This is a genomic window from Nocardioides guangzhouensis, from assembly GCF_004519545.1.
Classification (GTDB): domain Bacteria; phylum Actinomycetota; class Actinomycetes; order Propionibacteriales; family Nocardioidaceae; genus Nocardioides; species Nocardioides guangzhouensis.
Genome location: NZ_SDKM01000001.1, coordinates 226216 through 283886 on the forward strand (window position 1 = coordinate 226216; position 57671 = coordinate 283886).

Sequence of the window (57671 nt, forward strand, 5' to 3'; positions counted from 1 at the left end):
GGACAGTTCGAGGTACCCCATGTCCTCGACGGAGAACTCGGCGGCCGGGTCGTGTTTGAGCCGGTTGTTGCAGTCCCAGACCCGGTCAGCCCACTGGTCTCGGTCCCCGACCCAGTCCTCGAATGCGTCGCTGACCCGGTCCGCCAGGGCAACGGGTACCGCGAAGCCCTTGATTCCCTCGGCCCACGGGTGCGCCCGGGCCTGGGAGGAGACCCAGTACTCCATGGCAGCACATGTGGCCAGCAGACGGGACTCCTGGGTCTGGCCGTCGAACAGCCGGTGGTTGACGATGGGGGCCGCGGCGCGTCGATGGCGCAGGCACAGGGTTATCCAGTGGCCAACCCCCTCGGGCCCGCCGATGTCACCGAGCTCGAACACGGCCGGTTCCCATGCTGGAGGTTCGCGACCGTCAGCGACGGTTACCGCGTCCCAGAGTTCCGCCCAGTCGCCGTCGACCACCAGGCGGGCGCGCCCGGACACAGCCTTGAGGTCATGCCTGTGTGCGAGTGACAGCAGCGCGTGCGCGGCCCCTTCTCGCGCAGCGCGACGAGTTGGGACTCGACCCAGTCGGGGTCGGCCAGAGCACGGTCGAGTGCGGCCTCGCCGAAGCCACTGACCGCACCCTTGCCGGTGCGGTAGACGTTGAGCCGGCCGTAGAGACCCTGCGGTCGGCCGGACCCGGCACGCGATGGGCCATGCCGACGTACCGGATGACCCCAGTGTCCGGCTCTCGAAGCAGGTACACCCCAGGCTCGCGGGGAGCCTGTGCGAGCGCGGTGGCGAACGGCGCCCACCCCGACCACTCGGCGAGGTCTGCCACCGCGCGGTAGGCGTCGACCAGTGCAGGCTCGCGTACGGAGAGGTGCAACCACGTCATACGACCAGTCTGTGACGCACCACCCTCAATGCAGGTGACAGTCCGCCCCGCACGGTGACTGGCATGACAAGACACCTTGACGGACAACCCACCCTGACGGACTTGGCACGACAGTTCGAGACGGCGTCGGATCCCCTCGAGCGGCTCGGCTGCATCCGGCTCCTCCGGGAGGCGCTGAAGGGCGCTGAGGAGACGACGGTGCAGGCGGCCCGGACTGCCGACGCGTCGTGGGCAGCAATCGGTGAGTGCCTTGGCGTCTCCAAGCAGGCAGCGGCCCAGCGGTTCGCGATCCGGCCCGAGCCCACCGCGACGTTGGCGGGCGAGACTCCCGAGTCCCCTCGTCGACGGACGGGGAGCAACGTCTGGGAGGTCACGTCGCCCGGTGGGCGCACGCTGCTCCGCATCCGTCGAGTAGCCCGATGATCCTGCCTGCACAAGAAGGTGAGGAGGAGCGCAACTGCGCTCCTCCTCACCGTTCACGGGTGTAGCAGGGTGATGCCTTCGGTGAGGGTGTCCCTCACCTTCTGCTGGGTCTGGCGACCGACGGCGATCAGCTTCTCGAGCGCCTTCTGCGCCTGGACCGCCAGTCGACCGACTTCGTCGAGCTCGGCGATGCCAGCCAACGCGATGCTCAACCGCGCCTCGATCTGCGCAAGGTCGATCTCGGCGTCGTCGTCCTGGCGGACGGTCAACATGGCTACCTGCTCGCGGAGCAGCAGATAGATGAGCGAGACGGTCTCCGGGTCCTCAGCAGCCACGACGTAGGCGCAACTGTCGACCCGGGCGAACACGCCGCCTCCGGGAACCTCGGCACGGGTGGGCACGAGAACGAGTCCGCCGGCGGCGTCTCGCACTCGGCACCCAGTGGCCACTTCGTCGCGGTAGGCCTTTGCCGAGAGCGATCTTGAGCGCAGCTTGGCCTCCAGGACGATGCGCACTCTGCGGCCGTGTCCGGTTATCGAGGGCGACAGGGTGGCAACCCCATCGCCCGTTCGGCGGGTGGTTCCGACGCCGGGCTGGCCGCCGGTCGGCTCGAACATGTCCCCGGCGGCGGTGACAACCTCCTGGCACAGGGCCATGGCTTCGTCCTCGTTCGCGGCCCCGATTGCTCGGCTGCTCTTCGCGCCGGCTGTCTTGGCCACCTGAGCAGCCTCGACCAGGCTGCGTACGAGTGCGAGCTGTTCGCCCAGCTCTCGGCGGGTGCCGTTGAGCTCCTCGAGCAGGTCCTGGCGCAGCATCCGCACCGGGCCTTCGCGGTCGAGGGAGAGCGCGTCTCGAACGGAGTCCGAGTGCCGGGCCAGGGCTGTAGTGAGCTCCTGCATCCCGGCCGCCTGGACCGCACGAGCGGCCTCGACCACGGTGGCTCGGACGTTCCCGGCCTGGCCACTGAGGGCGGCTTCAACCTGCGCGGGCAGGTTCTCCAGGACCAAGCTCGCGGTGCGAGCGACGGTCTCCTCGCCGGCCTTCAGCCGGGTCAGGGTCTGGTCGAGGCTCGCAAGGGCCGCTTCGGACTTGGCGTCCACCCGGTCCGCGAACGTGTCCAAGGTGCGGGTGAGAGAGCCGGTGTCGATCCCGGCGGTGCCCATGGACAACGCCACGAGACCGACCGGGAGCGCACGGCGTACCAGGTCCGCCGCTGCCTCGGGGCCATGGTCGGTCAGCTGGCTTCGGACGAAGGACGCGGCCTCGCCGTGGGTGACGGTGAGGTCGTGGATGACCAAGATCTCCCCGGTCACGGTGACCGGGGTGGCCCCGTTGGGGATCTGGGAGACACTCACCGTGCACCTCCGACGGCCGCCGGGAGCGGCAGGTCGGCGGGGAGGCCCAGGCGAGCCTTTCGGCAGATCAGGCAGGTCTCTGGTGGTGTCTCGGACTGGTGGAGCAGGCCGGCCTCCCAGACCCACAGCTCGGCCAGGAGGGCGTCGCTGTTGGGGAGTCGGTCGGTGATGGTGTCCTCGACCTGGAGCTGCAGGTTGCGCAGCGCTTCTTCGTCGGTGCTTCGGTGAGCGGCCGCGGACGCGAGGCGCTGGGTGAGCTCCACCCACAGTCGCAGGAGGCGTGCTGCCTCCCGGTCGTACGGCGGGGTGGGGTTGGCAGCCTGTGCGGGCACGGGCTGCGGCTGGGTTGTTGATGTCACGGGGACCCTCCAGCGGGTTCGGCCGCAGCGGTAGGGGCCGGATGCCCCCACCGTCAGCGGGGGCTCTGTTGTGTGGCCCACCACCCACCTTCGAGGCGCTGCCCTGTCCCCCAAGCGGATTACCCCGCCAGATCTTTCGAGGCCCATTGCCGTACGGCGGGCACCACGGACGGTTCGAGATCGCCGCGCTAGCGGTCCGATCACATCCGCCAACAGAAGGATCCGCCTTGAACACCGAACCGGCCCCCAACGAGATCGCCGTCGTCGTACGTCTCCCCCGGGAGCTGCGCGACGCCCTGAAGGAGCGCGCCGCGCTCGAGGACCGTTCGGTCGCCTCGCTCCTTCGCCGCGCCGCACGCACCTACCTGCAGGACGCGGAGTCCATCCCATGAGCACCGAGCCAGGTCCCCAAGGACTCGAGGACGCACGGGTCGAACGCGTGCCGACCGGTGCGGAGGTCGACGTCGCGGACCCGGCGCTGCTCACCGAAGAGCAGTACACCGCGGTGGCACTCACGACCTCGGGCTATCGGCCCACGGAGTACGGGAACGCGCAGCGGCTGGCCGTCCTCTTCGGCGGTGACGTTCGCTGGGTTCCGGAGGAGAAGCGCTGGTACGTGTGGACCGGCCGGCACTGGGCCCCAGACGCGACCGGGGAGCTGATGCGACGGGCGAAGACCGTGGCACGACTCCTGTGGCACGAGGTGCCGCATGTCAGCTTCGATGACCGTCGCGTATGGCTCCTCCACGGCCGCAAGTCGGAGACCAAGCGCGGGCTCCAGGCCATGATCGACCTGGCGGCGTCAGAGAAGCTCCACACCGAGGACGAGCAGGAGCTCACCCTGACCTGCACGGCGGCCAGCTTCGACCAGGACCGACACCTGCTCAACTGCACGAACGGCACGTTGAACCTCGAGACCGGCGTGCTCTCGCCACATCGACGCACCGACATGCAGCGCCGCATCACCCTGGTGCCGTACGAGGCAGACGCCCGCTCAGCGGATTGGGAGGCCTTTCTCCGACAGACCACAGGGGGAGACCAGGAGCTCATCGACTACCTCCAGTTGCTTGCGGGAGCGACGCTGCTCGGGAGCAACCGCTACGACATCCTCCCCGTCATCTTCGGGCCCCAAGGGAGCGGCAAGAGCACGTTCATCCAGGCGCTGGTCGCCCCGCTCGGACGGCAGTTCGCCGGCACCGCCAGCCTGGAGACGTTCGCGGAGCGTCGCGCGACGAGCGCCGCCCGGGATGACCTCGCCCGGCTCGAAGGGCTGCGCATGGTCGCCTGTGTGGAAGGGGAACGCAACCACACGCTCGCGGCCGGGCTGGTCAAGCAGATCACCGGCGGCGATGAGGTCGCGGCGCGCCGCCTCTACGCCAGCACCACCACCTGGACGCCGGAGTTCACCCTCTGGATGGCAGTGAACGAGCGGCCCCGGTTGCACGAGGACGAGGAAGGGATGTTCCGGCGTGTGAAGGCTATCCCCTTCGAGAACCAGGTCATCCACATGGACCCCACGCTCCGCGAGCGCCTCAGCGACCCGCACAATGCTGGTCCAGCTGTTCTCGCCTGGGCGGTCGCCGGCGCCCTCCAGCTCGCGCGGGATGGGCACCTCATCGACCCTCAGGTCGTGGTGGAGGCGACCGAGGAGTACCGCGACGAACGGGCGCCCACGGCCTTCGATGCCTGGCTCGAGGAGTGCTGCCGGCGTGTACCGGATGACGTCAGGACGCCCAACCCTGACCTCCGCGCTTCCTACATGAAGTGGTGTCACGAGTCCGGCACGACACCGGTCAGCGCCAAAGCGTGGGGCACCAACATGGGACGGCACTTCACGGTCGCCCGCACCAGCACGACCCGGTTCTACCGGGGCGTGACATTGCTCGAGGGCGAACCGGCTGATGACAGCTCCACGCCGTAGGCGCGAGCTGCGTCTAGCAGGCGCACGAGGTATCGGTGTGTCTCCATGATGAGGATGAGGCAACCGCTCTCGGTGAACGCCCCCTCCCGGGCCGGTCCAGACGACGACCGCGGGTGCAGGCCGTAGTTGCGCAGGTCCCGCAGGTAGGAAGCATGTGCGAACAGCTCGTCGGCGGTGGTCGCCATCCGGGGGGCTCCTCGCAGTCTCTCGACCACGCGCTTGATCAGGCGCCCAGCGGCATCTTCGCCGAGAGCCTTTGCAACCGAGGTGTCGTCCTGCATCGCCTCCCCGAGCGTGAACCAGGCCGCTTCGCTGGCCGCGCCGGCCATGTTCACCGCCGCCAGGTACAGCCCTCGTCGGTGCGCCTCAAGGACCTCCCTGAAGCACCTCTCTCCCCTGTCGCCGAGCAGGAGGGCTAAGTCCACCGACGTCAGGCTGAATCGGACTGCACGCCAGGCCGGATCGTCCAGAAGGCGCCGGCCCAGCCGGTATGCCTCGGCGATCCGCGGCCGTGCCAGGGCAACTGCTCCCCGCCCCGGGTTCCCCCTCCGCCGGGGGCCAGGTCAACGATGCTGAGAACGACGTCGTTGGCCGCTCCCGTCGGGCGTGTTCATCGGGACGATGGTGCCCGCGGCCTCGAGGTCGGCGAGCTCCTCGTGGACGGCTCCCAGCAACCGGTGCCGACGAAGTGCCGGTTGGTCTGCGTCCACTTCCTGGTCAGGATCCCGCTGTGCGGCGAACACGTCGATCTCGGCGCCCTCCGCTGCCGGCAAGCCGGCTTGCTCGTAGACCCGAGCCTCGATCTCGGCGCAACGTAGCCGCGCGCCCGTCGACAACAGCTCGACGATCACCTCGCGGGCGATCGCCAGGTCAGCAGGGCCGGGCACCAGGGCGGCCGCGAGCTGCGCACGTACTCGGTCGTTCACCATCGACATGCCGACCAGTCTGCAGGGATCCAGCCACACCCGCTGGGAACCCCGGCCGACGCGCCACCACGCCCTACTCGCTCGTGACGGGTGACGCTTGGTGACGCATTCCTCGGCACTTCCTCGACACAACTCCGTTTTCGCGACTTGTCGCGGATCTGCCGTCACCATCCGTCATCCGTCACGATCCGGCCGGCTGAACCAGGGTCCCGCTTCACCACTTGGGTTCGTTGAACACGCGGCGACGGTGCGCCGCATGCCCACGACAACGCCCCCGAACGCCCCGGCAGAGTGCCCCATCACTGACCACGTAGCGGCCGCTCTCTACCGCGCTCAGGTGTCCCGACTCGACGCGATGACGGAGCCGGAGTTCGCTGCCGTCGAGTGGCGCTGCCTGGACGTTCTGCCGAGGGAAGTTCGACCGGTTCCAGGGTTGTACCCGTCGGCGAAGGGAGTCAGCTGACCTCACGAAGCCCGGCGCTTTGTATCGGTGCGACTGCACCAACGGTGACCGGCGGCACGGTGAACGCCATCGCGTCCCCGACCACAGGAGCCAAAGTGTCCATCCAGATCCAACCCCGCGTCGTCCTCGCAGACGACTTCACCCCGCAGCGCGTCTACGTGCCGCTTGCCGCCAAGTTCGACGCCGCCGGTGCGGCCGAGTGCACTCTCTGCCACGTTGACCGCTACTCCACCGGTGAGGCCGGAGGCATCGGCTCCCAGGTCGGCAGGTCCACACGCCTGCACGCCGAAGATCCCGACGTCCGGCAGTACCTCGCCATCCCCCAGGAGGCATTCGACCCCGCCCGCCCCGAGGTCGGAGCGCAGCACGGCGTAGTGCACCTCTATCTGACCGACATCCACCCGTCGGTCGTGGTCGACGAGTACGTCGGTGCCATCGTGAGGTGCGGCAAGACGCTCTTCCTGCGACTGAGCACGAGCTCCACTCAGCGCCAGATCAAGCGCTACGACTCCGCCGACTCCAACGCGTTCACCGTGCTCGTGGTCGCCCTGCTCAACCACACTGCCGCCAACCTGACGGGCCTGCGATGGAGCGACGACCCCCGTCGCGCCGGCCGTGAGACCCCAAACTGGCAGGAGATCACCTCCCGGGCGGCGGAGCTCGGCAAGCACCTGACCTTCGGCCAGAAGACCTACGACCCCCAAAGCGAACACCTGCTGCTCTCGCTCCTGGGCAGCATGAACCAGCAGGACGACATCACGCGGATCCACTCCCTCACCGGCGGACGCGTCCAGAAACTCCTGACCAGCGCCTGCCCGATCAGCGAAGGCCAGCTCCCACATGGAATCCGGCACAAGCGCCGCGACGACGGCCGGGTATTCCTGGGAAACAAGAAGACGAAGTACGCCGAGATCGACGCCGAGTGGCATCCCGCCATCGTCGAAGCCCTGCGACTCCACGCCGCCGGACACCCCTACGTGCAGATCGGCCTGGACGTGTTGGTCAAGCACCGGGTCCCCCGCCGTGGCCAGTTCAGCACTCCGGGGGCGACCTACGCAGACCTGGCCGATCTCCGAGCAGACCTCAGCGACGCCACCAAGACGTTCTTCGTCAACAGCAACCGCACCAAGCCCGACGAGGAGCACCTCTACCTCGGGAAGCTCGCGGTGTGGGAGACCGGCCGCTACCCGCACCGCGTCGCCAACAACCTCAAGCAGCGCGGCATCCCCGTGGGCGGCCTGGTGCCCACCTACACGGGACCGGACGACGTCACCGGCTACTTCGACGTGGAGCTGGACTGGGGCACGGCCCTCATCGGGTTCAAGGACGAGGAGGAACGTGCGGCCGTGCTCGGCGCGTGCCGTGACCGCCTCCGCGCCGAGCGGCGGGCACCCCGCGCGGTCGCTGGGCGGGAGGCCGCCGGTGGGGACGTACGGGCGCTGGGCGGCCCGTACGACCGCTGGGAGGCCATCGAACCTGCGGACCAGCACTGGCCCGGCGAAGTCACCATGTACGGCGTCACCACCCGCACCCACAACAGCGGCAAGAACACGTTCATCCTCGTGCGCTACCCGGGCTCGACCAGCACGGACGCCAACGGCCGGCCCCACGGGCTCATGCGCTACGCCAGCAAGCCCGCTGAGCACGTCGCGGGAACCTGGTCCTCCGAGGCGTACTGCGCCAGCGTCGCCACCGAGATCCAGCGCGTCGTAGAGGACCGCATCCTCGATCCCGCCGCAGTAGTGCCGGTCCTGGCCGTCGCCAAGAACGCCGGCAGCCCGGAGGGAGATCGACGCCGGCGCAACCTGGTCGCAAGGCTCGACGCCGCAGCAGCCAAGGCAGCGCAGCTCCGTGAGGACGCCGAAGGCCTGGAGCTGCTCGCCGCCCGGAAGGAGAGGGCCGGTGACCAGGAGGCTGCCGACCGCTACGACGAACGCGCTGCGCAAGCCACAGCCGAGGCCGCCAAGCAGGACGCCATCGGGGCCGACGCCGCGGCGGCACTCGAACGCCTGGCGAGGGAGCCCGCCACCGGACCCGAGCCACTCGAAGCGAACCTCTCGCTCGCGGCGTACCTCCAGTCCGGGTTGAACCGGGCCAGCCTCAACAACGGACGCAGCAGCTCCGCGTTCAGCGCCGTGGCCCGCAACCACCTCGTCCAGCGCCGCTTCAAGATCCGCGACGAACAGGTGGTCTGGAGTGCCGACCTGCTGCTGCCGCTCGTCGCGGGTGGGGAGCTTCGAATCCCCCTGACCGGTGCGGTGCAGAACATCCGCCACCGCAAGGGCAAGGAGCTGGTCCGCGCCGAAGTCGTCGCCGAATACGTCCTCCGCGACGGCCGCACCCTCGACGAGGTCGCCATTCAGCAGACAGCCACCCGCAAGACGGTACTCGTGAAGCGCCTGATGCCCTGGCTCGTCGAGTACGGCGTCACGGCCCGCGGCGCCAAGAACGCCTTGGTCGACCACCCGCTCCGGCTCGTCCAGCGCATCATGCACGAGCAGCTGACCGAAGGACCGAACGCCTTCTCGTCGCGATGGTCGGCCGGATTCGTTGGCCTGCTGCGGGAGGTCTACTGCGACTCTGACCTCCAGTGGGGCGACGCTGCGTGCCCGGATGACACGACCTGGATCGCGACCGCGGTCGCCACCGTCACCCAGTCCACCGGGACGCGGAAGTACGGCGTTCCCATCCTCGACCTGGCGCTCGCGCTCGGCCGAACCGAGGACGAGGTCCGCGAACTCGTCACGCCCCAGAAGCGAACCGGCGGCTTCACGCGGCCCCGCTACCTGACCTACGCCGACAAGGCCAAGACCAAGGTGAAGGCGATCGGGTGCCCGCACGGACGCTGTCGCGGCCGACGGCACGCCGACCATGTCGCCCTGCTGCCTGAGGTGGCCGCCAGCGGCTATGGCGTCATCTGCTCGTATTGCCGGCGAGTCCCTTCCGACTCAAGACGGTGGGTGAGTCTCCAGTTCCCGGTCGAGTACCTGGAGCACTGGACGAACCGCGGTCCGGCCGGAAGCCTCCGCGCGAAGGCACAGACCGTCCCGGCGCAGCCGCCGACGACCCTCGCGCTCGGAGTGCGCTGCCCCGAGGGCATCTCACCCAGCGGGGACACCGATGCGCTGCTGTCAAACCACGACTGCCGCCGCTGACGACGTTCGGCTCGCCTAGCCCGTAGTGGGCCGGGCAAAGCGGCGGGGCACGGAGTACCGTGGGTGCCGGAGCGCCGGGAAGGCTGGTCGGCACGTTGCGACGTCGACCCCAAGGACACGACATGACGTGGACTCCGGCACTCACCCAGACCGTTCCGGCACCATGGTCTCGCGAGTCCTGGGCGGCCTGCCGCAACACTGGCGGCAACCGCTCCGAACCGAACTGGCAAGTGATCCGCCAGGACGTGGAGGGGAAGTCGACGGCGGCGGACATGGACGCGTCCTGGTTCCGTACTGCGGCGGTCGGGTCGCGCAGGCGGCGCTGGACGTGGCCGCGTCCTGGGCGTTGTCGCACGCGGCCGACGCGTGCGTTCTCTACGTGCGCCCGTGCGACCTGAGCCGCGGCGGGTACTACTACGTCGAGACCGTGGCGGACGCGATGGCCGTCGCCGAGGCTGGAGCCATACGGTTGCGGGCTCGCGGCGTGACCACCTGCTCGCGGGTGGTGGACTCCGACCGGCGGTTGCTGTCCGCGGCGATCGTCAACTACGCGGCCTGCACCGAGGCGCGGGTTGTCGTTCTCGGGACCCGGGCGCGAGGCCTGCTGCACGCAACCTTGGTGGGCAGCACCTCCTGGCAAGTGGCTCGCCGCGCGGACCGCCCCGTCATCCTCGTCAACGCAGGTCGCGAGGCCCATCGCCCCCGGCCAGCCCGACCCGGATGGCCGCTTGGCCCGGGGTGGCTGCAACAACCGGGGGCTCCGGACGACTGGTAGCCGGGGTGGTCGTGCGCCCGTTCCGTGAAGGGGTCCGAGCCGGGTCAATCGCTGCGTCGTCCGACCTCAACTGGGGCCCCGCTCTCGTGCTGGCAGTTCTCGAGACAGTGAACGACCGACCCAGACTGGCTCGGGAAGGCCGTCCGGATGCAAGGTAGCTGGCATGAGCTCGCCCGAAGCAGAGACTGCGGACATAGCCGTGATCGGTGGCAGCGGCTTCTACTCGTTCATCGACCAGCCGGTGCAGGTGTCGGTGGACACGCCGTACGGCGCCCCCTCGGCGCCGGTGTCCGTCGGCACCGTGGCCGGACGCCGGGTGGCGTTCCTGCCCCGTCACGGCGCCCGTCACGAGTTCCCGCCGCACGCGATCAACTACCGCGCAAACATCTGGGCGCTTCGATCGCTCGGCGTTCGGCAGGTACTCGCGCCTTGCGCAGTCGGCGGCCTGCGTGCCGAGGTCGAACCCGGCGACGTCGTGGTCCCGGACCAGCTGGTCGACCGCAGCTGGGGTCGGGACCAGAGCTATGTCGAGACCGGCGCCTGTCACGTGCCGTTCGCCGACCCCTACTGTGCCCGGATGTCCGAGGCCGTGGCTGCCGCGGACGCGTCCGTCAAGCGGGGCGGCACGATGGTGGTCGTCCAGGGCCCGCGGTTCTCCACCCGCGCCGAGTCCGTCCACTACGCCGACCAGGGATGGTCGCTGGTCAACATGACCGGGCAGCCCGAGGCCGTCCTCGCCCGCGAGATGCGCCAGTGCTACACCGCGATTGCACTGGTCACGGACATGGACGCCGGCATCGAGACCGGCTCCGGTGTCGGACAGGAAGAGGTGTTCGCGCTGTTCGCCGAGAACCTCAACCGCCTGCGGACGCTGCTCGCCGACACCATCGCCTCACTCCCGGACCCGGACGGCTGCCCCTGCAACACGTGGGCTGCCGACGTCGAACTCACCTACGAGGTGCCGTGAACGTCACCGACCCCGGCGACCAGGCCCGACGAGCGTCTGACCCACCTGGCGCCTGATCGGCTGCCTTCGTGCAAGCGCTGGTCGGGAAGGTCAGCGGATCTCCGATCGCACCTCCCGGGCCTGCGCCAGCGACCTACCGGTCGGTGAACAGTCGGTCCGGCAGGTGTTCGTTGCCCCGGACGTCCGCGAGCGCCTCTCGCCTCAGGGGCGTTCCGTCGACCAGCAGGGTGACGACCCCGCTGGGTTCGAGCAGTGCGAGGGCCAGGTCGTCCAGCGAGCCTCGCCCGGCTTGCCGGAGCCGGCTCCACACGTCGCCCTCGGTCAGCCCGAGCCGGCGTAGCGTCTCGCCCTGCATCACCCCTTCGAGCACGATCACCTCGGCACGATCGCGTTGATGACGCCGCAGCCTGCTGAGCACCGCCATCACGACCAGCACCGTCGCCAGGGCCAGCACCCCTGCCTCCAGGTTCGGGGACAGCCCCAGGCTTGCCCGCCCCACGATTGCCCCGAGCACGACCATGGTCGCCGTGGTGTGGCTGGACGGGTTGGCCAGCAAGCGAGGCCCCCAGGTGTGGAGAAGCCAGACCAGCAACAGGTACATGACCGCGGTGGTGAGGATCACGGCGAGAGCGGGGTACGACGCCAGGTGCAGGTAGTGGCCGAAGTCGTTCATGCGTCGATCCTCCCGCTTGCGGGCGCTCCGGCGGACCGCCGGTCACTCGACTGCGTCGGCGTGTTCGCGCTGGGCCAGCAGGGTGACCTCGCAGACACCCGCCCTGAGGGGTGAGCTCCCGCTGATCGGGTCGCTGGGCGTCTGACGCAGCACCAGGTTGAGGTTCGCACTGTCGGGCCCGTACGGCGCGTAGCCCGGCGCCCCCAGCTCGTCGCAGGCCTGCCACCAGCCGTGCTGACCGAAGACCACCTGCGGGTCGAGGCTGGCGTTGAGCTTCGCCCGGGCGCGGACGCTGCCGTGAGGCGTGTCCAGGGAGACCCAGTCCCCTGCCCCGATCCCACGGCTGGCCGCCGTGGAGGGGTGTATCTCGACCTGCGGGTCACGGGCACTCTTGCGCAGTGCTGCGACCTGGCGATGCTGGGTCTCGCAGAAGAACAGGGACTTCGCACAGCTCAGGACCAGCGGATAGCGGTCGGCCAGGTCCGCGCGTGATCGGGGGCTCAGGGGTTCCACGAACGTCGGCAGCGGGTCGTAGCCGTGCCGTTCGAGCGTCTGCGAGTACAGCTCCACCTTGCCGGACGGGGTCGCGAACCCGGCTTCGGTGTACTTGCGGTACCGGGTGGTCAGGGGCACCCGCACGCCTTCCGGGTGGGCGCGCAGCTCCTCGAGGGTGATCCCGCTCGGGGCCAGCTGATGGCGGAACGCCGCGTCGATGTCGCCGTCCCAGAAGTACTCCCCCAGGCCCAGCCGGGTGGCGAGATCGAACACGACGCGCAGGTCGGAGCGAGCCTCTCCCCGGGGCGGCACGAGCGGCCGCCGGAGCTGGACGAGCGACTGTGCCTCCTCGCTGTACTCGAACCCGATCTTCAGGGCCTCGGACTCGAACGGAGTCGTGACCGGCAGGACGATGTCGGCGATCTCGGCCGTGGGCGACATGAAGAGGTCGGTCTGCACGAAGAAGTCGAGGCTGCGCAGGGCCTCCCGGCCGCGAGCGCTGTCCCCGTGCGCCATCACCATGTTGCCGCCGAAGCTGACCAGTGCCCTGATCCGACGGTCGAGGGCGGCGGTGTAGAAGTCCTCCCCCGTGACGAAACCGAACCTGGCCGGCCCGAGCGGGCGCTCGTCGACGCCGACGGCGGGCGGGTCCGCCTCAGAGACGAACTCCATCCCGTCGATCGGGTTGGAGGGGACGGCGGGGAACAGCACGTTCCCACCCGGAACGTCCAGACTCCCCGTCAGGGCGTAGAGGACGTCGATGGCGCGCAGGGTCTGCGTGGCGTTGCTGTGCTGCTCCAGTCCACTCCACGTGTAGAACGCGACGGGCCGGGTCTCCCAGAGGGTCCGAGCCGTAGCGACGATGTCATCCGCAGGCACGCCGGTGATGTCCGCGGCGAAGTCGGGCGGGAACTCTGCGCAACGGGTGGCGAGCAGGTCCCAGACGCTCCGACCGCCGACCAGGTCGGCCGCGTTGGTCCACTCACGCACGAAGTCGGCGTCGTACCAGCCGTTCTCGATCATGACGTGCGTGAGGGAGAGGGCAAGCGCCGCGTCGGTGCCGGGCCTCACCCGCAGCCAGTGGTCGGCCCTCGCGGCGAGGCCTGCCTTGCGGGGATCCACGACGACCAGCTTCGCCCCACGCCGCACCGCGGCCACGGTGCTCGTCGCGTGCGCGAGGCGGGCCACCGACGGGTTGTAGCCCCAGAACAGGATGCAGCCGGCGCTCTCGAGGTCCGGCAGGTAGGAGCCGGGCACCGAGGCGCCGAACGTGTAGAGCGGCGCCAGATACCGGCCCCACCCGCACAGCTCCATGTAGTTGCAGTAGTTCGGGCTGCCGAAGCACCGGATGAGCCGCTGCACCCAGTCGACGGCGTCGCTGATCGCCGACGTGGACGGCGAGCTCGAGCTGAAGCCGACCGACTGCGGTCCGTGCGCTGATCTCATCGCCAACAGCCGTTCGGCGACCGTGTCCAGCGCGTCGTCCCACGAGACCTCTTCCCAGCCCGGGTCGGGGGCGTCCTTGGGGCTGGTCCGCCGGAGCGGGTGGAGCAGACGGGAGGGGTGGTAGAGGATCTCCGGGGCTGCCTTCCCCTTCAGGCACAGTGCCTGGCCGGTCGGGTGCGACGGGTCCGGAAGCAGGGCCCGGAACGTACCGTCCGCGACCTCGGCACGCGCTCCGCACCGCGACACGCACAGCGGGCAGTACGTCGGAACCGGGTCCCCGCCCATCAGACGATTGTGCGCCCGCGCCCACTGAGGCGACAACGACCGGGTGCATGATCGAGGCCTGAGCCAGCTCGACCAGATCCGGCGCGCGGAACCCCTGGCGCTGAACCGCGGTGACTGGGCGGGGCTGCTGCGGCGGCGTCTACCCGGTCACCGGCCGGCTCGACGCCGCCGAGGAGCAGCTGATCCGTGGCGCATCGCGAATGACGGCAACCGGTCAACGATCACGCTGCCTCCATCCGTGGCATTCGGGGGGAGCGGTGGGGATTACCCTGTCGGCATGGTGGCCTCGACGGAGACGGCGCTGATCGCTCGGTCACCGGCTGACGTCTTCGCCTACACCAGCGACCTGGACAACGAGCCGAGCTGGGATGTCGAGGTCGTGAGTATCGCTGCCGGTGCTGACGAGGCTGGTCTCGAGGTCGGCCGTCGGTACGAGATCAGGTTCGTGCCGTTCCTGGCGGAGGCGGAAGGCACTCTCACCGTGCTGGAGGTGGAGCCGGGCACCCGCATGGTCCTGCAGACCGACTTCGCCGGGCTGACCTCGCGGATCACCTACTCCTACGCGGCCCACGGAGCCGGAACACGCTTCACCCGCCATGTGGAGGTGCATCCGGTGGGGATGTTGCGTGTGGTTGCTCCGTTCGTCACCCGGCGGGTGCGGCGGGCCAATCGTCGCGACGTTGCCAACCTCAAGCGCCTGCTCGAGGCAGACTGATGCGCGCCGCCGAACTGGCCGAGAACCTCCCGACCGTCGACCTGGACACGGACGCGATGGAGGCCGCCCGGACGTTGGCCCGGCACCGGATTCCCGGCCTGGTGGTGATGGACGAGAGCGGTTCCCCCTACACGGTGCTACCGGGGTCGCAGGTGCTTCGGTTCGTCATTCCTTCCTACGTCCAGGACGACCCGCAGCTGGCGGCCGTGTACGACGAGCGGGCGGCCGACGAGCTGTGCGGGCAGCTGTCCGGGCGTCCCGTGCGCGACCTGCTGCCCAGGCGCCCGGATCCCGATGACCTGCCGGTGGTCGATGCCGACGCGAACTCGATGGAGGTGGCCGCGCTGATGGCCCGGTTGCGGAGCCCGATCGTCGCCGTCGTCGACCACGGCGTCTACCTCGGAGCGGTCACGGTCAGCCGACTCCTGACTCATCTGCTGCCTGAGCAGTCACGGTGACGACCGCGCTGGTCGTCGTCGCGTTCGTCGCGGCGTACGTGCTCATCGCCACCGAGCGGATCCATCGCACGGCCGCCGCCCTGACGGGGGCTGCGGCCATGGTGATGCTGGGTGTGGTCTCCGCCGAGTCGGCGTTCTTCAGTGAGGACACCGGGATCGACTGGAACGTCATCTTCCTGCTGTTGGGGATGATGGTGATCGTCAGCATCATCCGGAGGACTGGCCTGTTCGAGTACCTCGCCGTCTGGGCCGCGAAGCGGGCGGGTGGTCGCCCGTTCCGGCTGATGGTGATGCTGGTGGTGCTCACCGCGGTGGCCTCGGCCGCGCTGGACAACGTCACGACCGTTCTGCTGGTGGCGCCCGTGACCATGCTGGTGTGCGAGCGGCTGGGAGTCCCGGCGGCGCCGTACCTCATCGCCGAGGTGATGGCCTCCAACATCGGTGGGACCTCGACGCTGATCGGGGACCCTCCGAACATCATCATCGCCAGCAGAGGCGGGCTGACGTTCGTCGACTTCCTGATCAACCTGGCTCCCCTCGTGGTGCTGCTGATGGTCGTCTTCATCGGACTGTGCTGGCTGATGTGGGGCAGGACGCTGCCCTCACACCCGGAGCGGGTGGAGGCGGTGATGCGCCTGGACGAGCGGGAGGCGATCAGGGATCGGGGGCTGCTCGTGAAGAGCCTGGTGGTCCTGGCCGTGGTGCTGTGTGCGTTCATCGCCCACGGGGCTCTTGATCTCGACCCGGCGATCGTCGCCCTGCTCGGCGCCGGGGCACTGGTCGCCTGGTCGCGCCTGGACCCACCGGAGTACCTCGAGGAGGTGGAGTGGTCCACCCTCGTGTTCTTCATGGGACTGTTCGTCATGGTCGGGTCGCTGGTCGAGGTCGGCGTGATCGACACCCTCGCCGAGGCGATGACCGATGCCGTCGGAGGCCGGTACCTCGCCGCCGGCACGATCCTGATCTGGGCCTCGGGACTGATGTCGGGGGTCGTGGACAACATCCCGTACGTCGCGACGATGAGCCCGCTGGTCGCCGACCTCGTCGCGGCCGGCGGTCACTCCGACCAGGCGGAGTCACTGTGGTGGGCGCTGGCCATCGGGTCCGACCTCGGGGGGAACGCGACCGCCGTCGGGGCCAGCGCGAACGTGGTCGTCCTCGGCGTCGCCGCCCGCAACGGGCATCCCATCTCGTTCTGGCAGTTCACCCGGTACGGCCTCGTCGTGGCCAGCGTGACCATTGCCGTCAGCTGGGTCTACTACGCAGCGCGCTACTTCCTGTTCTCGTGACACCTGCGCACTTGCTCCGAGCAGCGCATGCTGGACGGCAACCCCCCTCGATGGCGAAGGCCGGACCCGCCGCACGTCATCCTGACCCGGCGAGCTCGCGCAGGACGAGGTCCGCGTGTGCGCGAACCGGCGCCAGATCGGCTGGTTGCACGATGGCCCGCTCGGCGTCGGCGATGACGAGCTCGACCTGATCGGCGACAAGCCTCCGGTCGCCGGGGTCGTCGCAGAACCGGCCCGTGGTGGCAAGCACCCGGAGCAGCGCGCGGTCCACCCGGGGCTCGGCGCACCCGTAGCGGCGGATCTGACCCGTGGCGAGGTCGAGGTAGTAGGACAGGTCTCGCCCCGGAATCACGACACGCAGCGCCCCGGAGGCGTCGGACAGGCACTGGCTGCCCAACGGGCGGCGGACCAGGGTGGCGAGCAGGACACCCAGGTGCTCCAGCGACTGGATCGCCGTGTAGGGGTCGTTGATGGCGGGAGACAACGCCTTGACGGCAATGTCGGCGAGCTGCCGCACGCCGAAGGCCACGTCCTGCTCGGCGGTGCGCTCGAAGCCCACCCTGACCGCCCCGGGCAGGTGGGCACGAAACGGCGCAGGGTCCGGTGCGCGTGCGTCTGGCGTGGGACCCCACAACCAGAGCAACGGCGCTCCCTGGACGACGTACTCGCCGACCATGACGGCCACAGCAGCCACGACGTCACGCTCCCGCGACAGCCGAAGCAGCATCTCGGGATGCACGGCCTGGACGTAGCCCGAGTCGTACGCCGGCACCATCACTGACCCCGCGGGCGGCCACGGGGCGGGCTCGGCCGTCACCCCCTCCGAGGGCAGGTCGTGCTCGATCACCCGGAGCGTGCTGCGTTCCACGCTTCGCATGACCTCGTCGATCTGGATGGAGTGCGCCAGGTGGTGCACGAAGAACACCAGCATCAGCAGGCTGACGAACAGCAGGACCAGCGCGAAGCTGACCGCGAGTCGTGGATAGTCCTGAACCCGCCGCCCCGCCTCGACCCCCACCGTGAACAGGCCGGCCGTGCTGTAGGTGAAGGTGGCGACGAAGATGCTCAGCACGACCTGGTTGATCCGGTCCCGGAGGAAGTTCCGCAGCAGCCGGGGCGAGAACTGGGTCGAGGCGAGCTGCAGCGCCACCACCGTCAGGCCCAGGACGAGGGCGATCACCGTGGCCAGGGTGCTCGCGATGGCGATCAGCAGCGTCCGCGCGTCGTCCGGGGTCCCCTGGAAGACGAACCGGCTGGTCGAGGACACCTCGACCTGCGACAGTGCGAAGCCGACGGCGAGCGCCACCACGACAGCGATCGTGGGGAACACCCAGAGCGCCCCACGCAGGTACTCCCACACCGCCTCGCGCCGCACGAAACCACAGTGGCCGCGGCGCCCCGAGGGGTCAACCGGCCTGGTCGGTGGCGGCGGCCCCGGCAGGGATCCGCGACAGCTCGACGAGGTCGTCGACGATGCGGACCATCCGCTCGACCTCGGCCCGGACCTGACGGTGGTACCCGTCAGGGTCGTGGTCCAGTACATCGTCCCGCGTCTCGGTCAACGCGCACAGCGCTGCCAGCGGGCTGCGCAGGTCGTCGGACACCCAGGACACCAGCACGCGGCGGGACTCCTTCAGCTGCTCCTCACCCGTCCGAGACTCCGCAAGGCGCGTACTGATCGCCTCGAGCCGGCTGGCCAGCGCCCGGAGCTCGGTTGGCAGCGTCGCCCCGAAACCGGCGTCGAACCGGCCGCCGTCACCGAACCGCCGCACACCCCGAGACGGTCGAGCCCCTGACTGCGGAACGCGGTCAGGGGCTCGGCGCTCTTCCGGGGTTGGTCGTCGTCGTTGCCGCTCGTCAGGGTTCCGGCGTGGTCGTGCTGGGCCTCCGTGGGATCAGGCGGTGGTGTCGAACCAGAGCTCTGCGCGGTCGAACGGGTTGCCGGACCTGTCGGTGATGGCCAGCGTGAACTCCGGGTTGAGGGTCAGCTGGTAGGTGCGCCGGGCGAGCAGCCGGGCGTCGGGGACGAACGTGGCCCGAGCCACCCTGCCGGACTCGCAGCTCACCACCGCGGCACTCGCACTCCGGCATCGCCACCCTCCAGCGACCGGGGGCCCGAAGGTCGGGTTCTCGCTGTGGGGTGCGAAGACCCGGCGCACAGTGGCGCTCTCGGCCGTGACTCCGGACACGATCTCGGAGAAGCGGACCGTCACCGGCCCGGCCGGCGTCACCCGCCACCGCAGCAGGCGGGCCCGCGGTCGCCGGTGGTCTGCCGCGGTGATGGCCACCCGGTCTGGCCAGCCCCGCGCCGCGAGGGCCGAGGGCGGGTAGTACGTCTGGTTCAGGGCGCCGTCTGTGACGGTGATGGCCACCCTTCTGTCACTCGCGTTCGAGGTGCACCGTGGCAGCGTCACGACTCCCGTCCACACGCCATCTCGCCGCGTTCCAGCGACCCGTTCGAGCGCGAGGAACCGGTGGCCCACGTAGACATTCACCGCGTGGACACCCGATCGGCCGTCCACGGCGCGGGTCCTCACGACCAGCCGTCCGTCCTCCGTCCGTACGTCGACATGGCTGGGCCTCAGCGCCAACCGGGCCAGCTCGGGGGGGCGGATGTCGTCGCGGCTGAGGATCGTCAGCTGTCGCCTGAACCCGAGCTCACCGAGCCTCTTGTGGGAGTAGGACCGGAAGTTGCCGACCTTGTCCATGACGAAGACGCTGCTGATCTTCCAGGTTCCGCTGCCCACCCACTGACGAACGCGCATGCTGCCCTGGAAGGTGTCCGGGCTGTCGGCGGGGCTGAGGTCGACGAAGTCGCCGTCGTAGGAGCCCTCGCTGATCGACTCGCCGCCCATGCTGCCGACCAGGTACAGCTCGCCGACGCCGGGGACCGGGTCGGCCACCGTGGCCGTGAACGTGACCACCCTGCTTGCTCGCCGGGTGTCGACGGGGCCGGGGGTGGACCGGAAGTCGACGATGCGGGGTCGACTGGTGTCGCGGATGGAGATGACGTCGACCGTGGTCGGGAAGCCTGCCTGCTCGAGGTCCTCGGTCCACAGGGCACGGGAGTTCCTGGCTCCGTCCCTGAGGAAGACGCCGTTGATGGTCCAGCGGCCCGGACTGCTGCCGGGTTGGACGGTGACCGAGCCGGTCCATGCGCCCGTGGCGTCCTTGTGCAGCGCGTGGTAGGTGTCGAACGGGTCGTCGACCAGGGGGTCGCCGAAGGAGATCTCGACCCGACGGAGCCCGCTGGCCGGACCCGGACCGCCCAGATCCTCGGCGGTCAGGGAGAAGGTCACCTCGTGGGCGACGTCGGTGACGTCGACGGCCGGGGTGACGGTGAGCCCGGTGAGCACCGGATCGCCGTTGTCGCTGCTGACGCAGTCGTTGAGCGGGACGGCGGGCGAACCGACGGCTGCGCCTCCGCCGCCGGACACGACGACGGCCCCCACCATCAAGAGACCGGCGATCACGCGCGTCAGAGCCGCCATGGCAGCCTCCTGCCTTCAGGTCGACGGTACGCCCGATCGATGAGCCGCACGCGGTCCCGGCGCCAGCGCTAGACCAGCGGTGCGGCCGGCTCCCGGTGCGACCTGGTCGGGGCAGGAACAAATCGCCCCCGACGCCGGGTTGAGTCCAGCACACTCAACTTTGTTCAAGGGGTACCCATGACATCGAAGAAGCTCCCCGTCCTGTTCCTCGACGACCTGGTGCTGCTGCCCGGCATGGTGGTGCCGATCGAGCTGGGGGACAGCGCCCGAGCGGCGGTGGACGCGGCGCGGGCCGCGGTCGAGGCCGAGTCTGCTCCCGAGATCCTCGTGGCCCCGCGGCTCGACGGCGCCTACGCGTCGTACGGCGTGGTGGCCGAGGTCGAGAAGGTCGGCCGGTTCCGCGGCGGCGCGCCCGCGGCCGTCCTGCGGACCGGAGCACGCGCACGGATCGGCAGCGGGGTGACCGGCCCGGGCGCCGCGCTGTGGGTCGAGGCCGAGACCGTCGAGGCGGTCCCGGTGACCGACGAGGCCCGGTCCCTCGCGGAGGACTACCGGAAGCTCGTGGTCGCGGTGCTGCAGCGTCGGGAGGCCTGGCAGATCATCGACTCCGTCAGCGCCATCGACGACCCCGACGCCCTGGCCGACTCGGCCGGGTGGGCGCCGTACCTCTCCGTGGAGCGCAAGCAGCAGCTGCTCGAGACGCCGGACACGGCGAAGCGGCTGCGGCTGCTGGTCGAGTGGACCCAGGCCCACCTCGCGGAGACCGAGGTGAACGACAAGATCGAGGCCGACGTCCGCGACTCGCTGGAGAAGGACCAGCGCGAGTTCCTGCTGCGCCAGCAGCTCGCGGCGATCCGCAAGGAGCTCGGCGAGGGCGAGCCCGACGGGTCCGACGACTACCGCGCCCGGGTCGAGGCGGCCGACCTGCCGGACCACGTGCGCGACGCGGCGCTGCGCGAGGTGGACAAGCTCGAGCGCTCCAGCGACCAGAATCCCGAAGCGGGGTGGATCCGGACCTGGCTCGACACGGTGCTCGACCTCCCCTGGCGGGTGACCACGGACGACAACACCGACATTGCGGCTGCGCGCGCGGTGCTCGACGCCGACCACCACGGCCTGACCGAGGTGAAGGACCGGATCGTGGAGTACCTCGCGGTCCGGGCCCGCCGTACCGAGCGCGGCCTGTCCGTGGTCGGCGGCCGGGGCTCCGGCGCCGTCGTGCTGCTCGCCGGCCCTCCCGGCGTCGGCAAGACCTCGCTCGGCGAGTCGGTCGCACGTTCGCTGGGCCGGACGTTCGTGCGGGTCGCCCTCGGCGGCGTCCGTGACGAGGCGGAGATCCGTGGCCACCGGCGCACGTACGTCGGCGCGCTGCCCGGCCGGATCGTCCGGGCCGTCAAGGAGGCCGGATCCATGAACCCGGTCGTCCTGCTCGACGAGGTCGACAAGGTCGGCTCGGACTTCCGGGGCGACCCGGCGTCCGCGCTGCTCGAGGTGCTCGACCCGGCCCAGAACCACACGTTCCGCGACCACTACCTCGAGCTCGACCTCGACCTGTCCGACGTGCTGTTCATCGCGACCGCCAACGTGCTGGAGACCATCCCGCCCGCTCTCCTGGACCGGATGGAGCTGGTCACGATCGACGGGTACACCGAGGACGAGAAGGTGGCGATCGCCCGGGACTTCCTGGTCCCCCGCCAGCTCGAGCGCGCCGCCCTCACCACCGAGGACGTCACGATCACCGACCGAGCACTGCGCGACATCGCGGCCAACTACACCCGCGAGGCCGGCGTCCGGTCCCTCGAGCGGCTGCTCGCCAAGGCCTTCCGCAAGGCCGCCCTGGGCGAGACCCCGGCGGTCGTCGACGTCGACGACCTCACCGACCTGGTCGGGCGGCCGCGGTTCACCCCCGAGTCGCGCGAACGTACGGCGGTGCCGGGCGTGGCCACCGGCCTCGCGGTGACCGGCGCGGGTGGCGACGTGCTGTTCGTCGAGGCGTCCCTGCTGCCCGGCGACAGCCCTGGGCTGACGCTGACCGGGCAGCTCGGCGACGTGATGAAGGAGTCCGGGCAGATCGCGCTGACCTGGGTGCGCTCGCACGCCGACCAGCTGGGCATCGAGCCCGCACTGCTGGACCGGCCCGTGCACGTCCACTTCCCGGCGGGTGCCGTCCCCAAGGACGGGCCGTCGGCCGGCGTCACGATGACGACCGCGCTCGTCTCGCTGCTCACCGGGCGTCCGGTGCGGGCCGAGGTCGGCATGACCGGCGAGGTCTCCCTGACCGGTCGGGCCCTCCCGATCGGCGGCGTGAAGCAGAAGCTGCTCGCCGCCCAGCGCGCCGGACTGACCGAGGTGTTCCTGCCGCAGCGCAACGGGCCCGACCTCGACGACGTACCTGCCGAGGTGCTCGAGGCGCTCACCGTGCACCTGGTCTCCGAGGTCAGCGAGATCCTGGAGAAGGCGATCGAGCCGGCCGGACGAGCGGCGGACGCGGCGGCCTGACCTGGCAGAGGAAGCGGGCTGCGGGATCGCCGCTCTGGCGTCCATCGTCATCGTGTGGAACGACGAACACAAGAAGGTGCCGACGCCCCGCTGGGCGCGGCATGGACGGGCGCGTCGTGGGACTCCGGCGACGTCGAACCCGAGGGGCGTGCCCGGGAGCAGGTGAGGTGCGCTGCCTCGGGCACGCGTTGGGGGACTGGGCCCGAGGCAGCGCCGACGTCGACCGAGGCCTGGCGAGCCCGTGGCGGGGGAACCCGAGACACGCCCGTCGGCCAACGCCTCGTCAAGGCTAGGCACTCGTCGGGCCGCACCGCAGACGATCAGCGACGCGTCCCCGACACGCCTAGACCGCCGAGCTCGACGTGCTGACGTTGCCCCGACCCCGCCCCCTCCGGCAGAGCCCCGCTGGTCCGTCGGGCGTCCCCGGTGGTCCAGCACCGCCTTCCCGGGGGCCGGGAGCGGCGGGATACTCGCGGCGTGGGCGGCAGGTGGGACCTCCCCGCGACGGGGGACCCGGAGGCGCAGGACCGGGCAGCGATCGACGCGCTGCTCGACCGCGCCCGCGCGGGTCTCGACCGGGTGCTCCCCTCCGACCTGGCCGCGGAGATGGCGGCGGGGGCCGTCGTCGTCGACATCCGGCCGGTCGACCAGCGGATGAGGGACGGCTCTCTGCCGGGCGCGGTGGTGGTGGACCGCAACGTGCTGGAGTGGCGGCTGGACCCGACCTGCCCGCACCGCCTGCCGCTGGCCACCGGTGCCGACGTGCGCTACGTGCTCGTCTGCAACGAGGGGTACGGCTCCAGCCTGGCCGCCGCCACCCTTCGCGAGCTCGGACTGCGGCGCGCGACCGACCTGGTCGGCGGCTACCAGGCCTGGCTGGCCCTGGCGGCCGGGACTCGGCCCGGGGCCGCCCAGGTGCGGATCTGACGGGCGCCACGCGGATCAGGCCGCCAGCCCCTCGAGCGCGGCCAGGAGGCGGGCCCTTGCGTCGGAGGCCACCTCGTGCACGGGGCTATACCCCCGGGGGTGTTTTGCATTCATTCGCCATACCCCCTAGGGTATGCGTCGAACCCCTCCCCGACCGCAACGGAAGAGAGCGCCCATGTCCACGACGACCACCGGTCGCCACCCCCTGTCGACACCCGACGTCGACCCCGAGATCGGCTACCGTCCCGGTCCGCTGGGGCGGCTCGGGCTGCTCGTCACCCGGCACGCCCGGACCACCACGATCGTGTGGCTGCTCGTCATCGCCGGACTCGGAGCCTTCGCACCCCGGGTCGAGCACGCCCTCTCGGGTGCGGGCTGGCAGGCGGACGGGTCCGAGTCGGTCGCGGTCCGCGAGCTCGCCCAGGAGCACTTCGGCGGCAACGCCAGCTCCGCGATCCAGGTGGTCGTGAAGAGCACCGACGGTCCGGTCACCGAGGGTTCCGGCAAGCAGGTCCTCGCCGAGGTCACGCGGACCCTCGAGGCCGACCCCCGGATCGCCGACGTGGTCGCACCGCAGCCCGGCGCCACGCTCAGCGAGGACGGCTCCACGGCCGTCGTGCTCGCCGGTGCCGGCGCCGACCCGAACGAGATGGTGCGGGTCGCCGACGACCTCAAGGGACCGCTGCAGGACCTCTCCACGTCGGGCGTGCAGGTCAACCCGACCGGCGCCAGCCTGCTCTGGTCGGACTTCAACGCCGCCAACCTCGACGCGATGATGACGTCGGAGATGTTCTCCTGGCCGGTGACCCTGGCGATCCTGGTGCTCGCCTTCGGCGCCCTCGTCGCGGCCGGACTCCCGCTGGTCCTCACCCTCGCCGGCCTGGTCGCCTCCGCCGGGTCGCTGGTCCTGATCAACCAGCTGGTGCCGGTGTCGATCTGGGCGATGAACTTCGCGATGATGTTCTCGCTGGCCCTCGGCATCGACTACGCGCTCTTCATGGTCGTCCGCTACCGGGCCGCCCGGATGGGCGACCACTCGACCCGCCGTACGTCCATCGCCGAGACCATGGACACGGCCGGCAAGGCGGTGCTGCTGTCGGGCGCCACCGTGCTGGTCTCGCTGTCCGCGGTGATGCTGGTCCCGTCGCCGTCGTTCCGTTCGATGGCCGGCGGCATCATGCTCTCGGTGGTCTTCGTCCTCGCCGCGACGCTCACGCTGCTGCCGCTGGTGCTGTTCAAGCTCGACCACCGCATCAACCGGCTGGCCCTGCGCTGGGTGCACTCCGGGGAGCACCGCTCGCCCCGGTTCGCCGCCTGGGGCGAGCGCCTGTGGAAGCGGCCGGTCGCCTTCGGCCTCGGCTCGCTCGTCGTCCTCGTCGCCCTGGCTGCGCCGATCCTGGGCCTGAAGACCGCGATGCCCTCGATCAAGGTGCTGCCCGAGGACGCCAGCGCCCGCGTCGGCTACGACCTCGTCCAGGAGTCCTTCGGCGAGGGCGCCCCCGGCACCCTCCAGGTGGTCGTGGGCAAGGCGGACGCCCAGCGCGCCGCCCGTGTCCTCTCCGAGGACCCCGGCATCGCCGGGGCGATGCCGGCGACGCCCGCCGCGGACGGCAGCGACCACGCCCTGATCCAGGCCGTGCCCACCGTCGACCCCTCGGACCCGGCCCTGGCCGACACCGTGGACCGGCTGCGTGCCGACCTGCCCGGCTCCGCCCTGGTCGGCGGGGCTGCGGTCGAGAACCTCGACCTCAAGACGCAGCTGGACGAGTCCACCCCGTTGGTGATCGGGGTGGTCCTCGCCCTTGGCTTCCTCCTGTTGCTGGTCGCCCTCCAGGCACCGCTCATCGCGCTGCTGGGCACCCTGGCCAGCCTGCTGTCGACCGCCGCCGCGTTCGGCGTCGCCCGCCTGGTCTTCCAGGACGGTTGGGGGTCGGGCTTCCTCGGCTTCGAGCACCAGGGCTTCCTGGACGCGTGGGCGCCGGTGTTCTTCTTCGCGATGATCTTCGCGATCGCGATGGACTACACGGTCTTCCTGCTCGCCTCCGCCAAGGAGCACTTCGAGCACAGCGGTGACCCGAAGGAGGCGATGGTCGGGGCGCTCGCGCACTCCGGGCGCGTGATCTTCGCGGCAGGCGCGGTGATGGTGGCGGTGTTCTTCACCTTCGCCTTGTCCGGCCCGCTGCCGCCCAAGGAGATGGGCATCATCCTCGGCATCGCGGTGCTGCTGGACGCCTTCCTGGTCCGCCTGGTCCTGCTGCCCGTGCTGCTCCGGCTCACCGGCCGGGCCGCCTGGTACGTCCCGCGCTGGCTGCGCCGGGTGCTGCCCGACATCCGCTTCTCGCACGGATGAGGCGCCCCGTGCCCACGCCGTACGCTGACCCACGAGACGAAGAGAGAACCATGAACGTCGACCGCGCCGTCCTCGCCCTGGCCGGCACCATCGTCCTGCTGAGCGTCCTCCTCGGTGTGCTCCTGTCACCGTGGTGGCTGGCCCTGACCGCCTTCGTCGGCCTCAACCTGCTGCAGTCGAGCGTCACGGGCTCCTGCCCGGCCGCGGTCGTGCTCCGGAGGTTCGGCGTCTCCTCGGGGTGCGCGTTCCGATGACCGCCGAGAGCCCTCGCGAGCACTGGGACGCGGTCTACGGCAACAAGGACTCCCGCGAGGTCTCGTGGTTCCAGCCGAGCGCCGACGTGTCGGCCCGGCTGGTCGGCGGTCAGCCGGGCTCGGTCGTCGACGTCGGCGCCGGGGCGTCGGTGCTGGTCGACGAGCTGCTGGCTGCCGGCCGGTCGGACCTCACGCTCCTGGACGTGTCCCGCGCCGCGCTGGCCGAGACCCGGCGGCGCCTGGGCACCCGGGCCGACGAGGTGGCGTTCGTGGTCGGCGACGTCCTCGACTGGGATCCCGGTCGCACCTACGACTGCTGGCACGACCGGGCGGTCTTCCACTTCCTCACCGACCCCGTCCGGCAACAGCAGTACGTCGCCACCGCGGCCCGTGCGGTGCGTCCCGGCGGGGCACTGGTGCTGGGCACGTTCGGACCCGACGGCCCGACCAGCTGCTCCGGGCTGCCCACCGCCCGGTGGGCCCCGGAGGAGCTGGCTGCGGTGTTCGCGGAGCACGCCTCGCTCGAGCACGCCGAGACCGAGGTCCACCGCACGCCGTGGGGCTCCGAGCAGCAGTTCACGTGGGTCGTGCTGCGGCGCACGTCCGCCTGAGCGGGGCGGACCACCGGTATTCAATTGGGTCGCCGGCAACCCCCGTCGCTAGCATCGAGGGGTGGGCAGGCCCCGTGCCACGAGCACCGAGGAGCGGCTCCAGGCGTCCGCGCCCGCATCCGTGCGGGTCCGCGGACCCGAGGAGGACGCACCGACGCGCCGTGAGGCAACCAGGCTGACCGTCACCCTGTGGGTCGTGACGGCACTGTTCGCTGCCGTCACGCTGATCCGGTCCGTGGCGCTGGACATCCCGCTGCGCGACCCCGAGGGCAAGATGTTCCGCAATCGCCTCGGCGCGGCCGTGGTGCTCCTCGTCCTGCTCGCGCTCGCCGACGCGCTGGTCCGTGCCTGGCGGTCCCGTACGCCGGGTGGCCGAGGCCTCGGGCACGGGGTGCTCCGGGCCCTGCAGGGGCGCTGGACCACCCGCCGTACGTTCCTCGTCGCCTCCGGGGTGCTCGCCTACCACGTCGTCTACGTCTGCTACCGCAACCTCAAGAGCTGGAACGCCTTCAACGGGGAGCGGGACGGGCAGCTGCTCGATCTCGACAAGGCCCTCTTCCTCGGCCACTCCCCCGCGGAACTGCTGCACGACCTGTTCGGCCAGGGCGACGCAGCCGTGTTCTTCTCGGTCGTCTACCGCTCGTTCACCTACCTCATCCCGCTGTCGGTGGTGGGCACCCTCGCGGTGCTGCGGGTGCGCAACTCCTACGTGATGCTCTGGTCGGGGATCTGGGTGTGGATCCTCGGCGTCGCCTCCTACTACCTGGTGCCGTCGGTCGGGCCGTTCGCCGCGGCGCCCGCCGAGTTCGCCGGGCTGCGGCCGACCGCGATCACCGACACCCAGCTGGAGTACGTCACCGAGCGCAACCACCTGCTGGCCACCCCCGCGTCCCCGGACGCGTTCGCCAGCATCGGTGCCTTCGCCAGCCTGCACGTCGCGTTCACCTGCGTCATCCTGCTGGTCTCGGCGTACTACCGGTGGCGGGTCCTGACCGCGGTCCTCGCCGTCTACCTCGTCGGCGTCATCCTCTCGACGGTCTACTTCGGCTGGCACTTCGTCGCCGACGACATCGCCGGCGTGGTCATCGCGGTGCTCTCGGTGCTGCTGGCCCTGCTCATCGTCAACGGTCCGCGCCTGTGGCGCGACGAGCCGGCGGCCGAGCCCGGGAGCGCCCCGTGAGCACGACGCGGGAGTCCCCGACCGTGCCGGCCACCGCGACCCGGACCGGCTCCGGGACGACCAGCCTCCCCACCCGGTCCCCGGGCCCCTCCTGGGCCCGGGTCCCTCCCCGGTGGCGGGCCCCGGCCGTGGTCCTCCTCGCGATGGTGGTGGCCGGCGTCCTGCACCTGCTCTGGTGGCGGTTCATGGCCGGGAACGGCGGCGACATCGCCGCCCAGGACGCGTGGGCCGAGTTCGCACGCAAGCACCCGGGCAGCGCCTACAACCTCGGCTGGTACGGCGGCATGCACCCGATCTCCTACAGCGTGCTCTCGCCGTACGTCATGGCTGCACTCGGGGTGCGCCTGACCATGGTGATCGCCGGCACCATCTCCGCCGGCCTGCTCGCCTGGCTCCTGGTCGGGCGGATCGGCCAGGCCCACCGCTGGCAGCCTGCCGTGTACGGCGCGGTCGCCCTGGTCGGCAACGCGATCTCCGGGCGGGTCACGTTCGCGCTCGGCACGATGTTCGGGCTGGCGGCGCTCTGCGTTGTCTTCGCGTGGCCGTGGCCGGCCGCCCGCACCCGGTGGCGCTGGGTGCGGGGCGTGCTCGCCGCCCTCTGCTCCGGGCTGGCGACCGCGATGAGCCCGGTCGCGGGCCTCTTCCTGGGCGTGATCGCCGCCGCCTGCTGGCTCCAGCGCCGCCGGGCCGCCGCGCTGGCGATCGGCCTGCCTCCCGTGGTCGTGGTGGCGGTGTCCACCCTGCTGTTCCCGTTCGAGGGCTGGCAGCCGATGTCGTGGAACTCCACGATCCTCCCGATCGCGACCGGCCTCGGCGTGGTCCTGCTGGTGCCGGCCGGCTGGCACGTCGTCCGCATGGCCGGCGCACTGTACGTCGTCGCGGTGGTCCTCGCGTGGGCGGTGCCCTCGCCGATCGGGTCCAACATCACCCGGCTCGGGCTGCTGTTCGGCGGGGTGGCGCTCGTCGCCGCCGCGACCGTCGAGATCCGGTCGTCGCTGGCCGCCCGCCGGCTCGGCGAGCGCGCCGCGCAGGTGCTGCTGATCCTGGCGCTGGCCACGGCCACCACCTGGCAGGTCTCGACCGTGGCCAGGGACTCCGCGAACTCCGCGCTGCCCGAGGCGGTCACCCGCGACATCGACCCGCTGCTCGCCCAGCTCGCGGCCCGCGGCGCCGACCGGGCCCGGGTCGAGGTGGTGCCGACGCACAACCACAGCGAGAGCACCATGATCGCTCCGCACGTGCCGCTGGCCCGCGGCTGGAACCGGCAGGCCGACGCCCGCCGCAACCCGATCTTCTACGGCGACCGGCCGCTGACCCGTCAGTCGTACCGCCGCTGGCTGCACCGCTGGGCCGTCGCGTACGTCGTGCTGTCGACCGGCAAGCCGGACCCGGCTGCGGAGGACGAGGCCGCGCTGGTCGCCGGCGGGCTGCCCTACCTGCGGCGGGTGTGGGCGGACTCGGCCTGGACGCTCTACGCGGTGCGCAAGCCGACCCCGCTGGTCTCGGAGCCGGGCCGGGTCCTCGCGTACGACGCCGCGCAGCTCACCATCACCACCCCGCGCGCGGCCCGCATCACCATCCGGATCGCCGACTCCCCGTGGCTGAGCCTCGTCGACGAGACCGGCGAGGCTCTGCCCGCCGACGCCGGCGCCTGCCTCACCCATCTCTCCGCCGACCTGCCCGAGGACTCTCCTCCGCCACCCGACGACTGGCTGGTGCTCGACGCGCCGGGCGCCGGCACCTACCGCATCGCGGCGCCGTACAAGCTGCCCCGGGGGACGGCCTGCCCGTAGAGCCGGTGACCCCGCAGGGCCGCGCCACGTGGTCGCCGTGGCGCGGCGTGCTGGCGTTCGGCCTGGTCAGCCTGTCCGCGGACATGGTCTACGAGGGCATGCGGTCCATCGCGGGCCCGTTCCTCGCGTCCCTCGGCGCGTCCGCGCTCACGGTCGGCGTGGTCACCGGCGCCGGCGAGGGCATCGCGCTGGTGCTGCGCCTGGTCGCCGGGCCGATCGCGGACCGGACCCAGAGGCACTGGGCGCTGACCATCCTCGGCTACGCGATGACCGCGGTCTGCGTGCCGCTGCTCGCGGTCGCCCCGGCGCTCGGCTCGCTCGGGCTCGGGGTGGCCGCCGCGCTGATCCTGCTGGAGCGCACCGGCAAGGCGCTGCGCAGTCCCTCGAAGTCGGTGCTGCTGGCCGCCGCCGCGCACGCGGTCGGCCGGGGCAAGGGGTTCGGTGTGCACAAGGCGCTCGACCAGGTCGGCGCCTTCGCCGGGCCGCTGGTGGTCGCCGGCGTGGTCGCGGTGTCCGGGACGATCTGGCCGGCGTTCGCGCTCCTGGCGATCCCGGGGGCGGTGTCCCTCGTGCTGCTGGCGGTGCTGCGGACCCGGCTCGCGGTCTCCTCGGTCGAGCCCGCGCCCGCCGCTCCCGCACCCCGCGTCGCCCCGGGTGGCCGGCCGCGGCTGCCCGGCACGTTCCACGCGTTCGCGACCGCGGTGGCGGTCAGCACCGCCGGGCTGATGACGTTCGGGATCTTCGGCTACCACCTCGTCGACGCCGGACTGGTCTCCGACGCCGGGGTGCCGGTCGTGTACGCCGGCGCGATGGCCGCCGGCGCCGTGTCCGCACTCGCAGCCGGGGCGGCGTACGACCGCTGGAACCACGCAGTGCTGCTCCTGCTGCCGGCGCTCGTCGCGCCGGTGCCGGCGCTCGCCCTCGCCGGGAGCCTCGGCCCCGTCCTGGCCGGCATCGGCCTGTGGGGCGCAGCCACCGGCATCCAGGACTCGACGGTCAAGGCACTGGTCGCGGACCTGGTGGCGCCGGCCGGGCGGGCCACGGCGTACGGCGTGTTCGCGGCGTACCAGGGGGTGGCGGCGCTGGTCGGCGGCACGGTCGCGGGAGCCCTCTACCGCGACCACGCGACGCTTCTCGCCACCGGCATCGCCGTGCTGCAGGTGGCGGCGTACCTCCCGCTGGTGCGGGCGCTCCGGGCGGCCAGGCTCCACTGATGGGTCCTTGGTCCCCCGGGCTCGGTCTGTTGAGCCCTGACCCGTGCCGGACCTCCGACCGCATCGTGGAGGTGAGCCCGAGACGGAGGGAGCAGCGCCGTGCAGACCAACAGCGCCGGAACGATCGTGGTCGGCCTCGACGGGTCGAGGTCCTCGGAGCTCGCCCTCGCGTGGGCGATCGAGCAGTCGCGGCTGGAGCACCGCGACCTGACGCTGGTGCACGCCGCCGCGCACGAGGATCCGGAGACCGGGCCCGCCCTCATGGTCCGTGCCCGCCAGGTGATCGAGCACAAGGCACCGGGGCTCCCGGCGTACGAGCGGATCGAGGCGGGTGACGCCCGCGACGTGCTGATCGGCGCCGCCACCGGCGCCGCGATGCTGGTGATCGGCTCGCGCGGCCGCGGACCGGTGCACAGCGCGCTGCTCGGGTCGGTCGGCGTGGCCGTCGCCCGGCACGCCCCCTGCCCCGCCGTCGTGCTGCGGCCCGGCAACCCGGGGCTGGTGCGTGACGGGATCCTGGTCGGCATCGACGCCACCGAGCACTCGCGCGCGCCGCTGGAGTTCGCCTACCGGCAGGCCTCCCTGCGGCGGCTGCCGCTCACGGTGCTGCACGCGACGCCGGCCGCCGTACCGGTGAGCTCGGTGCCGTACATCGTGCCCGGCGAGGCCGAGAGCCTCGACGACGCCCGCCTGCTGCTGGCCGAGGCGACCTCCGGGATGGGCGAGAAGTACCCCGACGTCAACGTCCGCACCCGCGTCGTCACCGGCCCCGCCCGCAGCGCGCTGCTGCGGATCTCGCAGCGGATGAACATGGTGGTGATCGGCTCGCACCAGGGCCCGGCCGCCGCGGACGTCGTACCCGGCGGGACCGTGCCGACCTCGGTCCTCGGCCACGCCACCTGCGCCGTCGCCGTCGTCCCCAGCGACCTCTGACGCGCGAGGACACGAACCGCGGACCGCTGGCGCTCGCTCCTCGACCAAGGGGACCGTCAGTCGAGGAGGACGCGCTCGCCGAGGGTGGGGACGGCGGAGGTCCAGCCGAGCTCGTCGGTGATCCGGCGGGACAGGGCGGCGGCAGCGGAGTGCTCGCCGTGCACCACGTACGTCGTCGTGGGCGGGGAGGCGGCCGAGCGCAGCCAGGCAAGGGTCTCGTCGGCGTCGGAGTGCACCGAGAAGTCCTCGACGGAGACGACCTCGGCGTGCACCGGCACGTAGCGGCCGTGGATCTTCACCTCGCGGGCGCCCTCGAGCAGGCGCCGACCGCGGGTGCCCTCGGCCTGGTAGCCGGTGAGCACGACCGTGTTGCGCGGGTTCGGCAGCTGGTGACGGAGGTGGTGCACGACCCGGCCGCCGGAGCCCATGCCGGAGGCGGAGATCACGATGCACGGGTACGGCGGCTCGTTGAGGTCGCGCGACTCGTCCGGGTCGCGGACCACCCGCAGGTCGCCGGGGTCGAACGGGTCGGGGCCGCGCTGCCGGCGGGTCCCGGCACCGTCGCGGCCGAGCGCACGCCGGTAGACCGCGAGCGCGGCCAGAGCCATCGGGCTGTCGACGAACACCGGCACCTTCGGGATCTCGCCGGCCCGGGTCAGCCGGGCCAGCTCCATGAGCACCAGCTCGGTCCGGTCGACCGCGAAAGCCGGGATGAGGACGGTCCCACCGCGCTTGACCGTGCGGCGGACCGCCTCGGCCAGCAGCCCGGGGTCGGGGTCGGGGTGCGCGCGGTCGCCGTACGTGGCCTCCACCAGCAGCGTGTCCGCGGCCGGCGGTGCGTGCCGGGGCGCGAGCAGGGGGTGGTGCGGCCGCCCGAGGTCGCCGCTGAACACCACGCGGTGCCCGTCGGCCTCGAGCGCCACGATCGCCGAGCCCAGGATGTGCCCTGCCGGGAGCAGCACGGCCTTGGGTCCACCGTGCAGCGCGACCGGCTCGCCGTACGACGTCGGGGCCAGCAGCGGGAGGGTCCGCTCGACGTCCTCGCCGTCGTAGAGCGGCAGCGCGGGATGGTGCTTGGAGAACCCCATGGCGTTGGCGTACGCCGCGTCCTCCTCCTGGAGGTGGGCACTGTCACGAAGCACGATGGTGGCCAGCTCGGCGGTCTCGGGGGTGCACACGATCCGGCCGCGGAACCCGTCCCGGACCAGGCGCGGAAGGTATCCGGTGTGGTCGAGGTGGGCGTGCGTGACCAGCACGTCACCGATCGTCGAGGGGTCCACCGGGAACGGGTCCCAGTTGCGCCGGCGCAGCTCGGCCAGCCCCTGGTAGAGGCCGGCGTCGACGAGCGCTCGCGCGGTGGCTGTCTCGACCAGGAAGCGGCTGCCGGTCACGGTGCCGGCACCGCCGAGGAAGGTGAGCGACGGCCGGGTCATGCCGGACGCCTAGGTCGCGGTGACGCGCCCGAAGCGCAGGCCGATCACGCCGGGCACCGACGACACGAGCACCTCGGCCAGCCGCTCCTCGGAGACGTCGACAGGACCCTCCACGGTGACGATCCCGTCCGCGACCTCCACCATCCAGTCGCGCCCGTCCTGCCGGATCAGCTCGTCGATCTCGGCCTCGATCCGCTCGTCCTGGCGCGACAGCAGCCGGACGATGTCGCGCCGGCTGACGATGCCGACCACCTTGCCGTGGTCGACCACCGGGAGGCTCTTCACCACCGTGCTGGTGAGCAGGTCGGCGGCCTTCGCCAGCTCGGTGTCGCCGGTGACCGTGAGCGGGTGGTTGCTCATCACGTCGGCGACCCGGGCCAGGAACGGGGCGGTCGTGAGCCGCACCGGGAGCTCGTGCACCCGCGGGTCGGGCACGACCATCTCGCGGATCACGTCGGCCTCGCTGACCACGCCGACCAGGAACCCGTTCGTGTCGACGACGGGCAGGGCAGCGACGTCGTGGCGGTCGAGGAGCCCGATGGCCTCCTTGACCGTGGCCCGCTCGGAGACCGTCACGGCCGGAGCGGTCATCACCTCACGTACCAGCATCGGACTCTCCTCGCCTCGTGCGCCCCGACGGGGCGCGCCCTCCTTGTGCACTTCCACTCTTGACCGGCACCGGGCACCGGAGCAGGGTCGTTGGGGCCGGGCGCAGGGGCACAAGGGCCCTCCCGGCGCGGGAGGGCGGACGGAGAGAGTGTCCGCAGGAGGTGCCATGCCCGAGACACTGCCTGGATCGAACCTGTCCGACGCGACGCCCGCGTCCCTGACCGCGGACAGGCGGCCACCACGCGCCGCCGACGTGCTGCTCACCGACGGCCGGATCGCGTCGATCCGCCCGCTGGTCCCGGCGGACAGGGAGGGCCTCGACGCACTGCACGACGCGGTCTCCGACGAGTTCCTGCGCCTGCGGTTCTTCGCCTACGACCGCAGCGCGGGGCACCGGTACGTCGAGCACCTGATGTCGGAGGACGAGGGCACGGTCGCGACCCTGGTGGCCACCCTGGCCGGCCGGATCGTGGCCGTCGCCACCGCCGAGCGGGAGTCGACGGACGCCGCCGAGGTGGCGTTCCTGGTCGCCGACGACGAGCACGGTCACGGGCTCGGCAGCCTGCTCCTCGAGCACCTCGCCGCGGCCTGCCGCGACCGGGGCATCCGCCGCTTCGTCGCGGACGTGCTGCCCGAGAACGCGCTCATGATCCGGGTCTTCCGGGACGCCGGGTTCACGGTCTCCCGGCGGACCGAGCTCGGCGTGGTCGGCGTGGAGATGAGCACCGAGGCCTCGGCCCGGGCGATCGAGGCCGCCGACGCCCGCGAGTGCGCGTCCGAGGCGGCGTCGCTGGCGCCGCTGCTGCGGCCCTCGACCGTCGCCGTGGTCGGCGTACGACGCGAGGGCGCCGGCCTGGGGCACGCGGTCCTGACCTCGATCCGGGAGGGGGGCTTCACCGGCGAGGTGTACGTCGTGCACCCGGCGGTCAGCGAGATCGACGGCGTGCCGGCCTACCCCTCGCTGCGGGACGTGCCCGCGCGTGTCGACCTGGCGCTGGTCACCGTGCCTGCCGCGCGGGTGCTGGCCGCCGTCGAGGACGCGGCGGCGGCCGACGTCGGCTCCGTGGTGGTCATCTCGTCCGGCCTCGGCGAGCTCGGCGTGGAGGGCGCCGCGATCCAGGACCGGATGCTGCGCACCGCCCGCAGCCACGACATGCGGCTGGTCGGACCGAACTGCCTCGGGGTGATGGCCAACGACCCCGGCATCCGTCTCAACGCCACCTTCTCCCCCGCCGTGCCACCGCCCGGCGGACTGGCCGTCGCCTCGCAGTCCGGCGGGGTCGGCATCGCCCTGCTCGACCTCGCCCGCGAGCTCGGCCTCGGCGTGCAGGCCTTCGTCTCGCTGGGCAACAAGGCCGACGTGTCCGGCAACGACCTCCTCGCGGCCTGGATGGACGACCCGGACGTCACCGGCGCCGCGCTCTACCTCGAGTCCTTCGGCAACGCCGCCAAGTTCGCGCGGATGGCGCGGCGGTTCTCCGAGCGCAAGCCGCTGCTGGCCGTCGTGGGCGGCCGGTCCGCCAGCGGGCGCCGGGCCGGCGCCTCCCACACCGCGGCGGCCGCGACCCCCGCGGTCGGCATCGACGCCCTGTTCGCGCAGGCCGGCGTGATCGCCAGCCCGACCGCCGAGGCGATGGGCCGGACCGCCCTGCTGCTCGCCGAGCAGCCGCTGCCCGCCGGGCGCCGGCTCGCTGTGGTCAGCAACGCCGGCGGGCTGGGCGTGCTCGCCGCGGACGCGGCGGAGGCGGCCGGACTGCTGGTGCCCTCGCTCACCGACGACCTCCGGACCCGGGTGGGCGCGCACGTCTCCGTCACCACCGGCACCAGCAACCCGGTCGACCTGGGCGCCGGCGCATCCGCCGAGAACCTCACCGCGGTCCTCGGGCCGCTGCTCGACTCCGACGAGACCGACGTGGTGCTGGTGGTCGTGGTCCCCACCCGGGTCGCGCCCGCCGGTCCCCTGGTCGACGCCGTCGCCCGCGCCCGCGGGGCCCGGCCGGACAAGCCCGTCGTCCTGGTCGCGCTCGGCGACCTGGCCACGGAGGTCCCCGGCGTGACCGTGTTCCGGGCCACCGACCACGCGATCGACGCGGTCGCCGATGCCGTGCGGTACGCCGAGTGGCGGCGCATCCCCGCCGACGACCCGGAGCCCCGCGACGCCGCCCGGGCCGACTCGGCACGCGCCACCGCGCGGGCCGCGCTCGACGTCAATGACGGCGCGCCCCGCTGGCTCGGTGCCGCCGACGTGTCACACCTGCTCGAGCCCTACGCCCTGGCTCCGGCCGGCGCGGTCGTCCACGACCCGCTGCGGGCCGCGGAGGTCGCCACCGGGCTCGGCTTCCCGGTCGCGGTCAAGGTCGCCGACCCCGACGTCGTGCACAAGACCGACCGCGGGCTGGTCCGGGTCGGGCTCGGGACGGCGCCGGAGGTGCTGGCCGCGGTGCGCGCGTTCGGCGAGGAGCTGGGACACGACGTACCGACGCTGGTGCAACCGGTGGTGGCCGGCGTCGAGGTGGCGCTCGGGATCACGCGTGACCCGCAGTTCGGGCCGCTGGTGATGGTCGCCGCCGGTGGCGTGGCCACCAACATCCTCGACGACCGGACGTTCCTGATGCCGCCCTTCTCCCGCCGCGACGCAGCCGCCGCGATCCGGTCGCTGCGGATCTGGCCGCTGCTCGACGGCTATCGGGGTGCTCCACGGACCGACGTGGCCGGCCTGGAGGCGACGCTGGTCGCCCTGGGCAGCCTCGCCGTCGAGGTGCCCGAGGTCGCCGAGCTGGACCTGAACCCGGTGATGTGCACGCCGGACGGCCCGGTCCTGGTGGACGTGAAGGTGCGGCTGGCGGCCGCCATCCCGGTCGACGCCGGGGTACCCCGGCGGCTGCGCGACCCGGCAGGTCCGGGCTCCATCGGGTGACCTGCCGCCGGCGTCAGCCGAGCACCGCGGTCGCGACCGCGAAGTAGATCACCAGCGAGAGCAGGTCCTGGACGACGGTCGCGAGCGGGCCGCTGCCGAAAGCCGGGTCGACACCGCGCCGGGCCATCGCGATCGGCAGGCCGGCCGCGACCACCGTGGCCACGCTGCAGGCCGCGAGCAGCGCCACGGACACGGCCACCGCAAGCGCCGGGTCCCCCAGCGCCAGCCAGACCGCCGGCAGCGTCACGCCGGCGAGGAGCAGGCCGAGTGCCGGCCCGGTGATCGCCTCCAGCCGCAGGGAGCGGCGTACCGGCGCACCGACCGAGAGCCCGCGCACCACCAGTGCCTCGGTCTGGGTGCCGACCGCGTCCGCGAGGTACACCACGCCCGGGATGAAGAACGCCAGCCGCACGTCCTCCTCGAGACGGGTGTCGAACAACCCGACCAGCCAGGCCGAGGCCGCCGCCCCGGCGAGTCCCAGGGCGAGCCAGGGAAGCCGGTGCCAGAGCCGGCGGCCGACCCGCTCCTCGGCTGCCAGCCGCGCGGCCTGGGTGGAGGCCAGGTAGCCGCCGAGGCGGGCGAAGTCGTCGTCGTGGGCCTGGAGCAGGACCTCGAGCAGGTGCTGGGCGGGGACGATGCCGAGGAACGAGCCGGCGTCGTCGAGGACCGCCAGGCCGGACTCGCCGTGCCGGACCGCCTTCCAGGCCGCCTCCTCGCGGTCGATGCCCAGCGTCACCGTCGGCGGGTCCGCGTCCATCAGGACCTCCACCGGGAGGTCGGGATCGGCCGCGAGCAGGGCGACCAGCGGGACCAGGCCGACCAGCCGGTGCGGCGTGTCCGGACCGTCGCAGACGGCGACCGCGTCGACGCTCTCGTGCCGTCGCCCCACCAGGGCGGCACGGACGTCGCCGACGCGGTCGCCGGGCGCGCACACCGGGACCCGGTGCGTGAGGTGGCGGTCGACCGCACCGGGCAGGAGGCGTTCCTCCGGCCCGGGGTCGTCGGCCTCACGGTCGCGCGGTGCGCCGGACCGCAGGCGCATGGTGGTCAGCCGCTCGCGGAGTGCTCGGCCTCGCGCTCGCGACGCCGGGCCGTGGGCACCGGGTCGGCGAGCAGCACCGGGCAGGCGGAGGCGGTGAGGACCGCCCGGGCCACCGGACCCAGGTGCGAGCCGACCGGCATCACCGAGTCGTGGCGGCCGACCACGACCAGCGTGGACTCCTTGCTGGCCTCGATCAGGGCGTCCGCGGGACGGGCGTGCCTGGCCTCGATGTCGACCTTGACGCCGGTGGCCGCGTCGCCGAGCCCGGCCAGGACCTGCTCGATCTCGCCGCGGGCGCGGGCCGCCCACTGGCGGTTCTCGTCGGGAGAGATCAGCGCCTCGTCGTAGGCCACCGGGAAGCTCCAGGTGTGCAGGACGTGCAGGGTGGCCCCGCGGCGCTTCGCCACGTCGAGGGCGGCGCGGAGGACGTGCTCGGACTTGTCCGGTACGTCGACCCCGACGGTGATCCGCTCGTCGGTCCCGTCGAAGGGGTTCCAGTCGGCGGGGACCGAGACCACGGGCACCCGGGCATGGGCGGCGACGCCGCTGGCCACGGAGCGGGTGACGACCCGCTGCAGCTTGGTGAGGTCCCGGTGCTCCAGCACCACCATCCGGGCGTCGCTGGCGATGTCGACCAGCGCCGGGACGACCCGCCCGATCTGCAGGTCGGTCGTGACGGTGGTGCCCGGCTCGACCAGGTCCTCGAGCCGCTCGACGGCGGCGTTCAGCGCCATCCGTCCGACCTGCTCCTGGTCGGTGACCTCGACGAGCAGGCCGTCCGGGCCCTGCACCAGCAGGTGGACGACGTGGACGAGGTGGATGCCACAGCCGGCCGCCGCCGCCTCCCGGGCGGCGTACGCCAGCGCGGCGTCGATGTCGTCGGTTCCGACGGCGACCACGACGGGGGTGGGGTTCAGCTCGGTCATGACGGACCTCCTGCTCGTTGCCCTATGCCTCCACCGTCTCGCCGTGCGGACCCCCGGGACAGGGACCAACGGCCCGGCGCGGTCGGTCCGACGGCCCTGAACCCGCGCCCGCGCGCGGAGCAGGGTGAGGACCGGAGGAGACACCACCCGGCTCACCCCTGCGGAGGAAGAGATGAAGGCACTGCGGCTCCCGTCCTGGAAGAGCGACCCGGTCCTCGAGGACGTCGAGGTCCCCAGCCCCGGACCCGGTGAGGTGCTGGTGCAGGTGGGTGCCGCCGGCGCCTGCCACTCGGACCTGCACCTGATGCACGACTTCGAGCCCGGCGGCCTTCCCTGGAACCCGCCGTTCACGCTCGGCCACGAGAACGCCGGCTGGATCCACGCACTCGGGGCCGGGGTGACCGGGTTCGAGCCCGGGCAGCCCGTGGCCGTCGTCGGCGCGTGGGGCTGCGGCACCTGCGAGCGCTGCCTGGACGGGGTGGAGACCTACTGCGACCGGCCGGACCTGGCCCCGGTGCCGGGCGGCGGTGGCGGGCTCGGGCTCGACGGCGGCATGGCGGAGTACCTCCTGGTGCCCGCAGCCCGGCACCTGGTCCCGCTCCCCGACGGCCTCGACCCGGTCGACGCCGCCCCGCTGACCGACGCCGGCCTCACGCCGTACCACGCGATCCGGCGCTCGGCCCACAAGCTCGGCCCCACCGCCACCGCCGTCGTGATCGGCGTCGGCGGCCTGGGCCACCTGGGGATCCAGGTCCTCAAGGCGACCACCGCCGCCCGCGTCGTCGCGGTCGACGTGCGCGAGGGCGCCCGCGACCTGGCCGCCCGGTGCGGCGCCGACCTGGCGCTGCCGCCCGGCGCCGACCTCGCCGCGCAGATCCGCGAGTTCACGGGCGGTCGGGGCGCCGACGTGGTCGTGGACATGGTGGGCGCCGACGCGACCCTCGCCACGGCCGCCGCGTGCGCCCGCCCGCTGGCCGACATCACCGTGGTCGGCATCGCCGGCGGCACCCTGCCGGTGTCGTTCTTCGGCCTGCCCTACGAGGCGAGCGTGCAGACGACGTACTGGGGCAACCGGCGCGAGCTGGTCGAGGTGCTCGACCTCGGTGCCCGCGGGCTGCTGCGCGCGGAGACCACGATCTACACGCTGGACGACGCCGTCCTGGCGTACAAGGACCTCGCGCACGGCACTGTCGAGGGCCGGGCGGTGGTCGTGCCCAACGACACCTACCGGCCGTGACGGGAGACCCGCTGTGATCACTCCGGGCGGCACGGGTCCGGCGCCCCGCCTGGCCGACCAGCAGGACGACGTACGGCGGCGCGTGGTCGCGCTGGCCTGCCGCGCGCCGAGCGTCCACAACACGCAGCCGTGGCTGTGGCGCGTGAGCGGCACCCGGATCCGCCTGTGGGCCGACCGGAGCCGTCAGCTGTCGGCGAGTGATCCGCAGGGCCGCAACCTCCTGATCAGCGTCGGCGCGGCGCTGCACCACGCCACGGTGGCCGCGGCGGCCCTGGGCCGGTCGGCGCGGGTCACCCGGTTCCCGAGCCCGCGCGACCCCGACCTGGTTGCGGAGATCGACCTGGCCGAGGCCCGGGTGCCGTTCGCGGAGGAGCTCGAGCTGGCCGCGGCGATCGAGCGACGTCGTACCGACCGGCGCCGGTTCACCTCCTGGCCGGTCCCGCCCGAGCGCCTTGCCGCACTCGCCGCAGCCGCCGAGCGGCCCGGAACCCGGGTGCTGCCGGTCGACGATCCCGGCGCCCGGGCCGTGGTCGAGCGGCTGGTGGCCCGGGCGATCGAGGCCGAGGACGAGGACCCGCTGCTGCGCGAGGAACAGCGCCGGTGGATTGCCCACGGGCCGGACGACGGCATCCCCCTGTCGTCGCTGCCGGCGCACGAGCGCGCGACGGAGCGGCCGGACAGGTTCGACCGCGACGGGGCCTACGACCTCAACAGCTTCTCGGTCGACGTCTCGGACGCGGTGCTCGCGCTGTGCACCGAGACCGACGACGCGGCCGCGTGGCTCGACGCCGGCGAGGCGCTGAGCGCGGTCTGGCTCCGGGCGACCGTCGGCGGCCTCTCGGTGGTGCCGTTGAGCCAGGTGGTCGAGGTGACCGAGACCCGCGCCGCGCTGCAGCTCGACGTGCTCGCCGGCTCCGGGGTCCCGCAGCTGATGCTCCGGATCGGCTGGCAGGAGGTCTACCGGCCGGAGCTGCCGCCGACCCCGCGGCGGTCCCTCGACGAGGTCATGAAGCGCTGACCGTTGTCCGGCGCCAATTCTCTGACTAGAGTCAGAGAATGGCCAGCGACGTCGACGTCCTCCGTCACTTCAACCGGGCCTGGACCCAGCGGATCGGCGCGCTCGACGAGTCGTTCCTGGGCTCAGGGCGCCCGCTCGGCCCGTCCCGGCTGCTGTTCGAGATCGGCAGCACCCCCGACAGCGCGGTGGTGCGCGAGCTGCGTGACCGGCTCGGGATCGACAGCGGCTACCTGAGCCGGCTGCTGCGCCAGCTCGAGTCCGACGGGCTGGTCCGGGTCGGCCCCGACCCGGCGGACCGACGCCGCCGCGTCGCCACCCTCACCGCGGCCGGCCGGAAGGCCTGGACCCGGCTCGAGGACAGATCCGAACGGCTGGCCGAGCGGCTGGTCGAGCCGCTCACCCCTCGGCAGCGCACCCGGCTCACCGAGGCCCTGGCGACCGCCGACCTGCTGGTCCGGGCCGCCACCGTCGACCTGTCCCCCACCGACCCGGCCGGGCGTGACGGCCGCGCGGCCATCGCGGCGTACGTCACCGAGCTGGACCGGCGCTTCGAGAACGGCTTCGACCCGGGCGACGGCCTCGACGAGGAGGCGGCCGCCATGAGCGCGCCGTACGGCATGTTCCTGGTGGCCCGCAGCGAGGGCACCGTCGTCGCCTGCGGCGGGGTCCGCGACCTCGGCGACGGGGCCGTCGAGATCAAGCGGATGTGGGTGCACGACGACTGGCGCGGCGCCGGCCTCGGCACCCGCGTGCTCCGCGCACTCGAGGACGAGGCCCGGAGGCTCGGCCACCGCAGGGTGCGGCTCGACACGAACGGCGCGCTGCTCGAGGCGATCGCGATGTACGAGCGCGCCGGCTACCGGCACATCGGTCGCTACAACGACAACCCCTACGCGCAGGCGTGGTTCGAGAAGGACCTTTGAGGACGGGCCGTCGGCCCCTACCGCCGCCTACGTCGCTCGCCCGATGCTGGAGCAGCACAAGGGTGGTGCCATGGAGAACAGAGCCGTCACGAGGAAGGCCGCGATCGGAGCCACGGTCGGGTTCGCGGGCCTGGCGGCCTTCCAGCTGCTGCTCGCGGCGGGCGTTCCCTGGGGCGATGCTGCCTGGGGCGGGACCGACGAGGGTCGCCTCGCGGTGCGCCTGCGCATCGGCAGCGGCCTCTCTGTTGCCGTCTACGCCGTCGCGGTGTCGCTGGTCCTGCGACGGGCCGGCTTCCCGGTCCGCGGGGTCTCCGCCGCCGCCGCCGGGATCGGGACCTGGGCGCTGGTGGTGCTGATGACCCTCGGGACGGTGGCCAACCTCCTGTCGGAGAGTCCGTGGGAACGGTTCGTGCTGGGCCCGGTCACCCTCGTGCTGGTCGGCCTGTGCCTGGTCGTCGCCCGCGCGGAGGAGAGCGACTCCGTCGCGGCTCCCTGAGACCGCAGACGCACCTCCCAGCTCGCGCCAGTCCGCGTGTCGCACGTTCCGGTCGTGGCGCGGCCCTCCCGGCACCCGGAACGTGCGACAGCCCGGCGCGGGACTCGAGGCCTCAGCCGGCGGGGATGTGCCCGAACCGGCCCTTCTGGAAGTCCTCGTAGGCCTGCATGACCTCGGACTTGGTGTTCATCACGAACGGCCCGGCCCAGGCCAGCGGCTCGCGGATCGGCTTCCCGCCGACCACGATCACGTCGAGCGCCGGCGTCCGGCCGTCCTGCTTCGGGTCGGCCGCCAGGGTGAGGAAGTCGCCGGAGCCGAGCACCGCGGCCTGGCCCATCGCGATCGGGTGCTTGTCGGTGCCGACGCTTCCGCGACCGGCGAGGGCGTAGACCAGCGCGTTGTACTCGACCGGCCAGGGCAGCTCGAGCTGCGCGCCGGGCTCGACGGTGGCGTGCACCAGCGTCATCGGGGTGTACGTCGCCCCGGGACCGCCGAGCGTCCCGTCCTGCGCGTCGAGCTCGCCCGCGATCACCCGGACCAGCGCACCCGCGTCCGGGGACGTCGCGAGCGCGACCTCGCCGGCCCGGATGTCCTGGTAGCGCGGGTCGTTGAGCTTGGCGTCGCGCGGGAGGTTGACCCAGAGCTGGATGCCGTGGAACAGACCGCCCTTCTGGACCAGCCACTCCGGCGGCGCCTCGATGTGGAGGATGCCGCTGCCGGCCGTCATCCACTGGGTGTCGCCGTTGGTGATGGTGCCGCCCCCGCCATGGCTGTCCTGGTGGTCGAACTGCCCGTCGATGATGTAGGTGACGGTCTCGAAGCCACGGTGCGGGTGCCAGGGCGTGCCCTTCGGCTCGCCGGGCGCGTAGTCCACCTCGCCCATCTGGTCCATCATGATGAACGGGTCGAGCAGGCTCAGGTCGATCCCGGCGAAGGCCCGGCGGACCGGGAACCCCTCTCCCTCGAACCCGGACGGAGCGGTGCTCACCTGCCACACGGGGCGGGGCTGGTCGCCGAGTCCCGGCGACTTGATGCGACGCAGGACGCTCAGGTCCTCCACGGTCACGGCGGGCATGTCTGATCCAACCACAGGCGGGTCCCCGCCATTCCGGACCTCACCCGATACCGTCGCCCCCATGAGTCACGGCAGTGCACCCGGCCGGTCGTCGTACGACGTGGTCGTCGTCGGCGGCGGGCACAACGGCCTGACGGCGGCGGCGTACCTCGCCCGCGCCGGGGTCTCGACGCTGGTCCTCGAACGCCTCCCCGCCACCGGCGGCGCCGCGGTGTCCGGTCAGGCCTTCCCGGGCACGGGTGCCCTGCTCCCGCGCTACGCCTCGCTGGTCTCGCTGATGCCGGAGGCACTGGTCAAGGAGCTCGACCTCGACGTCGAGCTCCGCCCCCGCGCCGCCGCGTCGTACACGCCGTACGTCCGCGACGGCCGGGCCGGCGGGCTGCTGGTCGCTCGCCCCGGGGCCGGGGCGAGCGCGGAGCCGTTCCGGGAGCTGACCGGCGGGGACGTGGAGCACGCCGCGTGGCAGCAGCTCTACACCGAGGTCGGTGAGCTGGCGCGCGTCGTCGCGCCGACCCTGCTCGACCCGCTCCCCACCGAGTCCACGCTGTCCGCGCAGGTCGACGCCGACCTCTGGCGGGAGCTCGTGCGCGAGCCGATCGGGCACACGATCGAGCGGCGCTTCTCCGACGACACCGTCCGCGGCCTGGTCGCGACCGACGCCCTGGCCGGCACCTTCGCCGACCTCGACGACCCGTCCCTGGCCCAGAACCGCACCTTCCTCTACCACCACCTCGGCAACGGCACCGGCGAGTGGAAGGTGCCGGTCGGTGGCATGGGGGCGCTGACCGACGCGCTGCTCAGGGCGGCGGTCGACGCCGGGGCCGAGGTGGTCACCGGCGCCGGCGTGAGCTCGATCCACGCCGGCAACGACGGCGCCGAGGTCACCTGGCACGACGGCAGCGAGTCCCGCACCGTCGCGTGCGGGAAGGTCCTCGCGAACGTCGCCCCCTGGGTGCTGCGGATCCTCCTCGGCGACGAGCCCGACGACGAGACCAAGCCCGCGGGCGCCCAGGTCATGGTCAACCTGCTCCTCGACCGGCTCCCGGCGCTGCGGTCGGGGCTCGACCCCGAGGTCGCCTTCGCCGGCACCCTGCACCTGAACTCCGGCTACGCGCAGCTGCGCACGGCCTACGCCGACGCCGCGGCGGGCCGGTTCCCGACCGTCCTGCCCGGCGAGCTCCACTGTCCCTCGCTCACCGACCCCTCCGTCCTCGGCGGTCACGCGGGACACACGATGACGTACGTCGGGCTGCACACCCCCGCCTCGCTGTTCGACGACCCCGCCGCCCGCGACCTCGTGGTGACGCGGGCGCTGGAGTCGATCAACGCGGTGGTCGCCGAGCCGATCGAGAGGTGCCTGTCCATCGACGCCGAGGGCAGCCGCTGCCTGGCGACGACGGTGCCGCAGGACATCGAGCGGGACCTGGCGATGCCGGGCGGCCACATGTTCCATGGCGACCTCGAGTGGCCCTGGGCCTCCAACCGGGCCCGCCTCGACACCCCCGCCCAGCAGTGGGGCGTCGCGACCGACGTCGCCAGCGTGCTGCTGTGCGGCTCCGGCGCCCGCCGCGGCGGCGCGGTCTCCGGCATCGGCGGCCACAACGCGGCCCAGGCGGTGCTCGCCGACCGCTGACCCGGTCCGGCCCGGTGGTTTCGAGACGCTCGCCGGCGCTCGCTCCTCAACCACCTAGCAGGACCCCGGTGGTCGAGGAGGGCGCGGAACGAGCCCGTGTCGAAACCACCCCGCGGTCGCTCCCGCAGGCAGCCGAGGTCAGCCGGCGGCGGGGATGCCGGCGGCGCGGGCGATCATCGCGACGTGCGAGCGGAACAGCGCGTCGCGGGCCTCGTCGCCGAGCCAGTCGAGGTGCCCGTAGGCCTCGAGGCAGACGAAGCCGTGCAGGCTGGCCCACGCCTGGAGCATCGCCTGGAAGCTCTCGGCCGGGACGATGCCGTCGAGCTCGGGGTGCTTCTCGTGGGCGCACTCGGCGACCGCCGCCGGCGCCTCGGTGACCAGCGGCTCCTCGAGGATGCCGGCGTGCGCGGCCGCCACGAACAGCGCCGAGAGCTGCGACATCGCCCGCTTGGCGGCCTCGGTGGTCGGCCCGTCCTCGGAGGCGACGAAGCCGGGCACCGGCTGGCCGAAGATCAGCGCGAACCGGTGCGACTCCTTGCGCGCCCACGAGCGGTACGCCGCGGCGACGGCGTGCCAGCGACCCGGGATGTCGTCGGGGTCGAGCGCGTCGCGTGCGTCGGCGACGCTGTCGCCGAGGTGCTCGTAGGAGTCGGTGATCAGGTCCTCGAGGAGCTCGTCACGGTCGGCGTAGTAGCGGTACATCGCGGGCGGCGTCATCCCCATGATCCGCGCGATGTCGGTGAACCGGACGTCGGTGGCCCCGCTCTCGGCCATCAGCCCGAGGGCGGCCTCCTTGATCTCGGCGATCGTTGCGGCGCGGGCACGTTCGCGCCTGCTGACGGCCGGCTCGGCCATGGGACACCTCCAGGGGAACAACTTCGTTACGCAACGTAACAAAGGTTAATCCCCTTGACAAGTGACGCGGCATAGTTCACGTTAAGAGTCGTAACTCTCGTTTCGATCCTTTCCGAATCAGCCACCACCGGTCTCCACCGCGAGGCTCGAACCGTCAGCGAAAGTCAGCCCGATGTCTCCAGCCACCACCGCCCCGACCCGCCCCCAGACCCCCGCCGCCGAGGCTGCCCGGCCCGGCATCCTCGGCCGGATCGCCGACGTCACGTACCGTCGGCGCGGCCGCACCGTGCTCGCCTGGGTCGCCGTCCTCCTGATCGCGGTCGGCCTGTCCGCCGCCTTCGGCGGCGACTTCAAGGCCGACTACTCCGCCCCCGGCTCCGACTCCAGCGAGGCCCAGGACCTCCTCGAGTCGCGCTTCCCGTCCCAGTCCGGCGACACCGTCGACATCGTGGTCAAGGCCGACGGCGGGTTCACCGACCCGGCGACCCAGGCCGACGTACGTGCCCTGCTCGACAAGCTCGGCAACGTCGACCACGTCGCGTCCGTCGAGGACCCGTTCCAGACTCCCGGCGCCGTCTCGCCCGACGGCACCACGCTGGTCGCCACCGCGCGCCTCGACGTGACCAACCCCGTCGACATGCCGGTCCCCGACAGCGAGAAGATGATCACGATCGCCGAGGACGCCGACCATGCCGGGTTCGACGTCGCCCTCGGCGGGCAGTCGATCACGCAGGGCGAGGCCGCGGAGATCGGCTCGGAGATGCTCGGCCTGATCGCGGCCGCGATCATCCTGCTGCTGATGTTCGGCTCCGTGGTGGCGGCCGGACTGCCACTGATGGTCGCGATCGCCGGGCTGGCCGTGAGCAGCACGCTGACCGGGGTGCTGATCGCCCTGATCGCCGCCCCCGACTGGTCGACCTCGCTGGCGACCATGATGGGCATCGGCATCGGCGTCGACTACACGCTGCTCATGGTCACCCGGTTCCGGGAGTGGCGCGCGGCCGGGCTCGACCCGCACCGCGCCACGGTCGCCACCCTCGACACCGCGGGTCGCTCGGTGCTGGTCGCCGGCACCACCGTCGTGATCTCGATGCTCGGCCTGTTCGCGATGGGCCTGTCGTTCATGCGCGGCGCCGCCCTGGTCACGATCCTCGCGGTGCTCGTCGTGATGGCGGCCAGCGTGACCCTGTTCCCCGCGCTGCTCGGCTACCTCGGCAAGCACGTCGACCGGTGGCGGCTCCCGCTCGGCAAGCGCGCCGAGACCGTCGTCGCCGTCGGCGGCCACGTCGAGCCGTCCCGCGGCTGGATGGCGTGGAGCAAGCTCATCGACCGGCACAGCTGGATCGCCGCGCTCGCCGGCGTGGCCGCCCTGCTCGCGCTGGCCTCGCCGTACCTCGGGGTGCGCTACGGATTCCCGGACGCCGGCAACAACGCCGAGCACACGCAGACCCGCCGGGCCTACGACATGCTGGCCGAGGGCTTCGGGCCGGGCATGAACGGCCCGCTGCTCGTCGTTGCCGAGCTGCCCGGTGACGACCCGGCGGCCGCGCAGCCGATCGCCGACGCGATCGGCGCCACCGACGGCGTCGCCCAGGTCGCGCCGCCGACGGTGAACCAGGCCGGCGACACCGCCGTGATCACGGTGTTCCCGACCACCGGTCCGCAGGACCCCGCGACCGAGGACCTGGTGCAGCAGCTGCGCGACACCACGCTCCCCGACGCCGTCTCCGGCACCGGCATCGAGGCGCACGTCGGCGGGGTCACCGCGATCTCGATCGACAGCACCGAGAACATCGCCAAGCGGATCCCGCTGCTCATCGGCGGCGTGGTGCTCCTGTCCATGCTGCTGCTGCTGATCTCGTTCCGGTCGATCGCCGTCGCCCTCAAGGCGGCCGCGATGAACCTGCTCTCGGTCGCCGCGGCGTACGGCGTGGTGGCGCTCGTCCTACAGGGCGGCTGGGCCGGGCACCTGGTCGGCATCGACACCGAGACCCCGCTCCCGGCGTTCGTCCCGGTGCTGATGTTCGCGGTCCTGTTCGGGCTGTCGATGGACTACGAGGTGTTCCTGGTCAGCCGGATGCGCGAGGCCTGGCTGCGGACCCGCGACAACGAGCGGGCCGTGCTCGAAGGCCTGGCGTCGACCGGCCGCGTGATCACGGCCGCGGCCGCGATCATGGTGGCGGTGTTCGCCGCGTTCATCCCGAGCCACGACGTGGTGCTCAAGGTGATCGGTGTCGGCATGGCCTCGGCGATCTTCATCGACGCCACGCTGGTCCGGCTGCTGCTGGTGCCCGCGGTCATGCACCTGCTCGGCCGCTCGAACTGGTGGCTGCCGGCCTGGCTCGACCGCCGGCTCCCGCAGCTGCACATCGAGGGTCACCCGGAGATGTACCTCCCCCGGCCCGACGCGCCGGCCCAGCCGGCCGCCGAGCCCCAGCCCGCGACCTGACCCGTCGCACCCGCGCACCGGCCCGGTCCGGGTGTCGCGGTCGAGGTTCCGTCCCGCGGGACCGTCGACCCCGGCGGCCCGGCCGGGCCGGTCCGACGTGAGGACCGGGCACGGTGGGGTGAGCCGACGGCAGGCCGGATATCACACGTCGCGGGTGACCCCGCGGTGTCCGGTCATCGGCGACCGTGTGAGCCGTGAACCTCGTCGTCGGCCTGGTGGTGACCGTCCTCGTCACCGCGCTCACCGTCACGGCCATGCTGCTGGTGCGCCGCCGGGCGCCGGAGGGCAGCTACTTCACCGACGGCGACCGGGCCTCCGGCGTGTTCGGGGTGCTGGCGACCGGGTTCTCGGTCCTGCTCGGGTTCATCATCTTCCTGGCGTTCTCGTCGTACGACGACTCGCGGTCGGGCGCGGAGGACGAGGCGGTCATCGTGGTGCAGCAGGTCGAGACCGCCCAGTTCCTGCCCGCCGGAGCCGGCGACGAGCTCACGGGGCAGCTGGTCTGCTACGCCCGGTCGGTCGTCGCGACCGAGTGGCCGGCCATGGCGGACGGGACGCAAGGCGACAAGATCAGCCCGTGGGGAGCCGTCATGTTCCGCACGTTGAAGGGCGTCGACGCAACGACGTCCGCGGAGCAGTCGGCGTACGACCGGTGGATGGACCAGACCGGCGACCGCCAGCAGGCCCGGCAGGCGCGGGTGCACGGGGCGGAGGGCATCATCCCGTCGCCCCTCTGGCTGGTGCTGTTCATCGTCGCGGGCGTGATCTTCGGCTACCTGCTGCTCTTCGCCGATCCCGCCGAGGGCGCCGTGACGCAGGGGGTCCTCATGGGCAGTGTGACCGTCGTCCTCACCCTGCTCCTGCTCCTGCTGGTCTTCTTCGACCATCCACACGGCGACGGCGTGGGCAGGCTGCACCCCACCGCGATGGAGCGCACCCTGCACCAGATCGACGACGAGATCGCCGCGACGGGGATCACCGTCGACCCACCGTGTGACGCCGATGGCAACCCCGAGTGAGCAGCGGCCCGCCCGGGTCGGGTGGCAGGAGGTGCTGGTCACCGGTCTCCTGGTGCTGGCGGCTGTCGCGACGTCGTGGAGCAGCTACCAGGCGACCCGGTGGAACGGCGAGCAGGCCCTCGCGGCCGGGCGGACCAGCGGCATCCGGATCGAGGCCGCCCGGACCGCGAGCCTGGGCGAGGCGCAGACGCAGGTCGACGTCGCCACGTTCATCGCCTGGTCCGAGGCCGACCGGACCGGAGACCGGGACCTCGCCGACTACTTCGTCGACCGGTTCCGCCCCGAGTTCAAGACGGCGTTCGACGCGTGGGTCGCGACCGACCCGCTGACCGACAGCACCGCCCCGGCCACGCCGTTTGCCATGCCGGAGTACCAGGTCGCGGCGCGCAACGCCGCCCTCCGGCTCGACGCGCAGGCGGACGTCTCGGCGGCCACGGTGCAGCGGAACGTCCTGCGGGCCAGCAACTACGTGCTCAGCGTGGTGCTCTACGCGACCGCGCTGTTCTTCGCCGGCATCAGCACCAAGATCGGCTCCCGCCGACTGCGCACCGTGCTGGTCGCGTGCGGGTGGGCGGTGTTCCTCGGCACCGTGGTGTGGGTGGCCACCTTCCCGGTCAGCGTCCAGGTCTGACGCGGGGCTGCCATTGCGCCCGGAGGACAGGGAATGGCGCCCTGGACGTGTCTTACGGCTGCAATTGCGGGGTTAGGGCGGTCGGCCGGCCCGGCTCAGCAGATGCGGGGCAGCTGCTCGCCGAGCGGCAGGTCGACCACCCGGGACGCGCCGAAGCCGGTGGTGGCGGCCACCAGGCCGGGGTGATCGGCGACGCATCGCCCGATCACGGACGCCCCGAGGCCCGCCGGGTGCGCCCGCATCGCAGCGAGCACCGCCTCGGCGTGCGCCGGCGGGACGAACGCGAGCAGCTTGCCCTCGTTGGCGACCTGCAGCGGGTCGAGGCCGAGGAACGCGCACGCGTTCGCGACCACGTCGGGGATCGGCAGGGCACGCTCGTCGAGCTCGATGCCGACCCGGGCGGCGCGCGCGATCTCGTTGAGGCTGGCGGCCACGCCACCGCGGGTCGGGTCACGGAGGACGTGCACGTCCCGGGTGACCCCGAGGATCGCGTCGACCAGGCCGTTCAGCGGCTGGCAGTCGCTCTCCAGCGCCGTACCGAACTCCAGGCCCTCGCGGACGCTCATGATCGCGATGCCGTGCACCCCGATCTCCCCGCTGACGATGACGACGTCGCCCGGTGCGGCCCGGTCCGGGCGGACGTCGACGCCGTCGGGCACCAGCCCGATCCCTGCGGTGTTGACGTAGATCCCGTCGCCGTGGCCGCTCTCGACGACCTTGGTGTCGCCGGTGACCACGCGTACGCCGGCCCGCTCGGCCGCCGCCCCGACCCGCTCGGCCACCGCACCCACCACGGTCACGTCGGTGCCCTCCTCGAGGATGAACGCGGTCGAGAGGAACAACGGTCGGGCCCCGCTCATCGCGAGGTCGTTGACGGTGCCGTTGACCGCGAGCTCCCCGATGCTGCCGCCGGGGAAGAACAGCGGCCGCACCACGAACGAGTCGGTGGTGAAGGCCAGCCGGTCGCCCCCGAGCCCGGCCAGGTCGAGGACCGCCGAGTCCCCCAGCCGGGCCAGCGCCTCGTCGCGGAAGCTGGGCAGGAAGACGTGCTCGACCAGCTCGGACGACAGCGCGCCCCCGCCGCCGTGCCCCATCACGATCGTCGGGCTGTCACGCAGCGGGAGCGGGCAGGTCCAGCCCTCGAAGCTCGGCAGGTCGGACCCGCCGACGGACGTCGGGTCAGCCAACGGTGCTCGCCTCCCGGGCCGGCGGCGGCTGGAGCCGCCGGTAGAGGAAGTACGCCGCGCACGCGCCCTCGCTGGACACCATGGTGGCGCCGAGCGGGTTGCGCGGCGTGCACTGCGTGCCGAAGGCGGCGCACTCGTGCGGCTTGATCAGGCCCTGCAGCACTTCGCCGCTGCGGCAGACGCTCGACTCCTGCGTGCGGATGTCGGCCACCCGGAACCGTTCCTCCGCGTCGTACTCCCGGTAGCGCTCGGAGAGCCGCCAGCCGCTCTGCGGGATCATCCCGATCCCCCGCCAGGACCGGTCGACGACCTCGAACACGTCCTCCAGCATCCGGATCGCGACCGGGTTGCCGTCGGCGGCCACCGCGCGCGGGTAGGCGTTCTCGACCTCGTGCCGGCCCTCCTCGAGCTGGTGCACCGCGCGCCGGATGCCCTCGAGGATGTCCAGCGGCTCGAAGCCGGTGACCACGATCGGAACCCCGAACCGCTCGGCCAGCGGCGGGTACTCCCCGGTCCCCATCACGGTGCACACGTGCCCGGCGGCGAGGAACGCCTGCACCCGGCACACCGGGGCGGTCATGATCGCCTCGATCGCGGGCGGCACCCGGACGTGGCTGACCAGCAGGCTGAAGTTGTCGATGCCCAGCTTCCGCGCCTGGTGGACGGTCATCGCGTTGGGCGGTGCCGTGGTCTCGAACCCGATGCCGAAGAACACCACCTCGCGGTCGGGGTTATCACGGGCCAGGGTGAGCGCGTCCAGCGGCGAGTAGACGACGCGTACGTCGCCCCCTGCGCTCTTCACCCGGAACAGGTCCCCGTCGCTGCCCGGGACCCGGAGCATGTCGCCGAACGAGCAGAAGATCACCTCGGGCCGGGCGGCGATCTCGAGCGCCTTGTCGATCACCTCGAGCGGGGTCACACAGACCGGGCAGCCGGGACCGTGGATCAGCTCGATGCCGTCCGGCAGCAGCTGGTCGAGGCCGTGCCGGATGATCGAGTGGGTCTGGCCGCCGCAGACCTCCATCATCGCCCAGGGCCTGGTGACGGTGGCGTGGATGTCGTCGAGGAGCCGGCGGGCCAGCGCCGGGTCCTGGAACTCGTCGAGGTACTTCACGACGGGCCTCCTGACTGGTCGGGGTCGGTGTCAGGGTCGGGGTCGGGATGGGTGGGGTCGGGATGGGCGGGGTCGGCCCGGTCCGGCCGGGGCATCCCGGCCTGGTCGGCGGCCCGGCCCCAGTGGTCGCCGAACTCGGCGTCGAGCTCGCCGAGCTGCCGGAAGACCTCCAGCGTCTCCAGCGCCGACTGCTCGTCGAGCCGCTGCAGGGCGAAGCCGACGTGGACGATGGTGTACTCCCCCACCTGCAGGTCGGGGACGTACTCCAGGCACACCTCCTTGGTCACCCCACCGAAGTCGACCTGGGCCATCAGGGTCCCGTCGCGCTCGGTGATCTCCAGGACCCGGCCCGGGACCGCTAGGCACATGGCGTCTCCTCCTCCGGCGGGCCGGGCCGCCTGTTGGGTGGCATCCGGTGCGCGAGCACCGCGAGCTGTCCGAGGGCCAGCCCGGCGTCGCTGGCCGGGACCCGCCGGTGGCGCAGCACCTCGAACCCGGCGTCGCCGAGCGCGGCCGCGCAGGCCGAGGTGAGGTAGGCGTTGAGGAACACGCCGCCGCTGAGCGTCACCGCGCCCAGGCCGGTCCCGTCGCGGAGCCGGGACGAGACGGCCAGCACCAGGTCCACGACGGCCGCCTGGAACCGGGCCGCGACCAGCTCCGGTGGCCGCCCGGCGAGCACGTCCTCCACGACGGCAGCGACGACCGGCGCCGGGTCCGCGTCCGGGCCGAAGCGGTAGCCGCCCGCACCGGGGGCCGAGCGGGCCCGGGACTCGAGCTCCATCGCTGCCTGCGCGTCGTGGTCCACCCGGTGCCGGATGCCGGCCAGCGACGCGACCGCGTCGAAGAGCCGGCCCATGCTCGAGGTCGGGACGCAGCGTACGCCGGTCGCGAGCTGCCGGGCGAGCAGGGCGAGCTCGTCGTCGGCGCAGGCCCGGACCGACGGGAGCCGGGGATCCCAGTCGAGACCGGCCGCGGTCAGGTGCGAGAGGGCCATGCGGCACGGGTTCCGAACGCCGGCGTCGCCGCCCGGCAGCGCGACGTACGCCAGGTGCCCGGCGCGGTCGTACGACGCGTAGTCGGCGACCAGGAACTCGCCGCCCCAGACCGCGCCGTCGTCGCCGTACCCGGTGCCGTCGAAGGCGACGCCGAGCACCCGCCGACCGCCGCCGACGCCGTTGTCCGCCATCGTCGAGGCGACGTGCGCGTGGTGGTGCTGCACCCCCACGACCGGGCGTCCGGCGGCGTGCTCGCGGGCCCAGCGCCGCGAGCGGTACGCCGGGTGGCGGTCCGCCGCGACCGCCTCCGGCGTCACCCCGGTCAGCATCTCGAGGTGCGGCTCGGCGACGCCGAACGCGGTCAGCGTGGCGAGGTCGTCCATGTCGCCGACGTGCCCGGAGAGCCAGGCCAGGCGTCCTTCCCCGAGGCAGAAGGTGTTCTTGAGGTCGCCGCCGACGGCCAGCGCCGGCGGGGTCTCGAAGGGCAGGTCGACCGGCAGCGGCGCCTGCCCGCGAGACCTGCGGACCGGCGCCTCGGCACCGTCGACCGCCCGGGAGACCGAGTCGTCGCACGGCACGTGGATGCGACGGTCGTGGGTGAGCCAGGCGTCGGCGATGCCGGCCAGCCGGCGCAGCGCGTCGGCGTCGTCGGTGACGATCGGCTCCCCTGCGACGTTGCCGCTGGTGAGCACCAGGACCGGCGGGCCGGACGGGTCGCCGGGGAGTCCGAGCAGCAGGTGGTGCAGCGGCGCGGACGGCAGCATGACGCCGAGGTCGGCGAGGCCCGGGGCGACCGACTGCGCCAGGGCCGGGGCGCCGGCGCGCCGTGGCGCGAGCACGATCGGCCGGGTCCGCGAGCTGAGCAGGTCGGCGGCGCCGGGCGGCAGGTCGACCAGAGCCTCGGCCGTCACCAGGTCGGCGACCAGCACCGCGAACGGCTTGCCGCCGCGGCGCTTGCGGGCCCGCAGCGTGGCCACCGCGGGCTCGGCGGTGGCGTCACACGCCAGGTGGTAACCGCCGATCCCCTTGACCGCGACGACCCCGCCCTCGGCGAGCAACCGTCGCGCGCCGGCCAGCGCCTCCTCGCCCGCGGCCGCGGGCAGGCCGGGCCTCACGAGCGAGAGGCGCGGGCCGCAGTCGGGGCAGCAGACGGTCTGCGCGTGGAAGCGTCGGTCGGCCGGGTCGGCGTACTCCCGGGCGCACGCCGCGCACATCGGGAAGCCGGCCATGGTGGTGGTGGCCCGGTCGTAGGGCAGTCCCGTGGTGACCGTGAACCGCGGACCGCAGTTGGTGCAGGTGACGAACGGATGGCGGTGGCGCCGGTCGGTGGGGTCGGTCAGGTCGGCGAGGCAGTCGTCGCAGATCGTGACGTCGGCGGAGACGAACGTGCGCCCGGCCGCGTGCTCGGAGGGCCGGATCGCGAAGCCGGTGCCCCCCAGGGGAGGCACCTCCTCGACCCGGACCTCGTCCACCCGCGCCAGCGGCGGCGCCTCCTCTCCGACTCGCCGGCAGAAGCACGACACCTCGTCCGGTCCCCCCTCCACCTCGGCGACCACGCCGCTGCCGGTGTTCCAGACCGCGCCCGCCAGGTCGAGGGACCGGGCGAGTGCGTAGACGTGGGGTCGGAAGCCGACACCCTGCACCAGCCCGGCGACGTGCAGGCGCCGACGGACCCTGGTCCGTTGGTCGGTCACGCCCGTGGGCAACGTCGCACCCCTGTGGAGGCCGTCGGTCGGCCGGAGCCGCATCGGTTGATCTGGATCCGTCAATCTTGGACCCGGGGCGAATCGGGCAGCAAGGGACCTTCGGGCCGGTCTCCGGCGCTCAGTCGCAGCCGATCGGGCGAGCCTCCCGCGGCCACACCTCGACGCCCCGCCGGGTCCCGACGTACGCCGCGCGGCCGTCCGCGGCGAGCCACAGGTGGTCACGGCCGCGCCGGAAGCCGGTCTCCCGGGCATCGGCCGGCAGCGGCGCGGAGGCGACGTACCTGCCGTCGAGGCGGCTGGCCAGGTAGTCCGGCGGCTTCCGCCAGTAGCGCGCCGCGCCCATCCCGAGCACGGTCGAGTCCTGCCAGTCGCAGTGCTCGGGACCGGGCCAGGACACCACCCTCGTGGTCGGCACCGGGCGGCCGTCGGCGTCGGTCCACACCAGGACGCCGGCCCGGTCGGTGACCGTCCTGGGGAGCTCGGAGAGGTCGCACTGGGCCCAGGACTCGACGTACCACCCGCCACCGGAGACCGTCTCGCCGTCGTGGACGACCACCGCCTGCTTCACCACGCCGTCGACCGGAAAGGTGAACAGCACCCGGTCGCCGTCGCGACGCTCGAGCCGCCAGCCCGCGGTCGGCCAGCTCCAGGTGAGGTCGTCGATCCAGCCGAGCAGGGCACTCTCCGGTGTCGCCCCGGCCTCGCGGTCGTCGAAGCCGTGCCGGTTGAAGCCGAGGTCGGTGCCCAGGGTGTCGCACTCGACCACGGGACCCGCGGCGCCGGCCCGGTCGATCCGGGTCCCGGTGTGCGGCTCGGCGTACAGCGGCCCGGCGTAGGGCTCGGCTGGCGGGGTGAGGTCGATCCGGCCCCCTGCCGCCTCGATGGAGGCGTCCGGACCCGGGCCCGGGTCACGCCCGGCACAGGCAGTCAGAGCCGGGAGGGACAGGAGCGCGACGACCAGCGCCGGCAGCAGGTGAGCACGCATGGTGCTCGGACGCACCGCGGGCCCCGACGGTTCCCTCAGTCAACGCGGGTGGTCGCGGCTGCCCACCCACAGCGCCGCGCCGTACGCCGCGAGGGCGCCCGGCAGCGCCGCCCAGCGCTCGTGCAGGGCGAGCAGGGTGACGGTGAGGAACGCCAGCACGAGCAGCGCGTGCGCCCAGGGGTCGGTGACCACCAGGCGGCGCAGCTCGTCCATGTGATCAATGTAGATCATGTTACTGAACATTGGCGATCGGCCGTCGACCGGCAGGCCGCGACCGGCCTCAGTCAGTCTCCTCGCGGCGACCGGAGGCCACGAGCGCGGCCCCGGCCAGGAGTGCCGCCAGACCGGCGACCGCCCAGGCCGCCGACGGACCGCCGGTGTCGGGCAGGACGCCGGCGGACGACGGCGCGGCCCCGCCGCTGGTCGGCAGGATCGCGGGCTCGACGGTCTCGGTGGGCGACGAAGCGGCACCCCGGTCGTCGTTCACGATCGTGCAGGTCACACGGGCGCCCCGCGGGATCGTCAGGACGTCGCCGGACAGGCTGCCACGGTCGCAGCGCCACGGTCCCGCGACGTACCCCCCGGGGCCGTCGGACTCCGCCAGCGTCCACCGGCCCGGCGTCACGCCGACGTCCTCGAACTGGCCGGTCACGCCGCTCACGACGCGCCCGCCGCGGGTTGCGGACAGGGTCCAGTCCGTGGGCTCGGCCCTGCCGCGGTCGTCGTTGACCACCCGTTTGACCAGGGTCAGCCAGGCACCGGGCTCGGGCCCGGGGCCGTCGTCGTCGTTGACGACCGTGCAGGTGACGTCGTCGCCGTCGGCAAGCGTGACGACACCGTCGGCGACGTCCCCGCCGTCGCAGGTCCACGTCCCCGCGACGTACCCGTCCGGCCCGTCGGCCTCCGCGAGCGTCCAGTCCCCCGGCGCCACCGCGGCACCGGTGATCGACGCGTCCCCGGTCACGCCGCTGAGCGCTTCGTTCGGGTCCGACGGGGTCGCGGACAGGGTCCAGTCGCCCGGCCCGGCGGTGCCCCCGTCGTCGTTGACGACCTCCTTGACCAGGGTCAGGTGCGCCTCCGGCTGGGGCTCGGGCTCGCCGCACTCCAGCGTGGTCGCGAACGCGAAGTCGTGGATCTCGCGCGGCGTCCCGGGCGGGAAGACCTGAGGACCGTGCGTGAAGCTCGCCGCGATCACGTTGCCCTCGATGTTCTGGGTCGGCGCCCACACGACGTCGGCGTCGGGGGCGTAGATCGTGCCCTCGAGGCTCGCTCCGCCGGTCACGGTGACGGAGGAGGCGTCCGGGAAGTTCCACAGGATGTACGGCGCCTGCGCGCCGCCGATCCCGGCGAGGTTGGGCACGGTGCCGTCGAACGAGCTGCCGGTGACGTTGACCAGCAGCGGCGTGCTCGCCGTCGGCTGGTCGACGAAGGTCAGCTCCGCGAGGTTGTCAAGCTCGGTCGCGGAGAGCATCAGCACGTTGGTCTGGCCTTCCGCCAGCTCGAACCGGGCAGAGGTGCCGGGTGGCACGGGTCGGGGTGTCGGGTTGCCGTTGGCGTCGGTCAGGCTGACCGTCGCCGGGCAGGCCG

Annotated in this window: 50 protein-coding genes (2 of these 50 only partly in view); 27 read left to right on the forward strand and 23 right to left on the reverse strand. The window is 72.5% G+C overall.

The window, feature by feature from the left end; translation table 11 throughout:
• Positions 1 to 378, reverse strand: partial view of a HEPN domain-containing protein gene (locus tag EKO23_RS01060; RefSeq protein ID WP_134713161.1) — the 5' portion only. 144 nt of this gene lie to the left of the window's left edge; only the first 378 of its 522 coding nucleotides appear in the window; it begins with the start codon at positions 376 to 378; the stop codon falls past the left edge of the window.
• 601 nt (positions 379 to 979) lie between these two features.
• On the opposite strand from EKO23_RS01060, the gene EKO23_RS25650 reads away from it, so the two are divergent.
• Positions 980 to 1300 carry a hypothetical protein gene (locus EKO23_RS25650; protein WP_175582643.1) on the forward strand — a complete coding sequence of 107 codons (321 nt, stop codon included), beginning with the start codon at positions 980 to 982 and terminating at the stop codon, positions 1298 to 1300.
• Positions 1301 to 1353: 53 nt separating this feature from the next.
• Here EKO23_RS25650 and EKO23_RS01070 read toward each other — a convergent pair whose 3' ends face one another.
• Positions 1354 to 2613: a hypothetical protein gene (locus EKO23_RS01070; RefSeq protein ID WP_134713163.1), complete on the reverse strand. Its 1260-nt coding sequence runs from the start codon at positions 2611 to 2613 to the stop codon at positions 1354 to 1356.
• 38 nt (positions 2614 to 2651) lie between these two features.
• Positions 2652 to 2987 carry a hypothetical protein gene (locus tag EKO23_RS01075; RefSeq protein WP_134713165.1) on the reverse strand — a complete coding sequence of 112 codons (336 nt, stop codon included), beginning with the start codon at positions 2985 to 2987 and terminating at the stop codon, positions 2652 to 2654.
• A gap of 254 nt (positions 2988 to 3241) precedes the next feature.
• On the opposite strand from EKO23_RS01075, the gene EKO23_RS24985 reads away from it, so the two are divergent.
• Together EKO23_RS24985 and EKO23_RS01085 are read left to right on the forward strand one after the other, a co-directional pair.
• Positions 3242 to 3406 (forward strand): Arc family DNA-binding protein, encoded by a 165-nt coding sequence (locus EKO23_RS24985; RefSeq protein WP_167880267.1) that lies wholly within the window; start codon positions 3242 to 3244, stop codon positions 3404 to 3406.
• The gene (locus EKO23_RS01085) at positions 3403 to 4935 is read left to right on the forward strand and encodes a DNA primase family protein (RefSeq protein WP_134713169.1); all 1533 of its coding nucleotides are present in this window, start codon (positions 3403 to 3405) and stop codon (positions 4933 to 4935) included. Before EKO23_RS24985 ends, EKO23_RS01085 begins: the two co-directional genes overlap by 4 nt.
• On the opposite strand, the gene EKO23_RS01090 is transcribed toward EKO23_RS01085, so the two are convergent.
• Both EKO23_RS01090 and EKO23_RS01095 read right to left on the reverse strand, forming a co-directional pair.
• The gene (locus EKO23_RS01090; RefSeq protein ID WP_134713170.1) at positions 4878 to 5360 is read right to left on the reverse strand and encodes a hypothetical protein; all 483 of its coding nucleotides are present in this window, start codon (positions 5358 to 5360) and stop codon (positions 4878 to 4880) included. The genes EKO23_RS01085 and EKO23_RS01090 overlap by 58 nt on opposite strands.
• A 138-nt stretch (positions 5361 to 5498) precedes the next feature.
• Positions 5499 to 5870 (reverse strand): hypothetical protein, encoded by a 372-nt coding sequence (locus EKO23_RS01095; RefSeq protein WP_134713172.1) that lies wholly within the window; start codon positions 5868 to 5870, stop codon positions 5499 to 5501.
• Positions 5871 to 6419: 549 nt separating this feature from the next.
• Between EKO23_RS01095 and EKO23_RS01100 the strand changes: the two genes are divergently transcribed.
• The 3 genes from EKO23_RS01100 (at position 6420) to EKO23_RS01110 (ending at position 11221) form a co-directional block, all read left to right on the forward strand.
• Positions 6420 to 9479, forward strand: a complete 3060-nt coding sequence (locus EKO23_RS01100) for a hypothetical protein (RefSeq protein ID WP_134713174.1) — start codon at positions 6420 to 6422, stop codon at positions 9477 to 9479.
• Between the two features lie 163 nt (positions 9480 to 9642).
• A complete protein-coding gene (locus EKO23_RS01105) occupies positions 9643 to 10254 on the forward strand; it encodes a universal stress protein (RefSeq protein ID WP_281280835.1) in 612 nt (203 codons plus the stop codon).
• A gap of 163 nt (positions 10255 to 10417) precedes the next feature.
• The gene (locus EKO23_RS01110) at positions 10418 to 11221 is read left to right on the forward strand and encodes an S-methyl-5'-thioadenosine phosphorylase (protein WP_134713178.1); all 804 of its coding nucleotides are present in this window, start codon (positions 10418 to 10420) and stop codon (positions 11219 to 11221) included.
• A gap of 133 nt (positions 11222 to 11354) precedes the next feature.
• Here the strand turns inward: EKO23_RS01110 and EKO23_RS01115 are convergent, their stop codons facing one another.
• The gene (locus tag EKO23_RS01115; RefSeq protein WP_134713180.1) at positions 11355 to 11894 is read right to left on the reverse strand and encodes a YetF domain-containing protein; all 540 of its coding nucleotides are present in this window, start codon (positions 11892 to 11894) and stop codon (positions 11355 to 11357) included.
• Positions 11895 to 11936: 42 nt separating this feature from the next.
• Entirely contained in the window at positions 11937 to 14120 is a 2184-nt protein-coding gene (locus EKO23_RS01120) for a molybdopterin-containing oxidoreductase family protein (protein WP_134713182.1), read from the reverse strand.
• A gap of 277 nt (positions 14121 to 14397) precedes the next feature.
• Between EKO23_RS01120 and EKO23_RS01125 the strand changes: the two genes are divergently transcribed.
• From EKO23_RS01125 to EKO23_RS01135, 3 genes are read left to right on the forward strand one after another with little or no spacing between them, the layout of a single operon-like run.
• Positions 14398 to 14835 (forward strand): SRPBCC family protein, encoded by a 438-nt coding sequence (locus tag EKO23_RS01125; RefSeq protein WP_134713184.1) that lies wholly within the window; start codon positions 14398 to 14400, stop codon positions 14833 to 14835.
• Positions 14835 to 15293: a CBS domain-containing protein gene (locus EKO23_RS01130; protein WP_134713186.1), complete on the forward strand. Its 459-nt coding sequence runs from the start codon at positions 14835 to 14837 to the stop codon at positions 15291 to 15293. Before EKO23_RS01125 ends, EKO23_RS01130 begins: the two co-directional genes overlap by 1 nt.
• Positions 15290 to 16582, forward strand: a complete 1293-nt coding sequence (locus tag EKO23_RS01135; RefSeq protein WP_134713188.1) for an ArsB/NhaD family transporter — start codon at positions 15290 to 15292, stop codon at positions 16580 to 16582. The genes EKO23_RS01130 and EKO23_RS01135 overlap by 4 nt, the downstream gene beginning before the upstream one ends.
• A gap of 76 nt (positions 16583 to 16658) precedes the next feature.
• On the opposite strand, the gene EKO23_RS01140 is transcribed toward EKO23_RS01135, so the two are convergent.
• The 3 genes from EKO23_RS01140 to EKO23_RS01150 all read right to left on the reverse strand — a co-directional run bounded on the left by EKO23_RS01140 (position 16659) and on the right by EKO23_RS01150 (position 20073).
• Positions 16659 to 17957 (reverse strand): DUF2254 domain-containing protein, encoded by a 1299-nt coding sequence (locus EKO23_RS01140; RefSeq protein WP_167880268.1) that lies wholly within the window; start codon positions 17955 to 17957, stop codon positions 16659 to 16661.
• Between the two features lie 31 nt (positions 17958 to 17988).
• Complete coding sequence (locus EKO23_RS01145) at positions 17989 to 18354, reverse strand: histidine kinase dimerization/phospho-acceptor domain-containing protein (protein WP_134713192.1); 366 nt, start codon at positions 18352 to 18354, stop codon at positions 17989 to 17991.
• A 123-nt stretch (positions 18355 to 18477) separates the two neighbouring features.
• On the reverse strand, positions 18478 to 20073 hold the full coding sequence (locus EKO23_RS01150) for an Ig-like domain-containing domain (protein ID WP_134713194.1): 1596 nt from the start codon (positions 20071 to 20073) through the stop codon (positions 18478 to 18480).
• Positions 20074 to 20250: 177 nt separating this feature from the next.
• On the opposite strand from EKO23_RS01150, the gene lon reads away from it, so the two are divergent.
• The 9 genes from lon to EKO23_RS01195 all read left to right on the forward strand — a co-directional run bounded on the left by lon (position 20251) and on the right by EKO23_RS01195 (position 31834).
• A complete protein-coding gene (gene lon / locus EKO23_RS01155) occupies positions 20251 to 22572 on the forward strand; it encodes an endopeptidase La (RefSeq protein ID WP_134713196.1) in 2322 nt (773 codons plus the stop codon).
• Between the two features lie 477 nt (positions 22573 to 23049).
• Complete coding sequence (locus EKO23_RS01160) at positions 23050 to 23499, forward strand: rhodanese-like domain-containing protein (RefSeq protein WP_246050837.1); 450 nt, start codon at positions 23050 to 23052, stop codon at positions 23497 to 23499.
• 175 nt (positions 23500 to 23674) lie between these two features.
• Positions 23675 to 25849 (forward strand): MMPL family transporter, encoded by a 2175-nt coding sequence (locus EKO23_RS01165; protein ID WP_134713198.1) that lies wholly within the window; start codon positions 23675 to 23677, stop codon positions 25847 to 25849.
• Between the two features lie 50 nt (positions 25850 to 25899).
• Positions 25900 to 26103 (forward strand): YgaP family membrane protein, encoded by a 204-nt coding sequence (locus EKO23_RS01170; RefSeq protein ID WP_134713200.1) that lies wholly within the window; start codon positions 25900 to 25902, stop codon positions 26101 to 26103.
• On the forward strand, positions 26100 to 26714 hold the full coding sequence (locus tag EKO23_RS01175; protein WP_134713202.1) for a class I SAM-dependent methyltransferase: 615 nt from the start codon (positions 26100 to 26102) through the stop codon (positions 26712 to 26714). Before EKO23_RS01170 ends, EKO23_RS01175 begins: the two co-directional genes overlap by 4 nt.
• A 61-nt stretch (positions 26715 to 26775) precedes the next feature.
• On the forward strand, positions 26776 to 27894 hold the full coding sequence (locus EKO23_RS01180; protein ID WP_134713204.1) for a phosphatase PAP2 family protein: 1119 nt from the start codon (positions 26776 to 26778) through the stop codon (positions 27892 to 27894).
• The gene (locus EKO23_RS01185) at positions 27891 to 29687 is read left to right on the forward strand and encodes an MFS transporter (protein ID WP_217702394.1); all 1797 of its coding nucleotides are present in this window, start codon (positions 27891 to 27893) and stop codon (positions 29685 to 29687) included. The genes EKO23_RS01180 and EKO23_RS01185 overlap by 4 nt, the downstream gene beginning before the upstream one ends.
• Before the next feature lie 5 nt (positions 29688 to 29692).
• The gene (locus EKO23_RS01190) at positions 29693 to 30901 is read left to right on the forward strand and encodes an MFS transporter (protein WP_246050838.1); all 1209 of its coding nucleotides are present in this window, start codon (positions 29693 to 29695) and stop codon (positions 30899 to 30901) included.
• Between the two features lie 99 nt (positions 30902 to 31000).
• The gene (locus EKO23_RS01195) at positions 31001 to 31834 is read left to right on the forward strand and encodes a universal stress protein (RefSeq protein ID WP_134713206.1); all 834 of its coding nucleotides are present in this window, start codon (positions 31001 to 31003) and stop codon (positions 31832 to 31834) included.
• 56 nt (positions 31835 to 31890) lie between these two features.
• On the opposite strand, the gene EKO23_RS01200 is transcribed toward EKO23_RS01195, so the two are convergent.
• Positions 31891 to 33267 (reverse strand): MBL fold metallo-hydrolase RNA specificity domain-containing protein, encoded by a 1377-nt coding sequence (locus tag EKO23_RS01200; protein ID WP_134713208.1) that lies wholly within the window; start codon positions 33265 to 33267, stop codon positions 31891 to 31893.
• Between the two features lie 9 nt (positions 33268 to 33276).
• Positions 33277 to 33876, reverse strand: a complete 600-nt coding sequence (locus tag EKO23_RS01205) for a CBS domain-containing protein (RefSeq protein ID WP_167880269.1) — start codon at positions 33874 to 33876, stop codon at positions 33277 to 33279.
• 166 nt (positions 33877 to 34042) lie between these two features.
• Between EKO23_RS01205 and EKO23_RS01210 the strand changes: the two genes are divergently transcribed.
• Entirely contained in the window at positions 34043 to 36793 is a 2751-nt protein-coding gene (locus tag EKO23_RS01210) for a bifunctional acetate--CoA ligase family protein/GNAT family N-acetyltransferase (RefSeq protein WP_167880270.1), read from the forward strand.
• Positions 36794 to 36806: 13 nt separating this feature from the next.
• Here the strand turns inward: EKO23_RS01210 and EKO23_RS01215 are convergent, their stop codons facing one another.
• Positions 36807 to 37835 (reverse strand): magnesium transporter, encoded by a 1029-nt coding sequence (locus EKO23_RS01215; protein ID WP_134713213.1) that lies wholly within the window; start codon positions 37833 to 37835, stop codon positions 36807 to 36809.
• Between the two features lie 5 nt (positions 37836 to 37840).
• Entirely contained in the window at positions 37841 to 38761 is a 921-nt protein-coding gene (locus EKO23_RS01220; protein WP_134713215.1) for a universal stress protein, read from the reverse strand.
• A 172-nt stretch (positions 38762 to 38933) separates the two neighbouring features.
• Between EKO23_RS01220 and EKO23_RS01225 the strand changes: the two genes are divergently transcribed.
• The 4 genes from EKO23_RS01225 to EKO23_RS01240 all read left to right on the forward strand — a co-directional run bounded on the left by EKO23_RS01225 (position 38934) and on the right by EKO23_RS01240 (position 42435).
• Complete coding sequence (locus EKO23_RS01225) at positions 38934 to 39998, forward strand: NAD(P)-dependent alcohol dehydrogenase (protein ID WP_134713217.1); 1065 nt, start codon at positions 38934 to 38936, stop codon at positions 39996 to 39998.
• Between the two features lie 13 nt (positions 39999 to 40011).
• The gene (locus EKO23_RS01230; protein WP_134713219.1) at positions 40012 to 41016 is read left to right on the forward strand and encodes an Acg family FMN-binding oxidoreductase; all 1005 of its coding nucleotides are present in this window, start codon (positions 40012 to 40014) and stop codon (positions 41014 to 41016) included.
• A gap of 38 nt (positions 41017 to 41054) precedes the next feature.
• Positions 41055 to 41939, forward strand: a complete 885-nt coding sequence (locus tag EKO23_RS01235; RefSeq protein ID WP_134713221.1) for a bifunctional helix-turn-helix transcriptional regulator/GNAT family N-acetyltransferase — start codon at positions 41055 to 41057, stop codon at positions 41937 to 41939.
• Positions 41940 to 42009: 70 nt separating this feature from the next.
• Positions 42010 to 42435 (forward strand): hypothetical protein, encoded by a 426-nt coding sequence (locus tag EKO23_RS01240; RefSeq protein ID WP_134713223.1) that lies wholly within the window; start codon positions 42010 to 42012, stop codon positions 42433 to 42435.
• Between the two features lie 112 nt (positions 42436 to 42547).
• On the opposite strand, the gene EKO23_RS01245 is transcribed toward EKO23_RS01240, so the two are convergent.
• Positions 42548 to 43510 (reverse strand): pirin family protein, encoded by a 963-nt coding sequence (locus EKO23_RS01245; RefSeq protein ID WP_134713225.1) that lies wholly within the window; start codon positions 43508 to 43510, stop codon positions 42548 to 42550.
• Positions 43511 to 43571: 61 nt separating this feature from the next.
• Between EKO23_RS01245 and EKO23_RS01250 the strand changes: the two genes are divergently transcribed.
• Positions 43572 to 45143: a phytoene desaturase family protein gene (locus EKO23_RS01250; protein WP_134713227.1), complete on the forward strand. Its 1572-nt coding sequence runs from the start codon at positions 43572 to 43574 to the stop codon at positions 45141 to 45143.
• A gap of 138 nt (positions 45144 to 45281) precedes the next feature.
• On the opposite strand, the gene EKO23_RS01255 is transcribed toward EKO23_RS01250, so the two are convergent.
• Positions 45282 to 45998: a TetR/AcrR family transcriptional regulator gene (locus EKO23_RS01255; RefSeq protein ID WP_134713229.1), complete on the reverse strand. Its 717-nt coding sequence runs from the start codon at positions 45996 to 45998 to the stop codon at positions 45282 to 45284.
• A 172-nt stretch (positions 45999 to 46170) separates the two neighbouring features.
• Between EKO23_RS01255 and EKO23_RS01260 the strand changes: the two genes are divergently transcribed.
• From EKO23_RS01260 to EKO23_RS01270, 3 genes are all read left to right on the forward strand, one after another.
• Positions 46171 to 48447 carry an MMPL family transporter gene (locus EKO23_RS01260; protein WP_134713231.1) on the forward strand — a complete coding sequence of 759 codons (2277 nt, stop codon included), beginning with the start codon at positions 46171 to 46173 and terminating at the stop codon, positions 48445 to 48447.
• Between the two features lie 194 nt (positions 48448 to 48641).
• Positions 48642 to 49466, forward strand: a complete 825-nt coding sequence (locus EKO23_RS01265; protein ID WP_134713233.1) for a bestrophin-like domain — start codon at positions 48642 to 48644, stop codon at positions 49464 to 49466.
• On the forward strand, positions 49450 to 50097 hold the full coding sequence (locus EKO23_RS01270) for a hypothetical protein (RefSeq protein WP_134713235.1): 648 nt from the start codon (positions 49450 to 49452) through the stop codon (positions 50095 to 50097). Before EKO23_RS01265 ends, EKO23_RS01270 begins: the two co-directional genes overlap by 17 nt.
• Before the next feature lie 95 nt (positions 50098 to 50192).
• Here the strand turns inward: EKO23_RS01270 and hypE are convergent, their stop codons facing one another.
• The 7 genes from hypE to EKO23_RS01300 form a co-directional block, all read right to left on the reverse strand.
• Positions 50193 to 51284, reverse strand: a complete 1092-nt coding sequence (gene hypE, locus EKO23_RS01275; protein ID WP_217702395.1) for a hydrogenase expression/formation protein HypE — start codon at positions 51282 to 51284, stop codon at positions 50193 to 50195.
• Positions 51277 to 52398 carry a hydrogenase formation protein HypD gene (gene hypD, locus EKO23_RS01280; protein WP_134713237.1) on the reverse strand — a complete coding sequence of 374 codons (1122 nt, stop codon included), beginning with the start codon at positions 52396 to 52398 and terminating at the stop codon, positions 51277 to 51279. Before hypD ends, hypE begins: the two co-directional genes overlap by 8 nt.
• Positions 52395 to 52766 carry a HypC/HybG/HupF family hydrogenase formation chaperone gene (locus EKO23_RS01285; RefSeq protein ID WP_134713239.1) on the reverse strand — a complete coding sequence of 124 codons (372 nt, stop codon included), beginning with the start codon at positions 52764 to 52766 and terminating at the stop codon, positions 52395 to 52397. The genes hypD and EKO23_RS01285 overlap by 4 nt, the downstream gene beginning before the upstream one ends.
• Complete coding sequence (hypF, locus tag EKO23_RS01290) at positions 52757 to 55087, reverse strand: carbamoyltransferase HypF (protein ID WP_217702396.1); 2331 nt, start codon at positions 55085 to 55087, stop codon at positions 52757 to 52759. The genes EKO23_RS01285 and hypF overlap by 10 nt, the downstream gene beginning before the upstream one ends.
• Before the next feature lie 130 nt (positions 55088 to 55217).
• Positions 55218 to 56099, reverse strand: coding sequence for a hypothetical protein (locus tag EKO23_RS01295; RefSeq protein ID WP_134713243.1), 882 nt, complete (start codon positions 56097 to 56099; stop codon positions 55218 to 55220).
• A 24-nt stretch (positions 56100 to 56123) separates the two neighbouring features.
• Positions 56124 to 56297 (reverse strand): hypothetical protein, encoded by a 174-nt coding sequence (locus EKO23_RS24990; RefSeq protein ID WP_167880271.1) that lies wholly within the window; start codon positions 56295 to 56297, stop codon positions 56124 to 56126.
• Positions 56298 to 56364: 67 nt separating this feature from the next.
• On the reverse strand, positions 56365 to 57671 hold the 3' portion of the coding sequence (locus EKO23_RS01300; RefSeq protein ID WP_167880272.1) for a collagen-binding domain-containing protein. The gene runs 631 nt beyond the window's last position; only the last 1307 of its 1938 coding nucleotides appear in the window; its start codon lies beyond the right edge, outside the window; the stop codon is at positions 56365 to 56367.

Coding starts and splice junctions, on each gene's coding strand:
- EKO23_RS01085 (WP_134713169.1), top strand. CDS start 3,403: ATGAGCACCGAGCCAGGTCCCCAAGGACTCGAGGACGCACGGGTCGAA.
- EKO23_RS01095 (WP_134713172.1), bottom strand. CDS start 5,870: ATGTCGATGGTGAACGACCGAGTACGTGCGCAGCTCGCGGCCGCCCTG.
- EKO23_RS01105 (WP_281280835.1), top strand. CDS start 9,643: ATGGTCTCGCGAGTCCTGGGCGGCCTGCCGCAACACTGGCGGCAACCG.
- EKO23_RS01110 (WP_134713178.1), top strand. CDS start 10,418: ATGAGCTCGCCCGAAGCAGAGACTGCGGACATAGCCGTGATCGGTGGC.
- EKO23_RS01115 (WP_134713180.1), bottom strand. CDS start 11,894: ATGAACGACTTCGGCCACTACCTGCACCTGGCGTCGTACCCCGCTCTC.
- EKO23_RS01120 (WP_134713182.1), bottom strand. CDS start 14,120: ATGGGCGGGGACCCGGTTCCGACGTACTGCCCGCTGTGCGTGTCGCGG.
- EKO23_RS01125 (WP_134713184.1), top strand. CDS start 14,398: ATGGTGGCCTCGACGGAGACGGCGCTGATCGCTCGGTCACCGGCTGAC.
- EKO23_RS01130 (WP_134713186.1), top strand. CDS start 14,835: ATGCGCGCCGCCGAACTGGCCGAGAACCTCCCGACCGTCGACCTGGAC.
- EKO23_RS01150 (WP_134713194.1), bottom strand. CDS start 20,073: ATGGCGGCTCTGACGCGCGTGATCGCCGGTCTCTTGATGGTGGGGGCC.
- lon (WP_134713196.1), top strand. CDS start 20,251: ATGACATCGAAGAAGCTCCCCGTCCTGTTCCTCGACGACCTGGTGCTG.
- EKO23_RS01165 (WP_134713198.1), top strand. CDS start 23,675: ATGTCCACGACGACCACCGGTCGCCACCCCCTGTCGACACCCGACGTC.
- EKO23_RS01170 (WP_134713200.1), top strand. CDS start 25,900: ATGAACGTCGACCGCGCCGTCCTCGCCCTGGCCGGCACCATCGTCCTG.
- EKO23_RS01175 (WP_134713202.1), top strand. CDS start 26,100: ATGACCGCCGAGAGCCCTCGCGAGCACTGGGACGCGGTCTACGGCAAC.
- EKO23_RS01200 (WP_134713208.1), bottom strand. CDS start 33,267: ATGACCCGGCCGTCGCTCACCTTCCTCGGCGGTGCCGGCACCGTGACC.
- EKO23_RS01205 (WP_167880269.1), bottom strand. CDS start 33,876: ATGCTGGTACGTGAGGTGATGACCGCTCCGGCCGTGACGGTCTCCGAG.
- EKO23_RS01210 (WP_167880270.1), top strand. CDS start 34,043: ATGCCCGAGACACTGCCTGGATCGAACCTGTCCGACGCGACGCCCGCG.
- EKO23_RS01215 (WP_134713213.1), bottom strand. CDS start 37,835: ATGCGCCTGCGGTCCGGCGCACCGCGCGACCGTGAGGCCGACGACCCC.
- EKO23_RS01220 (WP_134713215.1), bottom strand. CDS start 38,761: ATGACCGAGCTGAACCCCACCCCCGTCGTGGTCGCCGTCGGAACCGAC.
- EKO23_RS01225 (WP_134713217.1), top strand. CDS start 38,934: ATGAAGGCACTGCGGCTCCCGTCCTGGAAGAGCGACCCGGTCCTCGAG.
- EKO23_RS01235 (WP_134713221.1), top strand. CDS start 41,055: ATGGCCAGCGACGTCGACGTCCTCCGTCACTTCAACCGGGCCTGGACC.
- EKO23_RS01240 (WP_134713223.1), top strand. CDS start 42,010: ATGGAGAACAGAGCCGTCACGAGGAAGGCCGCGATCGGAGCCACGGTC.
- EKO23_RS01245 (WP_134713225.1), bottom strand. CDS start 43,510: ATGCCCGCCGTGACCGTGGAGGACCTGAGCGTCCTGCGTCGCATCAAG.
- EKO23_RS01250 (WP_134713227.1), top strand. CDS start 43,572: ATGAGTCACGGCAGTGCACCCGGCCGGTCGTCGTACGACGTGGTCGTC.
- EKO23_RS01255 (WP_134713229.1), bottom strand. CDS start 45,998: ATGGCCGAGCCGGCCGTCAGCAGGCGCGAACGTGCCCGCGCCGCAACG.
- EKO23_RS01260 (WP_134713231.1), top strand. CDS start 46,171: ATGTCTCCAGCCACCACCGCCCCGACCCGCCCCCAGACCCCCGCCGCC.
- EKO23_RS01270 (WP_134713235.1), top strand. CDS start 49,450: ATGGCAACCCCGAGTGAGCAGCGGCCCGCCCGGGTCGGGTGGCAGGAG.
- EKO23_RS01285 (WP_134713239.1), bottom strand. CDS start 52,766: ATGTGCCTAGCGGTCCCGGGCCGGGTCCTGGAGATCACCGAGCGCGAC.
- EKO23_RS24990 (WP_167880271.1), bottom strand. CDS start 56,297: ATGGACGAGCTGCGCCGCCTGGTGGTCACCGACCCCTGGGCGCACGCG.